The organism is Pseudonocardia humida, assembly GCF_023898865.1.
Lineage (GTDB): Bacteria > Actinomycetota > Actinomycetes > Mycobacteriales > Pseudonocardiaceae > Pseudonocardia > Pseudonocardia humida.
In genome coordinates, this window is sequence record NZ_JAGSOV010000071.1 from 1 (window position 1) to 56631 (window position 56631).

A 56631-nucleotide genomic window follows, 5' to 3' on the forward strand; every position below is an offset into this window, starting at 1 on the left:
GCAATCCAGCTTTCACCATATCGCACGGGTCCCGCGGCACGTCACCTCATACGCCTGAGCATGACTGCCGCTTTCCTGGCATGCTACTGTCCCCTTCACCTTTCGGATCCAGGTGAGCCATCAGACCCAAGGACCTCCTCCCGAGTCCTTCCCGTCTATAACGGGGATATAACGAAGCGCCTCGTGGCGCATCAGGGCTTGCGCGCGACGCCGCAGTACTCCGAGACGTCCACCACGTCCTCGACGCCGCCGACCTCCACGGGGTCGGGGCGCCACCGCCCGAGCGTGACGATGCCGGGCTCGAGCAGCTCCAGGCCCCGGAAGAAGCGCTCGACCTCGCCGCGGGTGCGCGCGCGCACCGGCGTCCCCCCGCTCTCGTTCATCGACGTCATCGCCTTGCGCATGGCGTCGCCGTCGATGTCGGCGGTCGGGTGCGCCAGCACCAGGTAGCTCCCCGGGGCCAGCGCGGCGACGAGCCGCTCGACGATCCGCTCGGCCTCGGCGTCGTCCATGATGTGGTTGACGATGCCCAGCATCATCAGCGCGATCGGCTGGGCGAAGTCGAGCGTGTGCGCCGCCTGCTCCAGGATGACGTCGGGCTCGCGCACGTCGGCGTCGAGGTAGCGGGTGGCCCCCTCCGGGCTGCTGGTCAGCAGGGAGCGGGCGTGCGCCAGCACGAGGGGGTCGTTGTCGACGTAGACGATCCGGCACTCCGGGGCGATCGACTGCGCCACCTCGTGGGTGTTGTTCGCGCTCGGCAGCCCGGTGCCGATGTCGAGGAACTGGCGCACCCCGCAGTCGGCGACGAGGTGGCGCACGGCCCGCAGCAGGAACGCCCGGTCGGCCCGGGCGATGTCGACGATCCCGGGCAGCATGGCCCGGATCTGCTCGCCGACCTCGCGGTCGATCGCGTAGTTGTCCTTGCCGCCCAGCCAGTAGTTCCAGACCCGCGCCGACTGCGGTCGGTCCTGGTCGAGCTCGACCCCCGGATCGGGGTCGATGTCCCCCCAGGTGCCGCCGGTGTCGCCCTGTTCGGTCATCCGGACCCCCATCTGATGACTCCGCGTGTACGTCCGCGCACCATAGTGGTTCAGCCGGGCCGCGCGGGAGCGGCGACCATCCGGTCGCGCGCGGCCAGCACGCCGGCCGAGCCCTGCAGGACCAGCAGCGCGAGCAGCAGCAGGAGCGGGACGGTCCAGCCCCCGGTCACGTCGTGCGCGAACCCCACCGCGAACGGGCCGGCCGCGGCCAGCACGTACCCGGCGCTCTGCGCCATCCCGGACAGCTGGGCCGCCCGCTCCGCGTCCGGCGCGCGCACCCCGACCAGCGTCAGCGCGATGCCGAGGGCGGCGCTCTGGGCCGCGCCCAGCAGCGCCACCCACAGCACCTCCCCGCCGCGCACCAGGAGCAGGCCCAGCAGGCCCGCGGCGGCCATCCCCGTCGTCACCAGGACCACCGCGCGCTGGCGGTGGGAGCGCGCGGCCAGCAGCGGGGCCACGGTGGCCCCGACGATCCCGCACGCGGTGGCCAGCGACAGCAGCCAGCCGGCCACGACCGGCTCGAAGCCCCTGGCCACGAGCAGGGCGGGCAGCCAGGCGACCACCGCGAAGAAGGACAGCGACTGCAGTCCCATGTAGATGGTGACCTGCCAGGCCACCGGGTCGCGCCACAGGCCGCCCGCGCGGCTCGCGCCGGTGCGGGCCGGCCGGTCGCTGCGGCGCACGTGCGGCAGCCAGCTCAGCAGCGCGACCCCCGCGAACACCAGCCACATCGCCAGCGCGCCCCGCCACTGCAGGCCGACCGCCTGCGCCACCGGCACCGTCACGCCGGCCGCCAGCGTGGCGCCGCTGGTGATCGCCATCGAGTACAGCCCGGTCATCAGCCCGGTCCGCTCGGGGAAGTCGCGCTTGACCAGGCTGGGCAGCAGCACGTTGCCGACCGCGATCCCCGCGCCCAGCAGCACCGTCCCGGCGAACAGCGCGACCACTCCCCCGGCCGAGCGCACCGCGATGCCGGCGCACAGCACCAGCACCGCCCCGAGCAGCACCCGCTCGATGCCGACCCGCCGCGCCGCGACCGGGGCCAGCGGCGCGAGCAGCCCGAAGCAGAGCACGGGCAGCGCCGTCAGCACACCGGCCGCCGTGCCGGACAGGCCCTGGTCGGCCTGGATCTCACCGAGCAGCGGGCCCACCGCGACGACCGCGGGCCGCAGGTTCGCCGCGACGAGCACGATCGACACCGCGAACCACACCGCGCTCCACCGCACGGCCGTGCGCGCGGGCGGAGCAGCGGGCTCGCTCGCAAGCTCGCTCATCGCTCCCCCTCGCTGCGCTCGGTCGGCGCTTCGCGCAGGCGCGGTACCGATGATTCGCTCGCGAGCTCGCTCATCGCTCCCCCTCGACGATCGCCCGGGCAGCACCGAGGTAGCTGTCGGCGGCCGCGCGCGCGGCGTCGGGGTCGCCCGCGGCGATCGCCGCGGCCAGCTCGTCGTGCCCCGGGAAGGCCGCGGGGTCGTCGTCGTGGGCGTGGACCTCGGCGACGGTGCGCTCCAGGGCCTCGGTGAGCCCGGCGTAGAGGTCGACGAGGACCGGGTTGTGCGTGGCCGCCACGACCGCGCGGTGGAACACGACGTCGGCGGCCACGAACGCGGCCCGGTCGGCCGCCGCCGCGCGGCGGGCGGCCAGCGCGGCGTGGATGGCGGCGACGTCGGCCTCGGTGCGCTCCACCGCCGCGACCGCGGCCGCGTCGCGCTCGAGGCTCGCGCGCACCGCGAGCACGTGCAGCGCGTCGGTGCGCCGGGCCCGGCGCAGCAGCGCGGCCCCGAGGTCGCTCGTCGCGCGCACGTAGGTGCCGTCGCCGCGGCGCGGCTCGAGCAGCCCGGCGTGCTCGAGCGCCCGCACGGCTTCGCGCACCGTGTTGCGGCCGACCCCGAGCGCGGCCGCCAGCGCGGGCTCCGGCGGGATCTTCGTGCCCACCGGCCACTCCCCCGCCGCGATCAGGCCCTCCAGCTGGGCGACCACCTCGTCGCTCAGCCGTCCTCCGCGCACCGCTGTGAGTCCCACGGGCAAAAATCCTAACGTCCTACGTTTGCCGCCGCAGCCCCGACCGGGTTGCCCCGGTCACGCGGCTGCGGCATCCTCGACAGGCGTGTTAGCGCTCACATCGAGGTGGCCATGATCGAACTGCGCAGCTCCGTCCTCACCGTCGGCATCACCGGTCACGGGGCCCGCATCGCCCGGCTCGCCGCGCCCGACCGCGACGGCCGAGCGGCGCAGGTGGTGCTGGGGCTGGACGAGTACGCCTACTACAGCGACCGCGACTACCTCGGCGCCACGGTCGGCCGCTTCGCCAACCGCATCGGCGACGGCCGCTTCGTGCTCGACGGCGTCGAGTACAGCGTGCCGTGCAACGAGGGCACGGTCGCCCTGCACGGCGGCAAGCGGGCCCTGGACCACGCCGAGTTCACCGCAGAGGCGCCGCACGCGGTCGACGACGGCGTCGCCCTCACCCTGCGCCACGTCAGCCCGGACGGGGACAACGGCTTCCCCGGCCGGCTCGACGTCCGGGTCACCTACACCGTCTCGGGGCCCGACCTGCGCGTGGAGCTCCTGGCCACGACCGACGCGCCGACCGTCGTCAACCTCACCAACCACGCCTACTTCACGCTGGCCGGCGCCCCCGAGCCCGTCGGCGACCTGGAGGCCACGGTCTTCGCCGACCGGTTCCTCCCGGTCGACGACCGCCTCCTGCCCACCGGCGCACTCGCCCCCGTCGACGGCACCCCGTTCGACCTGCGGGAGCCGACAGGGCTCGGCGCCCGGCTGGAGGTCAGCGACCCGCAGCTCGACGTGGCGGGCGGCTTCGACCACACCTGGGTGCTGGACGGGTCCGGCCCGCACCTCGCCGACGGCGTCGACGAGCCGCTCCCGGCCGCCGCCCACGTCCGGCACCCGGCCAGCGGCCGGACCCTGACGGTGTTCACCGACCAGCCGGGCGCGCAGTTCTACACCGGCAACTTCCTCGACGGGACGCTCGCACTGCACGACGGCGGGACCGCGCGCCGCCGGGAGGCCTTCTGCGTCGAGCCGCAGCACTTCCCCGACTCGCCCAACCGCCCGGAGTTCCCGACGACCGTGCTCAGACCGGGCGCGACCTACCGGGCGCGGTCGGTGTACCGGTTCGGCACGTCCCCGGCCTGAGCGCCGGGGACAGGATGGCGGTCCCCGGTCTGCGAGGATCGCGCCGTGGCCGCCGACCCGCTGCCGGACCGGGCCCGCCGCGCGTGGGTCGGGCCGGCCGGCGTCGCGCTGGCCTTCCCCGAGCGGGGTGCCGCGGTGGCGACGTCGGCGGGGTCCCGGCTGTGCCCGCCCGGTCGGGTCGGGATCGTCGCGCTGGGCGGCTCCGCGATCAGCACGGTGCCGGTGGACGCGTCGGCGCCGGTCGTCCGGGGCGCGCTCGACGGCCTGTCCGGCGCCGAGCTGACCCACCCCGGCCGGCTGCGCGCCGCGCTCCCGGTCGGCGAGGTGCTGGGCCCGCCGCGCCGGCCCACCACGACGGGCACCGGACCCGTCGGACGCGGTGCCGGACCTGCCCGCCGACCACCCGGACCTCGCCGCCCTGCTGGGCTCCGTCGACGGCGCCGACGCCGCGGAGAGCGGGCCGGCGGGCATCACGTCGCCGGGTTCCTGCTGCGCGACGGCGGCGACGTCGTGGCCGCGGCCGGCTACCGGCACTGGCGGGGCGGGTGGCCCACCTGTGCGTGCTGACCGCGGCGCGCCCAGCTCAGCATCCGCCTCTCGGGCTGAGGCCCGCGCTCACCGCGGGGCCGCCGCTCCGCTCCGGCCCGTCGCGCACCTGCTCCGCGAGGGCGTGCAGGGCCGCCTCGACGTCGCGGGCGACGGCGGCCGACGGGGTGCCGCCCGCCGTGGTCAGGAACAGGCCGTCGAACAGGGCCTGGGCGGTGTCGGTCAGCTCGTCGGCGACGCGCCGCGCGAGCGGCTCGCCCCAGGGCAAGTAGGCCCACAGCAGCCCCCGACGGACCAGCCCGCGGGCCTCGGCGCGGACCCCGGCGACCGCCTCGTGCTGGTCGTGGCCGCCGTCGCCGCCCAGCAGCAGGAAGGCGACCAGGCGCAGGAACCGCGGGTGCTCGCGCATGCCGCTCACGACCCGCCCGACCAACAACGCCAACCGCTCGCGCGGCTCCGGCGGCGACGCCGGCGGGTCGGGGGTGGCGGCGGCGAAGAACCGCCGGGCCCCGCGCTGCATCACCGCGCCCAGCAGCCCCGACTTCGAGCCGAAGTGCCAGTAGATCGAGCTGGGCGGCAGCCCGGAGGCCTTGGCCAGCAGCGAGATCGACGTCGCGGCGTAGCCGCGGGTGCCCATCAGGCGCTCGGCGGCGTCGAGGATCTCCTCGCGCGAGCGTTCGCCCTGCGCCGCTGGCGCGTGCGGGGGAACGGGCACGGCCATGGGCCGACCCTAGTGGCGCTTGGACCGCCTGGACCTGTCCCGACGCGGTGATGACGGAGTCCGCCACTGCGCCGTTCGGCCTGTCCTCCTGGCGCGGTCCCGGGCTGTCTGGAACGCTCGCTCCAGACGTCGCCCGAAGATCATCGAACGCTCCCCCGGAACCCGACAGGCCCCACCATGACCACAGCCGCGGCCAGCGCCGCGACCGGCCGCGCGTCCGCCGGCCCGCTCGCCGGTGTCGAGCCGCTGTGGAGCCTCGGGCTCGCGCTCGTGGTCGTACTGCTCGTCGTGGGGTGGTGGTGGGCCGACCGGGTCGACGCGGCCACGCGGCGGCGGGCGGCCGCCCTCCCGCGGGGCGACCCCGCCCCGGCACCGCCCCCGCCGCCCGGCGACCGGGTGCTGGTCGACCCCCCGATGGTCGAGAACGACCCGGTGACCACGGCGACCTCGGGCAGCGCGGTCGTGCCGCTGCGCGACTGGCTCGTGCACTTCCACCCGGCCGCGGGCAACGTCTGGTCGGAGGTGACCAGCGAGTTCTGCGGGGCCGCGATGCGCGACCCGCGGATCGCCGGCTACTTCCGCGGCGCCGACCCCACCGCCCTGCAGAACCACTCGCTCGCCGTGCTGATCACGGTGACCGGCGGTGGGGTCACCGTCGACATGCTGCGCAGGCTGCGCGACCAGCACGCCGACGTGCGCGACGAGCACGGTGAGCCGATCTCGCGCGCCGACCTCGACCGCGCGGCGCGCATCCTGGTCGAGGTGCTGCGGTCCAAGGCGGTCCCACAGGCGACGCTCGACCAGGTCGACGTCGTGCTGGCCCGGCTGACCGACGCGATCGCCCCGGCCCGCTGACCCGCCGGCGCCGGTCGACACGGCGGCTGCAGTGCGTACGGGCGGAGCTGCGCTCGGTCAGCTGCTGGAATCCCCGTCCGAACAGCGCGATCATCGGGCCGCGCGGTGCTGCGCACCTGGGCGCGCAGTGGGGTGAGCTGCGACCATCCGGGAAGTGGTGGACCCCACCGGGAGTTGCGATGTTGAGCAATCAAGCACGAGAGGGGGGTCCGTGGAGACCGAGTCGCGCGCCGCACTGCACCCGATCCTGGCCCAGCGCTGGAGCCCCCGGGCCTTCGACCCGACGGTCCAGATCGACGCCGAGCAGCTGGACACGATCCTCGAAGCGGCCCGGTGGGCCCCCTCCGCCTCCAACACCCAGCCCTGGCGCTTCCTGGCCGGCCGCCGCGGCGAACGCGCGTACGAGGCGCTCGCGGCCGCGCTGAAGCCGACCAACCGGCTGTGGGCGCGCGACGCCTCCGCACTGGTCCTGGTGGCCGCCGAGACCGCCGGCCCCGACGGCGTCCCGCGCCGCTGGGCGCTCTACGACACCGGCCAGGCCGCCGCGCACCTGTCGGCCCAGGCCCACTCCATGGGCCTGGCGGTGCGCCAGATGGGCGGGTTCATCCCCGCGGCACTGCCCCCGCTGCCCGACCGGGTCGTCCCGCTCGCCGTCGCCGCGCTCGGGGTACCGCTGGAGCCCGCCCGCATCCCCGACGACCACCCCGCCACCCGACTCGCACCGCGCGCGCGGCGGCCGCTTGCAGAACTGCTGCTCGACTGCGAGTGATGCGCGCACCGACGGCACCGTCTCGGTTAGGCGGTGGCCCTGTTGCGATAACAAACGAATAGTGGTTGCGCTGGCGGCCGTCCCCGATCCGAGATGCTGGTTGCGATAGTGAACGCTTCACCTGCGAGCGCGGCGACTATCCTGTGGTCCCGATCCTTCCTCGACTCCGCACAAATGTTCGAGTAGAATCGACGCATGTCTCCGACCGAACTCGCCGCCACGGCCGACCGCATTCGCGCGGTCGCCGCCGGGCTGCGCGAGAACGGTTCCGATCAAGACGCACTGGACGCACTCGCCGCTACCCGGGAATTGACCCGGGCCATATCGCAGGTGCAGGTCGAGGCCGTGGCCGTGTTGCAGCGCAGCGGTGCGTTCGCCGCCGCCGGACACCGGCGGCCCGACTCCGCGGTGGCCTCGGTGCTGACGGTGGATCGGGGGCGGGCGCGGGAGATCGTGCGGGCCGCCGACCACGTCGCCGCCCGAGTGGACCTGCAGGGCCAGGTGCTGCCGCCCTTGCTACCGGCGATGGCCGCCGCCTTCACTAGGGAGCGTCCTCAAAGCAGGTTCATCTGACCTGGTTTGATCTTGGGTTGTGGTGCGCAGGCACGAGTTGACCGACGAGCAGTGGCAAGCGATCGAGCCCCTCCTCCCACCCTCGGGGACGAAGGGCCGACCAAGGGCCGATGACCGCCGGGTGATCAACGGGATGCTCTACAAGGCCAAGACCGGGATCGCCTGGCGGGACCTGCCCGAGCGCTACGGGCCCTGGAAGACGATCTACACCCGGTTCTGGCGGTGGTCCCGCGACGGCACCCTCACGATGCTGGTGGCCAAGGCGCGGGTGATCGCCGAGGCGATCGACGAGCTCGACCGCGAGGTCTCGGTGGATTCCAGCATCGTGCGCGCTCATCAGCACGCCGCCGGCGCCCGCACCACGGCTGACAAGACCGCCGACAAGACCGCCGACAAGACCGCCGACAAGACGGCCGCCGCCGGGTCTCACACAGGGGGCGGGCGAGTCCTGCAGCGGACACGACGAACCAGTTGATCATGCTATCGGGCGGTCCCGCGGCGGCACCACCACCAAGATCCACCTGGCCTGCGACGGCCACGGCCGTCCGTTGTCGGTGGTGTTGACCGGCGGGAACGTCAACGACACGACAGTGTTCGAGCAGGTCCTGACCAAGGTCGAGTTCCGCCGGCCGGGACCCGGGCGGCCCGCGACCCGGCCTACCCGGGTGTTGGCGGACAAGGGCTACTCCAGCCGCGCGAACCGGGCCTACCTGCGTCGGCGCGGGATCCGGGCGACGATCCCGGAGCGGCGTGACCAGCAGGCCAACCGTGCTCGCCGTGGTTCTGCTGGTGGTCGGCCGCCGGTGTTCGACAAGGCTGCCTACAAGCGCCGCAACGTGGTTGAGCGCTGCTTCAACCGGCTCAAGCAGTACCGGGCCATCGCCACCCGCTACGACAAGACCGCCATCTCTTACCAGGGGATGATCGACCTGGCGACCCTCAAGATGTGGCTTTGAGGACAGCTCCTAGCGGTGCGGCCAGCTTGCAGCACGTCGATCTGATCGCCCGGCTCCTCGACTCGCCCGCGGCGCGGCGGATCCCCCCGCATGCCTGGGCCGGGATCGAAGAACAGATCGCCGCCGTCGCCGACACCTGCACCCCGACCGAACTGGCGAGGTTCGGAGCCGAACTGGTGCGCGCCTACGACCAGGACGGCGCCGAACCCGACGACCGGGAACCCGTGCAGGTCAACGAGCTACGGCTCACCCCGCTGCCCGGTGGTGGCGGGAAGATCTCCGGGGTGTTCACTGACCCGGTGCGCTTCGCGATGATCGCCACGGTCATCGACGCCAAGGCCACCCCGTTGACCGCGCAGGACCCGCGCAGCGCCGCCGAACGCAACGCCGACGCCCTCGCCGAGGTGTGCGGATTCGTCGCCACCCACGGCGACAAGATCCTCCCCGACAAGGCAGGCGAACGCCCCCACATCGCCCTCACGGTCAGGCTGGCCGACCTGGAGAACCGCGCCCGCGCCGCCTGCCTCGACCTCGGCGACACCCCCACCCCCGCCGCACTCCGAGCACTCTGCTGCGACGCCAAGGTCATCCCCATCGTCCTCGACGGCGACAGCCAACCCCTCGACATCGGGCGAGAAGCCCGCACCATCCCCCTCCCCATCCGCCGCGCGATCGTCGCCCGCGACCACGGATGCGCCCACCCCGGCTGCGACCGCCCACCCAGCTGGTGCGAAATCCACCACATCAAAGAATGGGCCCGCGGCGGCCACACCAAAACCGACAACCTCGTCATGCTGTGCTGGACGCACCACCAAGAGATCCACTCCACGGAATGGCTCGTACGCATCGCCCGCGACAGCCTACCCGAATTCATACCCCCGGCCTGGCTCGACAAAGAACGCACACCCCGACGCCACCCCAGAACCGCGCCACCCGGACGCCCGGACTCGACTCGACCACCGCAGACCAACCCCGGCCGGAGTGTGTCCCGTGTTCCGCGCCGACCCGTGGGCACAGGTGCCCACCACCCTCCCGAAGCCCCTGCTCGATCCGAAGTCGCCCGCCGCGCAGGCGCCCCGGAGGCAAGAACGGAGCCCGGCAGCGCCGAGGCCAGCAGCAGCGCGCAGGCGGATGAGCCCCGACGATCGGCTACTGCTCCTCGGGCAGCTGCCCTTCACGTCCTGACCCGGCCAGCGCGGCTCGTCGCGGCAGCGCCCGATCTGACGCAGCTGGGTGCGGTTGGTGGCCAGATCGCGGCGGGACGGCTGCAGCGTGACCTTCCAGGCGCGCGGGAGTGCGGGCGGCCGGCGAGCCGGCCGGACAGGTCTTGACGCTCTCGGAGCATTGCAGGAGGATCGTTCACAACGTACTGAACGATCTGGTGGATATGTGGATGGATGAGGACGAGAACGCCTTCGTCGACCGGCTCGGCCTGTTCTTCGAGACGCTCGGCGCGCCCCGCACGATGGGTCGCCTCTACGGCCGCCTGATGATCTGCGAGCCGGCCCACCAGTCGCTGACCGAGCTGTCCATCGCGCTCGGGGTGAGCAAGGCCTCGGTCAGCACGGTGATCCGGATGATGCAGGAGGGCGGGATGGTCGAACGGCTGCCGACCGCGACCCGCCGGCACCACTACCGGATCACCCCGGGCGGGTTCGCCCGCGTCGTCGAGGTTCAGCTGTCCCGGATGCGCGCCGGGATCGACGCCGCCGAGTACGGGCTGTCGCTGCTGCGGCCGGACCAGACCGAGCAGCGGGACCGCATCGAGGAGTTCCGCGATCTCTGCGAGTTCTCCGACAAGCACGTGCACGAGCAGTTCGCGCAGCGCTGGGCCGAGTACCGCAGCGGGAAGGACGGCCGGCCATGACCGACGCCATCGACCTCACCGGCGTGCAGACGACGATGCTCGCGACCCTCTACCTGCGTGCGCTCGACAGCCGGTCGCGCCGGCCGGTCCTCGGGGACACCGTGGCCGCCGAGGTGGTCGACCGCATCGCCTACGACTTCAGCGCCCTGCAGCGACCGGGGGTCGCCGGCAACCGGTTCCCGGTCGCCCTGCGAGCCCGGCAACTGGACGCCTGGACGACCGGCTTCCTGCAGCGGCACCCGCGGGCGAGCGTCGTCCAGCTCGGCTGCGGCCTGGACAGCCGGGCGTTCCGCCTCGCCCTCCCGCCCGACGTGCGGTGGATCGACGTCGACCACGCCGACGTGATCGGGATCCACCGCCGGCTCTACCCCGAGCCGTCCTGGTACCGCACGATCGGGGCGTCGGTGACCGACCCGGGGTGGCTCGACGAGATCCAGGCCGGGCCACCCGTCCTGATCGTCGCCGAGGGGCTGCTGATGTACCTCACCGAGCCCGAGATCGGGCAGCTGCTGGGGCGGGTGGTCGACCGGTTCGGCACCGGTGAGCTGCTGTCCGACGGCCTCGCCCCGTGGGCCGTCCGGGCGTCGCAGCGGTCCTCGAAGCGCGTCCGCGGGGATTTCCCCCGACACCGGACCGCCATCCGGGACGGCCGCGACCTCGAGCGCTGGGAACCCCGCCTGACCCACCGCGAGACGGTGGCGGTGGTGGCGCAGTACGCCGAGATCCCCGACCGGGGCCACCGGACGCTCTACCGGCTGCTCAGCGCCGTCCCCGCCGTGCGCGACGTGATGCGGGTGTTCCGCTGCACGTTCTGACCGTGCCGGCGAGCGTCGGGAGGACCACCCCCGAACCTCACGGCACGAGGACGACCTTCCCGGTCACCCGCCGCTCGCCGATCCGGCGCAGCACCGACCCGGCCTCGCGCAACGGCGCCGACTCCGGCACCGGCGGCCGCAGCTCCCCGCGTCCGATGCGGTCGACGACGTCGGTGAGCAGGGCGGCGTTGCCCTCCGGGCCGCCGACCTCGCGCGCCCAGTCGCCCCAGTCCACCCCGATGACCGACCGGTTGCGCAGCAGCACGATGTTGGCCGGCAGCCGCGGGATCTCCCCGGAGGCGAAGCCCAGCACGCAGAACCGCCCGCCGGCGCGCAGCGCCCGCAGGGCGGACTCGGCGGCGGGGCCGCCGACCGGGTCGACCACGACGTCGGCCCCGCCGCCGGTGGCGGCGCGGATGCCGTCCTTGAGGTCGGTGTAGTCGATCGCCACCTCGGCGCCCGCCGCCGTGGCCGCGGCCCGCTTCGACTCCGACGAGGCCACAGCGACGACACGGGCGCCGAGGCTGCGGGCGACGTCGACGGCGGCCAGTCCGATCCCCCCGCCCGCGCCGAGGACCACGACCCACTCCCCCGCCCCGATCGTGACCCGGTGGGTGACCGCGAAGACGAGCGTCGCGTAGCTCTCGGCCGCGGCGGCGGCCACGGCGCCGTCGACGCCGTCGGGCAGCGGTACGACGTCGGTGGCGGGGACGACGACGTGGGAGGCGAAGCCGCCGAAGCTCCGCATCGGGGCGAGGACCGCCGTCCCGGGCGCGATCGGCGCGCCCGTGCCCGCCGCGGCCACCGCGCCCGCGACCGCGCTGCCGGGGGTGAACGGCAGCGGCGGCTTGACCTGGTAACCGCCGCGCACGATGAGCCCGTCGACGAAGCTGACCCCCGCCGCCCCGACCCGCACGAGCAGCTCGCCCGGGCCCGGCTCCGGTGTCGGTTCCTCGAGCACCGCCAGCAGCTCGGGACCGCCGAACTCGGTGCACACCACGCGGTGCATCAACCCACCCCTTCCCTACGGCTCGGCGGCCGGGACCGCTGCGCTCGGTGACCGCGAGGTCGCCGACCGGTGACGACCGGGACTCGACGGTCGAATCCTCCCCCGAGGACCCACTGGAGCGTCGCCGAACGACCGCCCGACGAGGGTGCGAGACCGGTGTCCGATCTGCCACATGCGACCAGCGGCGCCGCCGCGGTGGGCGCCGACCTGGTCGTGCGGGTGTTCCACGAGCCGGGCGCCGCCGTCGCGGTGTTCAGCGGCCCGCACCACCGGGTCCGCGCGGGAGCGGTGGATGCTGTTCGACCGCCGCGGCAGCGGCACGCTCGACGAGGTCTCCCGCCGGTCACCTGTCCCGGGACCTACGCGCGGGGGCCGGCCGTCACTAGCCTGCCCCCATGACCCGGTGGACGATGGCGCCCGACAGGATCCCCAGCGCGTGGTTCAACGTCGTCCCGCACCTGCCGACGCCGCCGCAGCCGCCGCTGCACCCCGGCACCCGCGAGCCCGTCGGTCCCGCCGACCTGGCGCCGTTGTTCCCGATGGAGCTGATCGGCCAGGAGGTCAGCACGGAGCCGTGGATCGACGTGCCCGGCGAGGTACTGGACATCCTGCGGCTGTGGCGCCCCACCCCGCTGGTCCGGGCCGTGCGGTTGGAGAAGGCGCTGGGCACCCCGGCGCGGATCTACTTCAAGGACGAGTCGGGGTCCCCGTCGGGCAGCCACAAGACCAACACCGCGGTCCCGCAGGCGTTCTACAACCGGGCAGAGGGCATCGGCAGGCTGACGACGGAGACCGGCGCGGGCCAGTGGGGCACCGCGCTGGCGTTCGCCTGCGCGCAGTTCGACCTCGACCTCAAGGTCTACATGGTGCGGGCGTCCTACGAGCAGAAGCCCTACCGCCGGGTCGCCATCCAGACCTGGGGCGGTGAGGTCGTCCCGTCACCGGTCGACGACCCCACCCACCCCGGCTCGCTGGGCGCGGCCATCTCCGACGCCGTGCGCGACTGCGCCGGGCGCGCCGGCTCCCACTACGCGCTCGGCTCGGTGCTCAACCACGTGCTGCTGCACCAGACGGTGATCGGGCTCGAGGCCAGGGAGCAGCTGGAGCTGGCCGGGGAGCGGCTGCCCGACGTCGTCATCGCCCCCTGCGGCGGCGGGTCGAACCTGGGCGGCATCGCCTTCCCCTTCGTGCCGGACGCCGGGGTGCGACTGCTCGCGGTCGAGCCGTCGTCCTGCCCGACGCTCACGCAGGGCAGGTTCGACTACGACTTCGGCGACACCGCCGGGCTCACCCCGTTGCTGCCGATGTACACGCTCGGGCACGACTTCGTGCCGCCGTCGATCCACGCCGGCGGGCTGCGCTACCACGGCGACTCCCCGCTGGTCTCGGCGCTGGTCCGGGACGGTCGGATGGAGGCGGTGGCCTACCCGCAGGGCAAGGTCTTCGAGGCCTCGGTCCAGTTCGCCAGGACCGAGGGCAAGATCCCCGCGCCCGAGTGCGGCCACGCGATCCGCGCCGCGATCGACGAGGCCCTCGCGGCCAAGGAGACCGGCGAGGAGAAGGTGATCCTGTTCAACTACTGCGGGCACGGCTTCCTCGACCTGTCCGCCTACGACGACTACCTCAACGACCGCCTCCCCGACGAGCAGGGCTGACCGGGCTCAGGGGCCGGCCGCCCCCGCCTCCTGCGCCGCGCGCAGCCGGGGCACGAGCAGGTCGACGAAGCCGTCGCAGACCCGGTAGACGTCGGCCATCGGCCTGCCCCGGTAGACCGCGCCGGTCAGCATCGTGCTGATGATCGACCAGCACATGTCGGCGACGTCGGCGGCCTCGGTCGGTCCCAGCACGGCCAGGTCGTCGACCAGCCAGGCCGTCGCCGAGCGGGTGAAGCGGTCGAGCAGCTCGCGCACGTTGCCGTCGGAGCTGTTGAGCAGCAGGGACTGCAGCTTGTAGTAGCGCGGCTGGCGCTCGAACGCCCGGACCACCCGGCGCACCCGGGCCCGGATGCGCTCCACGACGTCCAGCTCCGCGTAGCGCTCGCCCAGCGGCTCGCCCTCGGTAGCCCAGTGCTCGAGCACCTCCGCGTACAGGTGCTCCTTCGAGGAGAAGTAGCGGTACAGGGTGCCGAGCGCGACGGCGGCGGACTGCGCGACGTCGCGCATCTGGATCTGCTCGTAGTCCTGCTCGTCCAGGGCGGCCGCGGCGGCCTCGACGATGCGCCTGCGCCGGGCGAGCTGCCACTCCGGCATCTCCCCCACGGGCGCCGCGCCGCCGGAGCCCTCGGCCTGCCGCGCCATCCCGCTCCTCGCCCACGTCGGTTGCGCCGAACGGTAGTCGACGCGGTGCCGTGCGGTCCTCACCCATTGGCCCGTACCGGCGCCTGCGGCGGCCGCTCAACGGCGCGGGAGGCGCAGGATCCGCTCCGCGATGACGTTCAAACTGGATCTCCACCGTGCCGCCGCCGAGCAGTGGCGCCCAGGGTGAGCGCCGAGATGGCCGCCCCGGCGCTCGACCCCCGCCGGATCCCAGAAATCCAGAACTGGAATCTGGTTTGAGCCCGGACCGGTGGGACACCGCCGATCGCCGAGCCCTCGCCGCCCCGGGGCGCCCGAACGGCGGCCGACCGGCCGGGGCGCTCCCGATCTCCGCCGCGCACCCCTGGCGCCACGGCCCCGCAGCGACGCAGACTGGCGGTCGGTCGAGGAGGCGCGCCATTGCCCGTCAGGTCACGGACCCGCCGGCCCAGCCCCGTGCTGGTGCTGGCGGCGGTGCTCGCGGTCCTGGTGGGCTGCTCGGCGTCGACGGCCGTGCGTCCGGTGGGCGCCGGCGCGGACCTGGCGTCACGGATCGAGGCGTTCCTGCGGGGCGACGGCACCGGCCGCCACGACCGCGTGCGGGCCGTCATCGTGGACGTCGGGGGCCAGCGCCGGTTCGTGCGGGGCGAGCCGGCGAGCCGGGGGGCGGCCCGTTCGGTGACCAAGAGCGTGATGGCCACGCTCATCGGGATCGCCGTCGACCGCGGGCAGATCCGCGGGGTCGACCAGACCCTCGGTGAGCTGCTGCCCGAGCACGCCGCGACGATGCCCGCCCCGCTGCGCGCGGCGACGCTGCGCCAGGTCCTGACCATGACCGCCGGGATCGCCGGCGACGACACGCTGGCCGCGCGCAGACCCGCGTCGTCCGAGGACTGGGTCGCCCACGCCCTCGCCCTCACCCCGCGCAGCCCGCCCGGCGACCGCTTCGCCTACTCGACGGCCGGCTCGCACCTGCTCTCCGCGGTGCTCACCCGGGCCACCGGCCGATCGGCGCTGGACTACGCCCGCGAGGCGCTGTTCGCACCGCTCGGGATCACCGGCCCGACCTGGGACGCCGACCCGCAGGGCCGGCAGAAGGGCGGGACCGGGCTGGCGCTGACCGCCGAGGAGATGCTCGCCATCGGGCGGCTGTACCTGGCCGGCGGAACGCACGGCGGTGAGCGGCTGGTCTCCGCCGGGTGGATCGGCGAGGCCACCCGCGCCCACGTCGCCACCGGGGGCGCCCAGCTGCCCGGTTACGGCTACCAGTGGTGGGTGGGCACCGCGGACGGCCACCCGGCCTTCGTCGCGGCCGGGTTCGGCGGTCAGCTGATCGAGGTCGTGCCCGACCTGGACCTCGTCGTGGTCGTGCGCAGCGACGTCACCCACGGCCCGGGTGCTCCCCCGCAGGACTACGCCGCGATGGTCGACACCGTCATCGCCCCGGCCCTCGGGTGACGTCGCAGAGGCTCCCTACCCGGCGCAGGGCCCCGGGGGTCTGCGCCGGGTACGCAGACCCTGCGACGTGGGCTACTCGGCCGGTTCCGCGGCGCCGCGCCTGCGCAGCAGGTAGGTGTCCATGATCCAACCGGCCTCGGCGCGGGCCGCCGCGCGCGTCGCCACGATCTCGTCCGCGACCGCGCGCAGGTCGCCCGCCACCAGCAGCTGGCGCGGGGTGCCCAGGTAGGCGCCCCAGTAGATGTCCAGGTCGGTGTCGGGGAGGTCGGCGAAGGCCGTGCGCCCGTCCAGCATGACCACCACGTCGGGCACGTCGGGGGGCATCCCGCGCTCGGCCAGCCGACGCCCGGTGGTGACCAGCACCGGCTCGCCGACCCGGTTGAGGATCAGGCCGTGCGCCGCGGCCAGGGCCTGCACGCTGCTGATCCCGGGGATCGACACGACCCGCAGCGGCGGGTCGGTCCGGTCGGCGACGCCCTGCAGCAGGCGCAGGGTGCCGTCGTAGAGCGCGGGGTCGCCCCAGACCAGGAACGCGCCGACCGCCCCGGCCGGCAGCTGCTCGGTGATCATCGCCGCGTAGGCCCGGGCCCGGGCGGCCTGCCAGGCCGCCACCTCGGCCGGGTAGTCGGCGGGGTCGCGCTCGCGCGGCACCTCCGGGGCGGTCACCACGCGGTGGTCGGGGCGGGCGTGGCGGGCCAGCAGCGTGGCGCGCAGCGCGGCCAGGTCGGCGATCCCCTTGTCGATCTCGAAGAACACCCCGGCGCGACCGATCGCCGCCGCGGCCTGCAGCGTGAGGTGCTCGGGATCGCCGGCCCCGATGCCGACGACCAGGACGGTGCGCGCGGTAGGGCCGTGCTCAGTCACCTTCCAGGTCGCCCTCGGTCTCCAGGTACGCCTGGCGCAGCGCGTCCAGCGTGGCCTGCTCGGGGTGCTCCCACAGCTCGCGGTCCACCGCCTCCAGCAGCCGCTCGATCATCCCGTGCAGCGCCCACGGGTTGGACTCGTCGAGGAACTTGCGGTTGACCGGGTCGAGCACGTACTCGGCGGTGAGCTTCTCGTACTGCCAGTCGGCGACCACACCGGTGGTGGCGTCCCAGCCGAACAGGTAGTCGACGGTGGCGGCCATCTCGAACGCGCCCTTGTAGCCGTGCCTGCGCATGGCGTCCATCCAGCGCGGGTTCACCACCCGGGCGCGGAACACCCGGGCGGTCTCCTCGTGCAGGGTGCGGGTGCGCACCGCCTCGGGGCGGGTGGAGTCGCCCACGTAGGCGGCGGGCGCGGTGCCGGTCAGCGCGCGGACCGTGGCGACCATGCCGCCGTGGTACTGGTAGTAGTCGTCGGAGTCGGCGATGTCGTGCTCGCGGGTGTCGGTGTTCTTGGCCGCGACGGCGATCCGCCGGTAGGCCTTCTCCATCGCGCCCCGCGCGGGCACGCCGTCCAGGCCGCGGCCGTAGGCGTAGCCGCCCCAGGTCGTGTAGACCTCGGCCAGGTCGGCGTCGTCGCGCCAGTTGCGCGACTCCACCAGCTGCAGCAGGCCCGCCCCGTAGGTGCCGGGCTTGGAGCCGAAGATCCGGATCGGGCGCTCGCCGTCGTCGTGGGCGCGCACGAAGTTCTGCTCGGCCGGCTCGTCCAGCCCGGCCACCAGCTGCACCGCGTCGTCGAGCAGGGCCAGCACGTGCGGGAACGCGTCGCGGAAGAAGCCGGAGATGCGGACCGTCACGTCGATGCGCGGGCGGCCCAGCTCCGCGAGGTCGATGACCTCCAGGTCGGTGACCCGGCGGCTGGCCTCGTCCCACACCGGGCGCACGCCCAGCAGCGCCAGCACCTCGGCCACGTCGTCGCCGGAGGTGCGCATCGCGCTGGTCCCCCACACCGAGAGCCCGACGCTGCGCGGGTGCTCGCCGTGGTCGGCGAGGTAGCGGGCCACCAGGGACTCGGCCATCGCCTGCCCGGTCTCCCAGGCCAGCCGCGAGGGCACGGCCTTCGGGTCGACCGAGTAGAAGTTGCGCCCGGTCGGCAGCACGTTGATCAGCCCGCGCAGCGGCGAGCCGGAGGGCCCGGCGGGGACGAACCCGCCGTCCAGGGCGTGCAGCACCCGGGTCAGCTCGTCGGTGGTGCCGGCCAGGCGCGGTACCACCTCGGTGGCCGCGAACTCCAGCACGCGGGCCACCTCCGGGGCCGCGTCGGGCTCCCGGGCGGCGACGACGCCGGCCGCCGCGGCGGGGTCCCACCCGGCCGCGTCCATGCCGGCGACCAGCGCGTGCGCGCGGGCCTCCACGCCGTCGACCCGGGCCTTGACCTCGTCCTCGGCCAGCCCGAGCGCCTCGCGCAGGCCCGGCAGGCTCATCTCCCCGCCCCACATCTGGCGGGCGCGCAGCATCGCCAGCACCAGCTCGACGCGCGCGTCGCCCTGCGGGGCGGCCCCCAGCACGTGCAGGCCGTCGCGGATCTGTACGTCCTTGATCTCGCAGAGCCAGCCGTCGACGTGCAGCAGCATGTCGTCGAAGACGTCCTCGTCGGGGCGGTCGGCCAGGCCCAGGTCGTGGTCCATCTTGGCCGCCTGCATCAGCGTCCAGATCTGCTGGCGGATCGCGGGCAGCTTGGCCGGGTCGAGCGCGGAGATGTTGGCGTGCTCGTCGAGCAGCTGCTCCAGCCGCGAGATGTCGCCGTAGGTCTCGGCCCGCGCCATCGGCGGGATGAGGTGGTCGACGAGGGTGGCGTGCGCGCGGCGCTTGGCCTGGGTGCCCTCGCCCGGGTCGTTGACCAGGAACGGGTAGACCAGCGGCAGGTCGCCCAGCGCGGCGTCGGTGCCGCAGGAGGCGCTCATGCCCATCGTCTTGCCCGGCAGCCACTCCAGGTTGCCGTGCTTGCCCAGGTGCACGATCGCGTCGGCGCCGAAGCCGCCCTCCTCGCGCGGCGCGCCCAGGTAGCGGTAGGCGCCCAGGTAGTGGTGCGAGGGCGGCAGGTCGGGGTCGTGGTAGATCGCCACCGGGTTGGCCCCGAACCCGCGCGGGGGCTGCACCATCAGCAGCACGTTCCCGGCGGCCAGCGCGGCCACGACGATGTGCCCGTCGTCGACGTAGAGCTCCCCGGGCGCCGGGCCCCAGTGCTCCTCGACGCCCGCGCGCAGGTCCTCGGGCAGGCGCTCGAACCAGCCCCGGTAGCGCTGCGCGGAGATCCGGATCGGGTTGCCCGAGAGCTGCTCCTCGGTCAGCCAGTCCGGGTCCTGCCCGCCCGCGGCGATCAGCGCGTGCATCAGCGCGTCGCCGTCGCCGGCCGCCACGCCGGGCAGCTCGCCGACGTCGTAACCGGCCTCGCCCATCGCCCGCAGCAGCGCGATCGCGCTGGCCGGGGTGTCCAGGCCGACCGCGTTGCCGATCCGGGCGTGCTTGGTCGGGTAGGCCGACATCATCAGCACGATGCGCTTGTCGGCGTTGGGGATGCGGCGCAGCCGGGCGTGGCGCACCGCGATCCCGGCCACCCGGGCGGCGCGCTCGGGGTCGGGCACGTAGACCGTCAGGCCGTCGGGGTCGAACTCCTTGAACGAGAACGGCACCGTGATCAGCCGGCCGTCGAACTCGGGGACGGCGACCTGGGTGGCCACGTCGAGGGGGGACAGCCCCTCGTCGCTGCCGGCCCAGGACGCGCGGCTGCTGGTCAGGCACAGCCCCTGCAGGATCGGCACGTCCAGCGCGGCCAGCTCGGCGACGTCCCACGCCTCGTCCTCACCACCCGCGGAGACCCCGGCCGGCTTCGTGCCCCCGGCGGCCAGCACCGTCACCACCATCGCGTCCGCCCCGGCCAGCGCGCGCAGCAGCGCGGGCTCGGCCTGGCGCAGCGAGGCGCAGTACACCGGCAGCGGGCGGGCCCCGGCGTCCTCCAGCGCGGTGCACAGCGCCTCGACGTAGGCGGTGTTCCCGGCCAGCTGCTGGGCGCGGTAGTAGAGGACGGCGACGACCGGACCGTCCACGGCGCGCGCGTCGCGCTCCATGACGCCCCACGCCGGCAGCTCCACCGGCGGCTCGAACCCCTGCCCGGTGAGCAGCAGCGTGTCGGACAGGAAGGCGTGCAGCTGGGCGAGGTTCACCGGGCCGCCCTGGGCGAGGTAGGTGTGCGCCTCCGCGGCCACGCCCGCGGGCACCGTCGACTGCTCCATCATCTCCGCGTCGGGTGCCTGCTCACCGCCCAGCGCGACCACGGGGAGCCCGGACGCGCGCGCGGCGGCGAGCCCGTCGGGCCACATCCGGCTGCCGCCCAGGATGCGCACGACCACGACGTCGGCCCCCTCCAGCAGCGCGGGGAGGTCCTCGGCGGGGGTGCGGGCCGGGTTGGCGAGCCGGTAGGCCGCCTCCGACGCGCGCGCGGAGAGCAGGTCCGTGTCCGAGGTGGACAGCAGGACGACGACGGGGGTGCCCGGGACCGTGCCCGGGGCGTGGGGGCCCATGAGGTGCCTTCCTCCCGATCCTCGTCGGGGCTGGAGGGTGCGCGGCGGGCGGGTCAGTGTCCTGGCTCCCGGATCGTCGCGCGCCCCGGCCTTCCGGGCGCCGTCGGTGGCACCCGTGGCCGTCGGCGGGGTCTGCTCCCCGGTGACAGTGGCGGGACCGCGCCGGACTCGCACCGGCTTCCTGGTCCCGCTCGCCGTATTCGGTTGTGGCCGTGCGGGTCGTGCACTTCCCGGCCCACTGTCCGGGGCGCCCGGTCGGCTCGTCAAGGCTTGTGACGGGCCGCTCGTCGGAGGGCGGGGCCCGCCGGGCTGTGCCTACAGTGACGCCGTGCCCGTGCGCCCCGACGCCTGCCCCGGAGTGTTCGCCCTGCACGACGCCGCCGACGGCGCGCTCGCGCGGGTGCGGCTGCCCGGCGGCGCGGTCGGGGCCGCGGCCCTGCGGGTACTGGCCGGGTGCGCCGACGACCTCGGCGACGGCGCGGTGCACCTGACCTCGCGCGGGAACGTGCAGCTGCGCGGCCTGGACCGCGACGACCACCGGCTGGCCGAGCGGCTCACCGCCGCCGGGCTGCTGCCCTCCCCCGCCCACGAGCGCGCCCGCAACGTGCTGGCCTCCCCCCTGTCCGGGATCGCCGGCGGGCTCGCCGACGTGCGCGCGCTCGCCCCGGCGCTGGACCGCGGCCTGTGCGCGCGCCCGGAGCTGGCCGCGCTGCCCGGGCGGTTCCTGTTCGCCCTGGACGACGGCCGCGGCGACGTCGCCGGCGAGGAGCCGGACCTGTGCTGGCAGGCGGTCTCCCCCGGGCGCGGTCTGCTGCGCGTCGCCGGCACCCCCGTCGCGGAGGTGCCGATCGCCCGGGCGGTGGCCGTGCTGCTCGACGCCGCCGCGGAGTTCCTGGACGGCGCGGACGGGGCGTGGCGGGCCCGCGACGTGCCCGGCCCGCAGGGACCCCCGGCGCCGGCCGAGCCCACCGCGCCGCCCGAGGGCCCCACCGCGGCGCGGGTCGGGTGGGTCGGCGGTGCGCTGGTCTGCTCCCCGCCGCTGGGCGAGTTGTCCGCGGCGCAGCTGCGCGTGCTGGCGGGCGCCGGCCCCACGGTCCTGGTCACGCCGTGGCGCACGCTCGTGCTGCCCGACGCCGCCCCCGGCACCGACGCCCGGCTGGTCGCGGCCGGCTTCGTCGTCGACCCGGCCTCGCCGGTGCCGCTGGTCAGCGCGTGCGCCGGGCGCCCCGGCTGCGCCAAGGCCCTGGCCGACGTGCGCGCCGACGCCCGGGCGGGCCTGGCCGCCGACCGGTTCACCGGGCGGGTGCACCTGTCGGGCTGCGCGCGGCGCTGCGGCTCACCGCGCGGGGCGCACCGCGCGCTCGTCGCCACCGGGGACGGGCGGTACGCGGGATGACCGGCCGGGAGTACGTCCGCGACGGCGCCGAGATCTACCGCCGCTCGTTCGCCACGATCCGCGCCGAGGCCGACCTGACCGGGCTCCCGGCGGACCTGGTCCCGGTGGTGGTGCGCATGATCCACGCCTGCGGGCAGGTCGACCTGGTCGCCGACCTCGTCCACTCGGCCGGGGTGGTCGCCGCCGCGCGGGGCGCGCTGCGGGCGGGGGCGCCGATCCTGTGCGACGCGGCCATGGTGGCCTCCGGGGTCACCGCGGCCCGGCTGCCGGCCGGCAACGAGGTCGTCTGCACGCTGCGCGATCCGGGCGTCCCGGAGCTGGCCGCGCAGCGCGGCACCACCCGCAGCGCGGCGGCGCTGGAGCTGTGGGGCGAGCGGCTCGACGGCGCGGTCGTGGCGATCGGGAACGCGCCGACCGCGCTGTTCCACCTGCTCGACATGATCGACGCCGGGGCCCCGCGCCCGGCCGCGGTGCTCGGGATCCCGGTGGGGTTCATCGGCGCCGCCGAGTCCAAGGACGAGCTGGCCGCGCGCACCGACCTGGAGTTTCTGGTGGTCCGCGGGCGGCGCGGCGGGTCGGCGATCACCGCCGCGGCGGTGAACGCGCTGGCCCGCGAGGAGGAGATCCTGCCGTGACCGAGCCTGCGAGGGGACCATCGGGCACTGTGACCGAGCCTGCGAGGGCACCATCGGGCACCGTGCGCGAGCCCGGCACGCTCTACGGGGTCGGGGTGGGGCCCGGCGACCCCGAGCTGATGACGCTCAAGGCGGCCCGGCTGATCGCCGCCGCCGACGTCGTCGCCTACCACTGCGCCCGCCACGGCCGCTCCATCGCCCGCGGCATCGCCGCCGCGCACCTGCGGGCAGACCAGGTCGAGGAGGCGCTGGTCTACCCGGTCACCACCGAGACCACCGACCACCCCGGCGGCTACCAGGGCGCGATCGACGAGTTCTACGCCGAGGCGGCGGCGCGGCTGGCCGCGCACCTGGACGCCGGGCGCGACGTGGTGCTGCTCGCCGAGGGCGACCCGCTCTTCTACGGCTCCTACATGCACATGCACAAGCGGCTCGCCCCGCGCTACCGCACCGAGGTCGTGCCCGGGGTGACCTCGGTGAGCGCGGCCGCGGCGGCGCTGCGCCAGCCGCTGGTCGAGCGCGACGAGGTGCTCACCGTGCTGCCCGGCACGCTGCCGCGCGCGGAGCTGGCCCGGCGCCTGGCCGACACCGACTCCGCCGCGGTGCTCAAGCTCGGGCGCACCTTCGAGGCCGTGCGCGGCGCGGTCGACGACGCCGGGCGCCGCGCCCTCTACGTGGAGCGGGCCACGACCGACCGGGAGCGCACCGCCGAGCTGGCCGACGTCGACCCGGCGTCGGTGCCCTACTTCGCGCTCGCGCTGCTGCCCGGCGCGGTGGCCTCGGCGCGGCCCGCGGACCCCGAGCGGATCGGCCCCGGCGCCGGTGAGGTGGTCGTCGTCGGCACCGGGCCCGCCGGGCGGGACTGGATGACGCCGCAGGTCGGCGGGGTCCTCGCGGCCGCCGACGACCTCGTCGGCTACGGCCCCTACCTCGACCGGGTGCCGCCCAACCCGCGCCAGACCCGCCACCCCAGCGACAACCGCGTGGAGTCCGAGCGGGCCGCGCACGCGCTCGACCTGGCCGCCGCCGGGCGCCGCGTCGCCGTGGTGTCCGCGGGCGACCCCGGCGTCTTCGCGATGGCCACCGCGGTGCTGGAGGTCGCCGCGCAGGAGAAGTACGCCGGCGTCGCGGTGCGGGTGCTGCCCGGGGTCACCGCGTCCAGCGCGGTGGCCGCCGCGGTCGGGGCGCCGCTGGGCCACGACCACGCGGTGATCTCGCTGTCCGACCGGCTCAAGCCGTGGGAGGTCGTGGTCGACCGGCTGGTCGCCGCCGCCCGCGCCGACCTGGCCATCGCGATCTACAACCCGCGCTCGTCCGCGCGGCCGTGGCAGGTCGGCGCGGCCCGCGACGCGCTGCTGGAGCACCTGGCCCCGGACACCCCGGTCGTCGTGGGGCGCGACGTGGGCGGGGCCGGGGAGCGCGTCACCGTCACCACGCTCGCCGAGCTCGACCCCGAGCAGGTCGACATGCGCACGCTGCTGATCATCGGCTCGTCCGCGACCCGGGTCGTCACCCGCGGCGAGACGACCGCCGTGTTCACCCCGCGCCGCCACCCCGGCTGACCCACCCGGCGGCCGCGGCCACAGTCGCGACCGCCGGCACGCCCGGCGGCAGCGGCGGGCGCGCCACCACCACCACCGGCACGCCCAGCTCGCGGGCCGCGGCCAGCTTGGCCGCCGGGCCGCCGCTGTCCTTGGTCACCAGCACGTCGACGGCGTGCTCGCGCAGCAGCGCGCGCTCGCCGTCGAGGGTGAACGGGCCGCGGTCGAGCAGCACGCGCATCCGGGCCGGGACCGGCGGCTCGGGCGGGTCGACCGAGCGCACCAGGAACCAGCGGTCCACCGGCGCGAACACCGCCAGCTCGGAGCGCCCGGTGCTGAGGAAGATCCGCTCGCCCAGCGCGGCCGCGACCCGCGCCGCGGCGGGCAGGTCGGGCACGGACCGCCAGTCGTCGCCGGGGACGGCGGTCCAGCCCGGGCGCTGCAACCGCAGGAACGGCACCCCGACCCGCCCGCAGGCCGCGGCGGCGTGCGCGGTCATCGTCGCGGCGAAGGGATGGGTGGCGTCCACGACGGCGTCGGTGCGGTGCTCCCGCAGCCACGCCGCCAGGCCATCGACACCGCCGAACCCGCCGACCCGGACCGTCCCGGGCAGCGGCAGCGGGGAGCGCACGCGCCCGGCCAGCGACACCGTCACGTCGTGGTCGGCGCTCAGCTCGCCGGCCAGCAGCCGCCCCTCGGTGGTGCCGCCCAGCACGAGAACCCTCACCGCTCTCCCTCGCTGCGCGAGCTCGGCGCTTCGCCCAAGAGCACTGTGTTGAACGATTCGCTCGCAAGCTCGCTCATCCGCGTCTCACCGGGCCCGGGTGTCGGAGTAGAGGTGGCTGTCCGGGAAGTGCTCGGCGGCCAGCGCCGGCCCGACGACCACGACCGCGGCCATCGTGATCCCGGCCGCGCGCACCTGCTCGGGCAGCGACGACAGCGGTCCGCGCAGCACCACCTGGTGCTCGCGGCTGGCGTGCGCGACGACGGCGGCCGGGCAGTCCGGGCCGTGCACCCCCGACACCGCCGCCACCAGCTCCTCGATCCGGTGCACCGACAGGTGCAGCACCAGGGTGCCGCCCGAGCGCCCCAGCTCGGCCAGCCCCTCGCCGTCGGGCATCGGGGTGGCCAGCGCGGAGATCCGGGTCAGCGTGACGGTCTGGGCGACCGTGGGCACCGTCAGCTCCCGGCGCAGCACGGCGGCCGCGGCGGCGTAGGCGGGCACCCCCGGGCACAGGTCGTAGGGCACCCCGGCGGCGTCGAGGCGGCGCATCTGCTCGGCCAGCGCCGAGAACACCGACAGGTCGCCGGAGGCCAGCCGGGCCACGTCGAGCCCGGCCTCGTGCGCGGCCACCATCTCCGCGACGATCTCGGTCAGCGTCAGGTCGGCGGTGTCGATCCGGCGGGCGCCGGGCGGGCAGATCTCCAGCATCTCCGGCGGCACGTAGGTGCCGGCGTACAGGCAGACCTGGGAGGCGGCGATCAGGTCGCGCGCGCGCAGCGTGAGCAGGTCGACCGCGCCCGGGCCGGCCCCGATGAAGTGCACTGTCATCCCGACGTCCCCATCGGCTTGGTCACGCTCCAGATCGTCACCGGCATCGCCGGGCGCCAGCCGGTGAACCCGCCCACCGGCGCGGCCCGGGCCACCGACAGCCGGGTCAGCTCACCGCCGTGGCGCGAGCGGGCGGCGGCGAGCACCCCCTCGGACTCCACGGTGACGGCGTTGGCCACCAGCCGCCCGCCCGGGCGCAGCGCGTCCCAGCAGCGGGCCGGCACGCCCTCGGCGGTGAGGCCGCCGCCGATGAACACCGCGTCCGGATCGGGCAGCCCGTCGAGCGCATCGGGGGCGCGGCCGGTCACCACCCGCACGCCGGGCACGCCCAGCGCGTCGGCGTTGGCGGTGATCCGGGCGGCGCGCGCGGGGTCGGGCTCCACGGCGACGGCCCGGCAGGTCGGGTGGGCGCGCGACCACTCCACCGCGATCGAGCCGTTGCCCGCCCCGACGTCCCAGAGCAGCTCGCCGGGCCGCGGCCCGAGCAGCGCCAGCGTCACGGCGCGGACCTCGCGCTTGGTCAGCTGGCCGTCGTGGTCGTAGGCGTCGTCGGGCAGGCCGGGGGTCACCGCGCGCGGGCGCGCGTCCGGACCCGCGGCGCACTGCACCGCGACGAGGTTGAGGGGATCGCCGGGCGGGTGCGCCCACGCCCCTGCGGTGCCGTCGAGGCGGCGCTCGGCCGGGCCGCCGAGCTGCTCGAACACCGCCAGCGCGGAGTCGGCCCACCCGTCGGCGGCCAGCAGCGCGGCCACCTCGCCCGGCGTCGCGGGCCCTTCGCTCAGCACGAGCAGCCGCGCCCCCGGGGCGAGCACGCGGCGCAGCGCGGCCAGCGGGCGCCCGACCGCGCTGACCACCTCGACGGAGTCGACCGCCCAGCCCAGCCGCGCGCAGGCCAGCGACACCGACGACGGGTGGGAAAGCACGTCGACCGCGGCGGCGCCCAGCACCCGGGTCAGCGTCGTCCCCAGGCCGTGCAGCATCGGGTCGCCGCTGGCCAGCGCGCACACCCGGCGCCCGCGCAGCCCGGCGAACAGCTCCGGCAGCGCCGGCAGCATCGGCGACGGCCAGGGCCGGGCCTCGGCCCGGGTGCGCCCGGCCACCAGCGCGAGCTGGCGCGGCCCGCCCAGCACCACCTCGGCGTCGCGGAGGGCGGCGCGTCCCGGCTCCGCCAGCCCGGCCCAGCCGTCCGCGCCGATGCCGACGACCGTGACCCGCGCGGCGGCGGCCTCGACGGGAGCGGTCACCGCACGCTCCCGAGCATCCGGTCGACCACGATCTCCAGGACCACCCGCTCGGGGTGCGGGCGCGGCGTGCGGTAGCGCCGGGCGTAGCGGCGCTCGGCCTCGGCGACCGCCGCCGGGTCGGCGCGCACGATCCCCCGGCCCTGCAGGGTCGACCACCGGGTCCCGTCGATGCCGGTCACCGCCACCCGGGCCCCGCCCGTGCCCGCCGCCAGCACGTTGCGGATCTTCTGCGAGCCCCGCCGGGCGATCACCCTGGCCAGGCCGGCGGGCAGGTCGACGGTGACGCCCACGGCCACCAGGTGCGGTGTGCCGTCGCGCCCGACCGTCGCCAGCAGGCAGATCCGGCGCTCGGTCCAGAACCGCGCGAAATCGGCACCGACCGCGTCGAAGACCCCAGGCACGCGGCCATCCTCTCCCCCGCCCCCGCCGCGCCCCCACTCCCGCCGCGGTGACACCCACCACCCCGGCACGGCCCGGATTCCCGAGGAGACGCCGGCCGCACGTCAACCCGCTTCGGCCAGGAAGCCTCGGACGAGGTCGAGGACCGCGTCCGGCCGATCGGCCGGGACGACGTGGGCGGCGCCGGGCACCTCGACGTAGCGGGCGTCGGCGATCAGCGCGGTCGCCCCGGCGATCGGGCCCCGGGGCACCAACCGGTCCTGCGCGCCGCGGACGAGCAACGTCCGCGCGCGCAGGTCGGGCAGTCGGGGCCGCAGATCGGTGCGCATGCGCCGGGGTCCGTAGGACTCGCGCTGGAAGTCGTCGAGCACGTGCTCCCCGGCGGCCAGCGCGGCTCGGGCCTCCGCGGCCGAGAGCCGGACGATCTCGTCGAAGCGCGGGGTCGCGCGACCGGCGGCGAGGGTGCGCGCGAGGCTGCGGCGCAGCCGCGCCTCGTCGGCGTAGTAGCGGGTCGCCCAGCGCTGGAGGCGGTCCGAGCGCAGGAACCCGTAGGTGAGGAGTTGGGCCGGGCGGCGGGACTCGTAGCCGCCCGGAGCGATCGCGACGAGTCGGTCGACCCGCCCCGGGTGGTCTAGGGCGACGGCCGTGGCGACACCACCGCCCATCGACAGGCCGACGAGGTGGGCGCGGTCCAGGCCCCAGGCGTCGAGCAGCGCGACCACCAGCCTGCGCAGTGCGTCGATCCCGGCCGGTCCCGGCCACGGGCGGGACCGGCCGTGGCGGGGCCAGTCCGGCGCGTACACGCGGAAGTGCTCGGCGAGCGGCGGCACGAGCGGGCCCCAGCACAGCTCGGCGGTGTCGAGGGCCGCGCCGTGCAGCAGGACCACGGCCGGGCCCGCGTCGCCCGCCCGCAGGTACCCCACCGGCCCCTCGGGCAGGTCGAGCGTCGCGGAGATGACCACAGCGCGATCCCAGCAGTGCATGACCGATCAGTCAAGATCAGTCATGTGGTCAAGGCATGGGTCGTCGAGTTCGACGGGTGAGCGGCCGGGCCGGCCGCGCTCAGGAGGCGGGCCGCAGGACGTCGGTGGCGCGGTGCCCGGCCCCGACGCCGTCGACCAGGATCGCGGTGCCCCGCGAGTTGCGGGTGCGCAGCGGCAGGATCTCCTGGTAGGCGGCGGAGTCGTACCACCCGCGGGCGCGCTCGGCGTCCGGGAACGCGATCACGATCAGGGTGCCGTCCCAGGTGCCCTCCAGCGGCACCGGGACGGCGCCGTGCACCGCGAACTCGCCCCCGAACGGGGCGAGGGTCGCGTCGATGCGCTCCAGGTACTCCACGATCTCCGCGCCCATCTCGACGTCGCGCAGGATCGCCACGGCGTAGGCGGTCATCTCGGCCCTCCTCGATCTCGGTGGTTCGACCTGGTCGAGGGTGGCCCGCCGACCGACGCGCGTCGATGACCCCGGACGTCATGCAGATGCCTACCGCGCGGGGTCGGTCGCTGCCCGACGGGCGCGTCGCGTGCGACGATGACGGCGTGACGACCAGAAAGGGCCATGCCGCGTAGGCGCCCCGACCAGCTCCGCACCCGCCGCCCGGTCCACTGCGGATCCGGACGGCCGATCCCCGCGATCCCCCGGACGTCCGCGTCCACCGCGCGCGCCGTCGCCGAACTGGAGCGCACGCGGCTGCACCCCGGTGCCGTCGCCGAAGCGCTCACCGCGTGGGCCCGGTTCGTCCGCGCTCCCGTCCGGGAGCTGGAGGATCACGCCCCCGGCGCGTGCCCGAACCCCGACTGCCAGTGGGACGACCCCGTCGTGCGCCGCCGGGCGCTGGGCGCGGCCCTGCACGCGCTGCCGGTCGCGGCGGCGCGCGAGCTGCGCGCGCTCGTCCGGCCCCTCGACGAGACCTTCCTGGCCCGATCCCTGCCCACCCCGCGGACAGCTCACATCCGCGACCTGCTGACCGAGCCCGGGCGCGGCGAACCCCGCCCGTGGCCTGCGGACGCGTTCACGTTCACGGTCGAGCTGGCGGCCCTGGGCTGGCTGCGCGTACGGGTCGGCGACGGGCGCGCGGAGCAGAAGGTGCTCGCCTCCTACCTCACCCCGGCCCTCGACCAGCTGCTCGCCGCCCTGGTCTCGCTCACCACCGGGGCCCGGGACGCCCGGGTGGACTGGGAGCTCGAACCGGGCCGGTGCCGCTGGCTGCTCACCGCGGACCCGTACGGCCACGCCCGGGTGCGCATCCGGCTGGTCGCCGACCGGGACCTGGACCTGCCCGACGCCGGCCACCCCGTCCTGGACGCCGACATCCCCCTGCGCGACCTCGTCCGCACGGTGGCCGCCGGGGCGCGCGCCCTGCTGACCCGGCACGGCGAGGACGGGTACGCCCGCCTGTGGCACGCCGGCCCGTTCCCGACCGGGCACCTGCTCGCCCTCGAGCGGTGGTGCGACCGGTCGTGACGGCGTCCCGGCTCAGGCGGTGCCGGCGATGTTCAGCACCGTCACCGTCCCGTCGTCGAGGTTGGTGACGTAGGCTTGCCGCCCGTTCGGGGCCACCGCGATGCTGGTCGGGCTGCGTCCGGTCGGCACCCGCGCGGTGATCGCGAACGTCGTCGCGTCGAACACCTGGATCGCGTTGTCGTCGACCGTGGCGAGGTAGCCGTGGCGCCCGTCCGGGGCCATCGACACGTCCTGCGGGTGCGGCGCGGTCGGCACCGTGGCGATCACCGCGTTGCTGTTCAGGTCCGTCACCGACATCGAGCTGCTGTCGTAGTTGACGTTGAACAACAGCGGCTCGCTGGGGTGGGCGAGGATGCTGTGGGGGCTCAGCCCGACCGGGACCGTGGTGATCGGCGTGTTCGTGGCGGTGTCCAGGATCGTCACGACGTTGGACTCGTGGTTGGCCGCGTACAGGCGGGTCCCGTCCTCGGAGACGTCCACCCAGTGCGGGTTCGGCGCCACCTCGACAGTCGCCGTCACCGCGTTCGACGCCGTGTCGATGACGGTGATCGAGCCGGAGTCGTGGTTGGGCACGTAGACCGTGCGCCCGTCGGGGGTGACGTCCAGGGCGAACGGCCGCACGCCGGTCGGCACCCTGGCCACGAAGGTGCTGGTGGCCGTGTCGAGCACGCCGACCTCGTTGACGGTGCGGTCGTTGTTGAAGATGCTCACGTACGCGCGGGTGCCGTCCGGGGAGAACGCCACGAACTGCGGACCGCCCTCGGGCACCGGGATTGCGCCGGTGACGCTGTTGATGGTGGTGTCGAACACGGTCAGGACACCGGCGCCGCGGTTGGCGATGTAGGCGTAGCGGCCGTTCGGCGCGATCTCCATGTAGCCCGGGGTGGGCCCGACCGGCACGGTCGGACCGACGGTCGGCGACGCGCTGCTGTTGCCCACCGGCGCCGGCGCCGCCTCGGTCGGCAACGGCGCCGCGGGGGCCACCGGCACCGGCGGCGCCTGCGCGGGGGCGGCCTGCTGGGGGTCGAGCGGCTCGCTCGGCTCGCCGCCGCCCCGCCAGGGGCCGATCACCAGCGCGGTCGCCGCGGCGGACAAGATGACCAGCAGCAGGGCGAGCAGCACGAGCCGGGTGGCGGGACGCCGGGGACGTCGGGCGAAGTCGGGTCCGCCGGGTGGCGGGACGGGCGGCGGACCGGGAGGCGGGCCCGCTGCCGGTCGGGGAGCCGGGATCGGGGACGGACCGGAAGCCGGAGCCGGCTGCGGAGCCGGGCTCGGGGACGGGGCCGGTCGTGGGGCCGGGCGCGGGGTCGGGCTCGCGGCCGGGACCGGCGCGGCGGCCTCGAACCGGCCGGCGGGGACGGCGACCGGTGTGGTCCGGTCGTCTGCCGTCCGGTCGTCGGCGGTCCGGTCGTCGGCGAGGTCGGTCGGCACCGCGGCCGGCAGCAGCGCGGCGCGCGCGGCCGCGGCCAGCTCACCCGCGGTGGCGTAGCGCTCGTCGGGTTCCTTGGCCATCCCCCTGGCCACCACCCGGTCGAGCTGGGGCGGCACGCCCGCCACGAGCTCCGACGGCCGGGGCGGCGGCAGCTGCAGGTGGGCGTACATCAGGGCGGGCAGGTCGTCGCCGGCGAAGGGCTTGACCCCGGTCAGGCACTCGTGGAGCACGCAGGCCAGCGAGTACACGTCGGCGCGCGCGTCGATCGGCTGGTTCTCGAAGCGCTCGGGCGCCAGGTACGCCCACATGCCCGCGCCGGCCACGTTGGTCATCGGCTGCGACCGCGCGGGTCCGGCGGCCTGGGCCAGGCCGAAGTCCACCACCTGGACGCTGTCGGGCGGGGTGACCAGGATGTTGGACGGCTTGACCGCGCGGTGCACCAGCTTCGCGGCGTGCGCGGCGTCGAGCGCGACGGCCACCTGGCCGACCAGGTCGACCGCGCGGCCCGGCGCGAGCGGCCCCGCGGCCAGCAGCGCCGCCAGGCTCGGCCCGTCGACCAGCCGCATGCTGAGGTAGAGCCGGCCGTCGATCTCGCCGAAGTCGTGGATCCGGATCACGTGCGGCTCGCGCAGCCGGGCCGCGGTGGTGCACGCGCCGTGGAACCGCCGCTTGTAGCGGGCGTCCTCGCCCAGCGCGGCGGGCAGCAGCTTCACCGCCACCGCCTGGTCGCGGCGCTCGTCGTGGGCGCGGTACACCTCGCCCGTCGCACCGCTACCGATCAGCTCCTCGATCCGGTAGTGACCGAACTGATCCATGAACAACACCCCGCGGTCTGGAAGCGCGCCGTCACCGACGGTCATTGCAGCACGATCTGCCCCTCGACGACAGAGACCGGGCGGGAGTTCAGCGGGCGCGGCGCCGGGCCCTGCTGCACGGCACCGTCGAGGGCGTAGCGACTGCCGTGGCAGGGGCAGACGAGGCTGGTGCCCTCGACGCGGTTGACGATGCAGCCGGTGTGCGTGCAGACCGCCGAGAGCCCGGTGAAGCGGCCGGCCTCGGGCTGGGTGACGACCAGCTCGAGGCGTTCGACGACGAGCGCGCCGCCGACCGGGACGTCCGCGGCGGCGGCCACCGGCGTGCCGCCGGACCCGACGGCGGCCGGCGCTCCGGGTGCCGCGCTCGGCGGGTCCGCCGGGGGCGCGACCGGCTCGGGAGCCGCACAGGCGGTCAGACCGGCGGCGGCGCCACCGAGGAGCACGTGACGGCGGCTGGGCGAAGGGGGCATCGGATCCTCCGGGACGGGTCGTCCAGTGTGCCCGCCGCCGCGCGCCGGACCACCGAGGACTCCGGGACCGGTGCACCCGGCACACCGCTCACGGGGTCGTGGCCCGGCGGATACGGTGGATCCGATCCCGAGGAGCGGTCGTCGTGGCCTGGAGCACCCGTCAACTCGCCGAGCTCGCCGGCACCAGCCCGCGGGCCGTGCGGCACTACCACGAGGTCGGGCTGCTGCCCGAGCCCGAGCGGCGCTCGAACGGCTACAAGCAGTACGGCGTGTCCCACCTCGTGCGCCTGCTGCGGATCAAGCGGCTCACCGAGCTCGGGTTCTCCCTGCCCCGGATCGCCGACATGGGTGAGGCCGACGAGCACCCCGCGGAGGCGCTGCGGTCGCTGGACGCGGAGCTGGCCGCGACGATCGAGCGCCTGCAGCGGGCCCGCGCCGAGCTCGGCGTGATCCTGCGGGGATCGTTGCCGACCGACCTGCCCGCGGACATCGGGCCCGCCGCCGCGGGCGCCGACCTCTCCGCGGCCGACCGCTCGTTCGTCGTGGTGATGACCAGGGTGCTCGGTCCGAGAGGGCTCGACACCTACCGGGAGCTGCTGCAGGACCCGGCGCCGGACCCGGACCTGGCCGCCTTCGACGACCTGCCCGCGGACGCCGACGAGCCGACCCGCGCCGAGCTGGCCGACCGGATGGCCCCCGCCGTGCGCGCCCTGCACGCCCGCCACCCCGGGCTGCGGGACATCGACGCCGACGCGCCGGGTGGTGCGGCATCCACCGCGCGGACGATCGGCACGGCCATCCGCGAGCTCTACAACCCCGCCCAGATCGACGTCCTCGTCCGCGTCGAGCGGCAGCTGCGGACGCGCTGAGGCGGGCGGCGCACCGATCAGCGGGACACCGGTCGACCCCTCTACGCCCTCGATCTCCGATACCGACTGCTGGCCCTACCCGCGCGACTTCGCCGCCGTGCTCGACGGCTCCGACGCCGGAGCGCACTGGAGGAAGATCCACTTCCTGGCGCGGGACAGCGGCCGGGAGGCCTACCCGCAGCGGGAGTCGTTCGTGTCCGTCCGCCGGGAGCTCGACCCGGGCGGTGTGTTCCTCAACGACGGCCTCCGCCGGCTCGTCGGCTGAGCCCCGGTCCGGGAGCAGCGCCGGGAACCGGAATTGCCGAGTGTCGACATGTACGCTGTCGACACTCCAGAGGAGGCGTGGTGTCCGTAGAGCCGCTACCCAACATCGATCGCAGCACGTTGCGCGAGCGCGTGCTGCGGGCGCTGCGCTCGGCGATCACCTCGGGTCGGTACCGGCCCGGCGACCACCTCGGCGAGGTGGACCTCGCGGCGAGCCTGGGCGTGAGCCGGGGCACGGTCCGCGAAGCCCTGCGCCACCTGCAGCAGGAGGGCCTGGTGATGGCGAGCACCCGCGGGATGCTGCGGGTGAACACCCTCTCCGCGACCGAGATCCGCGGCCTCTTCCGGGTGCGCGCCGCGCTGGAGGGGCTGGCCGTCCGGGAGATCGTCGCCTCGCCGCGCCGCGACGCCGCGGTCGCCGCCCTGCGCGAGTCACTGCTGTCGTTGCGCGACGGCGACGACTTCGGGGCGCAGGTCGAGGCCGACCTCGGCTTCCACATGCGGCTCTGCGAGCTCTCGGGCAACCCGATGCTGGTCGAGTCGTGGCGCCACCTCGAGGGCCGCATCCGAGCGACGATCATGAACCGGGAACCCGACGAGGCGCCGGCGATGATGACGCCCGCGCGGCACTCCCCCATCGTCGACGCCATCGCGGCGGGCGACCTCGACACGGCGATCGCCGTCGTCGAGGAACACATGGCCGCGGCGGCCGATCACTTCGCCGGTCCCGCCGAGTCCTGACCACGCAGGTCAGAGCGTCTACCTGCGGATCTTCCGCGCGTCCGGGGCGCATCGCCCCGGGCTGAGGGCGCGCGAACTCCTCGCCATCGGCGGTTGACATCCCGCGCTCGAGACCCCATCGTTGCTCCCCACCTGCCGAGTGTTAACAGTCGGACTCTCGGGAATCGAGAGTCGGTCCTCGGCACATGGATCAGCGGAGATCACATGACTGAGAACTGCGCCCCCGCCGGGGCGGTCGATCCGCGCACCGCGGTCGAGGGCACCCCAGCGCGCAAGCGGGTGGCCGTCGGCTCGTCGATCGGGGCGACGATCGAGACCTACGACTTCATCGGCTTCGGCACGGCCGCGGCCCTCTACTTCAACCAGGTCTTCTTCCCGTCGACCGATCCGCTCTCCGGGACCCTGCTGTCGTTCGCGACGCTGGGCATCGGGTTCGCCGTGCGCCCGATCGGCGGCATCGTCGGCGGGTACCTGGGCGACCGGATCGGGCGCAAGCCGGTGCTGGTCGGATCGCTGCTGCTGATGGGCATCGCGACCGTGCTGATCGGGCTCCTGCCGACCTACGACCAGATCGGCGTGTGGGCCGGCATCCTGCTCGTCGCGGTGCGCGTGGTGCAGGGTCTGGCGTTCGGCGCCGAGTGGGGCGGCGCGATCCTGATGACCTTCGAGCACGCCCCGTGGCGCAAGCGGGGCCTCTACACCGGGATCACGCAGGCGGGCTTCCCGGTCGGGCTGCTGCTGGCCAACCTGGCGTTCCTGCTCAGCGTCCCGCTCGGCGACCAGTGGGCGTGGCGGGTGCCGTTCCTGCTCAGCGCCGTGCTGATCGTGGTGGGCATCGTCATCCGGCTCAAGGTGGAGGAGTCCCCGGAGTTCGAGTCGCTCAAGGCCGAGGGCGAGGTGTCGAAGAACCCGCTGGCCGAGGTGCTGCGCACGGACTGGCGCAACGTGCTGCGCGCGTTCTGCCTGCGCATCACCGAGACCGCGGGCTACGCCATCTCGGTCACCTTCGTGCTGTCCTACCTGTCCACGACCGAGCTCGCCGACCGCTCGGTGACGCTGTTCGCGCTGATGCTCGCGGCCGGGATCGGCATCGCCGCCACCGTGGCCTGGGGCGCCCTGACCGACCGCGTCGGACGACGACCGGTCTACCTGCTCGGCACTGCGCTCAGCGTGGCGTGGGGCGTGCCGCTGTTCCTGATGCTCAACACCGGGCTCGCCACGGCCGTCGTGCTCGCCTTCGTGATCAGCTACGCCGTCTGCCAGAACAGCCTGGCCGGGGTGCAGGGCGCCTGGTTCTCCGAGCTCTTCGCCGCTCGCACCCGCACCAGCGGCGCCTCGCTGGCCTACCAGCTCTCCGCGGTCGTCTCCGGGTTCACCCCGCTGGTCGCGACCGCCCTCTACGCCGGCACCGGCTGGATCGGCCCGGCCCTGCTGTTCAGCGGCTACGGCGTGCTCGGCTTCGTCGCCGCCCTGTCGACCCGCGAGACCTGGGGCCGCGAGGAGCGCGCCGAGGTCGCCGCGCTGGAAGCCGCGCTCGCCGCGCCGTCGGCCGCCGAGCCGGTCCGCCGTCCCAACACGGTGTCCGGCGCGTGAACCCCGCCGACACCCCGACTACCAGGAGGAAGCGATGACCTCGCCGACCACCGTCACCGGACCGGCGGCCGCCGCCGGGCACCATGAGCGCATCGCGCGGCTGCGCGCCGCCGCGACCCGCATCCGCCGCCACGCCTTGGACATGGGGGAGGTCCAGGGCCAGGGCTACATCGGCCAGGCCCTCGGCGTCGCCGACGTCCTCGCCGTGTTCTACGCCCGCGGCGACGGCGAGCTGCGCCTGCGTCCCGACGACCCGCACTGGGACGGCCGCGACCGGTTCCTGCTCTCGATCGGGCACTACGCGATCGCCCTGTACGCCGCGCTCGCCGAGGCCGGGACGATCCCGGTCACCGAGCTGGCGACCTACGGGTCCGACGACTCCCGACTGCCCATGTCCGGGATGGCGTCCTACACCCCCGGCATGGAGATCTCCGGCGGCTCCCTCGGCCACGGCCTCGGCGTCGCCTGCGGCATGGGCCTGGGGTTGCGCCACCGCGGCAACCCCGCCCGGGTGGTCAACCTGCTGTCCGACGGCGAGCTCGACGAGGGCTCGACCTGGGAGGCCGCGATGGCCTGCGCCCACCACGGCCTGGACAACGTCATCGCGGTCGTCGACGTCAACGGCCTGCAGGCCGACGGCCCCACCGCCGGGGTCCTGCGCACCGAGCCGGTCACCGAGAAGTGGCGGGCGTTCGGCTGGAACGCCGAGCGCGTCGACGGCAACGACGTCGCCGCCCTGGTCGACGCCCTCGACCGCATCCGCGACCACACCGGCGGCCCGTCGGTGCTGATCTGCGACACCCGCGTCGGGCGCGGCGTCGGGTTCCTGGAGACCCGGGAGAAGGCCCACTTCATGCCGGTCGCCGCGCACGAGTGGCAGGCCGCCCGCGAGCAGCTGGAAGGACCGGCCCGATGACGACGGCCCAGAAGAAGCCCACGACCTCGGCGATGATCGCCTCGTTCGCCGACCCCGACCAGCGCACCACCGCCGCCCCGTTCGGGCACGCCCTCAACCGACTGGCCGAGGAGCGCCCGGAGGTCGTCGGGCTGTCCGCGGACCTGGCGAAGTACACCGACATGCACGTCTTCCGCGAGGCCCACCCCGGGCGCTTCTTCCAGATGGGCATGGCCGAGCAGGTCATGCTCGGCGCCGCCGCGGGGATGGCCGAGGTAGGACTGGTGCCGTTCGCCTCCACCTACTCGGTGTTCGCCACCCGGCGCGCCTACGACTTCCTCTGCCTCGACATCGCCGAACCCGGGCTCAACGTCAACGTCGTCGGCGCGCTGCCCGGCTTGACCACCGGCTACGGGCCCAGCCACCAGGCCACCGAGGACCTGGCGATCCTGCGCGCCTGCCCGAACCTGACGATCGTCGACCCCTGCGACTCGGTCGACATCGAGCAGGCCGTGCCCGCGCTGGCCGACCACGCCGGTCCCACCTACCTGCGCCTGCTGCGCGGCAGGGTGCCGACCGTGCTCGACGAGTACGACTACCGCTTCGAGCTGGGCCGGGCCGCGGAGCTGCGCACCGGGCGGGACGTCCTGTTCGTCGCCACCGGCCTGATGACCATGCGCGCCCTGCAGGCGGCCGCCCGGCTGGAGGCCGACCACATCGACGCCGCCGTGCTGCACGTGCCGACGATCAAGCCGTTCGACACCGCGACCGTCCTTCGCCAGATCGCCGGCGACCGGCTGGTGGTCACCTGCGAGAACCACACCGTCGTCGGCGGGCTGAGCGAGTCCGTCGCCGCCGCGGCCGGCTTCGCCGGGATCGCCACCCGCATCGTCGCCGCGGCGCTGCCCGACGAGTTCCTCGCCGCGGGCGCCCTGCCCACCCTGCACGACCGCTACGGCCTGTCCACCGCCGCGCTCTGCGCGCGCGTCAAGGCCGAGCTGTGACCCCCCAGGAGAACACCGTGCCCGTCACCGACCTCACCGCCGTCGTCACCGGCGCCGCGTCCCGGCGCGGAATCGGCCGCGCCACCGCCCACGCGCTCGCCGCCGCCGGCTGGAACATCGCCGTGCTCGACCTCGACGAGGCCGCCGCCAAGGAGAGCGCCGACGAGATCGCCGCCCGCCACGGCGTGCACGCCGTCGGCCTGGCCTGCGACGTCACCGACGAGTCGGCCGTCGCCGCCGCCGCCGACGCCCTCGCCGCCGACCCGCGCCCGGTCGGCGCGCTGGTCAACAACGCCGGCATCACCTCGCCCACCCGGTTCCTCGACGTCGAGGCGGCCGAGTGGGACCGCGTGTTCGCCGTCAACGTCCGCGGCGCCTTCAGCATCACCCGGGCACTCGCCCCCGGGATGGTCGAGCGCGGCTTCGGCCGCATCGTGTTCCTCTCCTCGGTCTCGGCCGAGCGCGGCGGCGGCGTCTTCGGCGGGGTCGCCTACTCCGCGGCCAAGGCCGCCCAGCTGGGCTTCGCCCGCGCGCTGGCCCGGGAGATCGGCCCGAACGGGGTGACCGTCAACAGCGTGGCCCCCGGGCTCATCGACACCGACATCACCGGCGGCGCCCTGGAGGGCGAGCGCAAGGCCGCGCTGCTGGCCGGCATCCCGGTCGGGCGCAGCGGCCGGGTCTCCGACGTGGCCGACCTCATCACCTACCTCTGCCGCGCGGAGTCCGGCTACATCACCGGCGCAACCTACGACGTCAACGGCGGATCGCACATCCACTGAGGATCCCGGTGCGCGGCCGCGATGAGGTCCGGCACGCGCCCCGGTCTCCCCTGCGGCAGCACCACCGCGACCGGGAGGTCCCGTGGGCAGGCTCGTCGTGACCGAGCACGTCGCCCCCGGCGCCAGGTGCTTATCCGGCGCGATCCCGGGTATCCGCCCCTACACTCGCCGCAGCGATGCAGGACCGGGAAGCCGGTGCGAATCCGGCACGGTCCTCGCCACTGTGACCAGGGAGCCCGCCCCCGAACTCGCCACTGGACCGCACGATCCGGGAAGGCCGGGGACGGGCGTCCGACCTGGGAGTCAGGAGACCGCCTGCACCGCTCCGCTTTGGTGCCGATCCACGAGAGATGGAGTGCTGCGCGCTCATGAACGACCGCACACCGCTGACCGACCGCCTGGACGCGGGCCCGCTGATCTGCGCCGAGGGTTTCCTCTTCGAGCTCGAACGGCGCGGCTACCTCACCGCGGGCGAGTTCGTGCCCGAAGTCGCGCTGGAGTACCCCGATGCGCTCCGCGCGCTGCACGTGGACTTCCAGCGCGCCGGCTCCGACGTCGTCGAGGCCTTCACCTACAACGGGCACCGCGAGAAGATGCGGGTCATCGGCAAGGAGGACCAGCTCGAACCCCTCAACCGGGCCGCGCTGCGGATCGCCCGCGAGGTGGCCGACGCGCAGCCGGGCAACCTGATGGCCGGCAACATCTCCAACAGCAACATCTGGGACCCCGCCGACGAGCAGCGCCAGGGCGAGGTCCGGAGCATGTTCCGGGAGATGGTGGGCTGGGCCGTCGAGGGCGGCGCCGACCTGATCATCGGCGAGACCTTCTACTACGCCGGTGAGGCCCTCGCCGCCCTGGAGGTCGCCAAGTCGAGCGGGCTGCCCGTCGTGCTCACCATCGCCCCGATGGCGCAGAACGAGATGGCCGACGGCGTGGGCATCGTGGAGACCTGCCGGCGGCTGGAGCAGGGCGGCGCGGACGTCGTCGGCATGAACTGCTTCCGCGGGCCGGCGACCATGCTGCCGTGGCTGCGCGAGATCCGCGCCGCGGTGTCCTGCCACGTCGGCGCGCTGCCGATCCCCTACCGGACCACCGCCGCCGAGCCGACGTTCTTCAACCTCAGCGACCCCGCCGCGAGCGTGCCCTCCCCGCACGGGCGCACGTTCCCGACCGCGCTGGACCCGCTGTACGCGAACCGCTACGAGATCGGCGCCTTCGCCCGCGAAGCCGCCGAGATCGGGGTCAACTACCTCGGCGTGTGCTGCGGCGCGTCGCCGATGCTGATCCGCCAGGTCGCCGAGGCCGTCGGGCGCACCACCGAGGCCAGCCGGTTCTCCGAGAAGATGGCGAACCACTTCATGTACGGCGACAACGAGCGCCTGCCCGAGCACATCGTGGCGCTGGGCGAGAAGGCCTGACCGCGAGCAGACCCACTCTCCCAATTCCCATGATGTGGGAGAATGGTTGCGCATAGTGGGACGCGGCCCGGACGATGACGCCGTGCGCGCCGACCGGGATACCTACACCCACGGCCACGCGGCCAGCGTCCTGCGCTCCCACGCGGTGCGCACCGTCGCGAACTCCGCCGCTTACGCCGCGGCGCACCTGCGACCCGGCGCCACCGTCCTCGACGTCGGCTGCGGCCCCGGGACGATCACCGCCGACATCGCCCGGCACGTGGCGCCGGGCACCGTGCTGGGGATCGAGCCGGTGCCCGGGCCGCTGGAGCAGGCCCGGGCGCACGCGGCCGGACTGGGCAACATCGGCTTCGCCCTCGGCGACGTCTACGCCCTCGACCACCCCGACGGCGCCTTCGACGTCGTGCACGCCCACCAGGTCCTGCAGCACCTCACCGACCCGGTGGCGGCCCTGCGCGAGATGCTGCGCGTCGCCGGCCCCGACGGGGTCGTCGCCGCCCGCGACGCCGACTACGCCGCGATGACCTGGTACCCGACCGATCCCCGGCTCGACCGCTGGCTGTCGATCTACCGCGCCGTCGCGCGCGGGAACGGCGCCGAACCCGACGCCGGACGCCGGCTGCTGTCCTGGGCCCGCGCCGCGGGCGCGGCCGAGGTGGTCCCGACCGCGTCGGTCTGGTGCTACGCCACCCCGCAGGACCGGCAGTGGTGGGGCGGGATGTGGGCCGACCGGATCCTCACCTCCGCCATCACCGCCCAGGCCGTCGACGGCGGCCACGCCGATCCGGCCGAGCTGCGCGAGATCTCCCGGGCGTGGCGGGACTGGGCCGCCCACGACGACGGCTGGTTCCTGGTACCGCACGGGGAGGTCCTCTGCCGGCCGTCCGCGCCCACGACGTCGACCGCACCACCGGACGAGCGGTGAGGACCGTGCCGAGCGCGCGACGGGCTCACCCGCGCAGCACCTGACCGATCCGCGCCGCCTGCCGGGTGAGGTGGTGGCGCTCGGCCAGGTTGGGGGCCGACCGGGCGGCGTCGGCGTAGAGCCGCGCCGCGGTCGGCAGGTCGCCCGCCTTCTCGTGCAGGTACGCCGAGGCGGCGCTGTAGCGGGGCAGCCCGGGGTCCACCGCGGCCAGGGCGGCCAGACCGGCCGCGGGCCCGTCCGCCTCGCCGACCGCGATCGCCCGGTTGAGCGCCACCACGGGGCTGGCGGTGAGCCGGAGCAGCTCGTCGTACCAGCCGACGATCTGCACCCAGTCCGTCTCCTCCGCCCGCGGCGCGTCGGCGTGCAGGGCGGCGATGGCCGCCTGGGCCTGGAACTCGCCGAGCCGGTCGCGCCCCAGCGCGGCCTGCAGGACGGCGACGCCCTCGGCGATGAGCGAGGTGTCCCAGCGGGAGCGGTCCTGCTCGGCCAGCGGGACCAGGCTGCCGTCGGGCCGGGTCCGGGCCGGCCGCCGGGCGTGGTGCAGCAGCATCAGCGCCAGCAGCCCCGCGGTCTCCTCCGCGTAGGCCCGCGAGGCCAGCTGCCGGGTCAGCCGGATCGCCTCCGCGGCCAGGTCGACGTCGCCGGTGTAGCCCTCGTTGAAGACCAGGTAGAGCACCCGCCGCACGGTCGCCGGGTCGCCCGGCTGGTCGAACCGCACGCCGGCGACCGTGCGCTTGGCCCGACTGATCCGCTGCGCCATCGTCGCCTCCGGCACGAGGTAGGCCTGGGCGATCTGGGCGGTGGTCAGGCCGCCGACGGCGCGCAGCGTGAGGGCGGCCGCGGACGTCGGGGTCAGCGACGGGTGGGCGCACAGGAAGAACAGCCGCAGCGTGTCGTCGGCGGACGCGGCAGGGCCGGGCGGCGGCTCGGCCTCGACGCGCTGCTCCCGCTCGCGGCGCGAGACCTCGGAGCGGTGCGCGTCGAGGAACTTGCGCCAGGCGACCGTGACCAGCCAACCCTTCGGGTCGGCCGGCCTGCGGTCCGGCCAGGTCACCGTGGCCTGGACGAGCGCTTCCTGGACGGCGTCCTCGGCCGTCGCGAAGTCGGCCCCGCGACGCACGAGGACGCCGATCACCGCGGGGGTCAGCTCCCGCAGCAGCGCCTCGTCCACGACCCCGGCCCGGCTCACTCGGTGACCGTCGGCGGGTGGCCCAGGAACGGGCGCAGCTCGAGCCACTCGTGGATCGGCTCGCCGCCGGCCCCGGGGGCCGCGGACAGCTCCCCCGCCAGCTCGAGCGCGCGCTCGTAGCTGTCGACGTCGATCACCATCCAGCCGGCGATCAGGTCCTTGGTCTCGGCGAAGGGCCCGTCGGTGACCGGCGGCCTGCCCTCCCCGTCGTACCGGACGAACGTGCCCTCCGGGGCGAGGGCCTGGCCGTCGACGTACTCACCGGTGCCCTCCAGCCGGGTGGCGAAGTCGGCCATGTACAGGATGTGGTCCTGGATCTCCTGCGGGCTCCACTGGTCCATCGGAACGGGGTTCACGGCCTCGGGGGCGCCCCGGTAGTGCTTGAGAAGCAGGTACTTCGCCATCGTCGTTCTCCTCCGTGCGGTGCGGCCGCGGTGGCCGCTCCCGACCCTGGGACGGAGCCGCCGCACCGGTCTCGACGTCCCCGCCCCATCCTTCTGCAGAGAACTCCGGACCGGCGCGCCCGGCGGTGGAGATCGCGCCGGACGGAGTGGAGCGGGTGCTGACCGGGTAGGTCGACCGCATGCGGACACGGACCATAGGGAACGACACCGTCGGGCGCGTCGAGGTGGGCGCGATCGGCCTCGGGCTGATGACCTTCGACCAGACCGGCACCCAACCCCGCGAGCAGCTCGCCGCCACCGTCCGCGCCGCACTCGACGCCGGCGTCACCCTGTTCGACACCGCCGACGCCTACGGGCCCGGCCAGGACAAGGGCGCCGCGGCCCAGGGCGAGAACGAACGCCTCATCGCCTCGCTGCTCGACGAGCTCGGCGTGCGCGACCGGGTGTTCCTGGCCACCAAGGGCGGCCACACCCGCACCGACGGCGGCGGCTGGGCCACCGACAGCTCCCCCGAACACCTGCGGGCCGCCGTGGACGCCAGCCTGCAGCGCCTGGGCGTCGAGCAGATCGCGCTGTGGCAGCACCACCGCCCCGACCCCGCGGTCCCCTACGACGAGGTCGTCGGCACGCTCAAGGAGATCGCCGACTCGGGCAAGGTGCGGATGCTCGGCCTGTCCAACGCCGACCCCGACCAGATCCGCGCCGCCCACTCGGTCCTGGGCGACGCGCTGGCCGGCGTGCAGAACCAGTTCTCGCCGGCCTACCGCGGCAGCCGCCCCGAGATCGACGTCTGCACCGAGCTGGGGCTGGCGTTCCTTCCGTGGAGCCCGCTCGGCGGTCTGGGCGACGCGAAGGAGCTCGCCGACAAGCACCCGGCGTTCGCCGAGATCGCCCGGGCCCGCGGCGTCAGCCCGCAGCAGGTGGCGCTGGCCTGGGAGCTGGCCCAGTCGCCGGTGGTCATCCCGATCCCCGGCGCCAAGCGACCGCAGTCGATCACCGACTCGGCCGCCGCCGCCGACCTGGAGCTCACCGCGGAGGAGCTGTCCGCGCTGGACGGGAGCTGACCGGGACGGGCCGACCACGTGCGGGGGCCGGCGACCCGGCCGTGGCGGCGGGCCGAGCGCCGATCAGCGCGGAGCGGGCGCGCGGCGCAGACTCCCCCCGTGAGATGGAGTCGACTGCTCCCGGTGGCCGCGGCCGCCGGGGTCGCCGCGCACGACCTGCTGCAGCGCCGGCACGCCCTGCTGCGCAACTTCCCCGTGCTCGGCCACGCCCGCTACCTCATCGAGGCGATCGGACCCGAGCTGCGCCAGTACATCGTCGCCGCCAACGACGAGGAGCGCCCGTTCAGCCGCGACCAGCGGCGCTGGGTGTACTCCTCGGCCAAGCTGGAGAACAACTACTTCGGCTTCGGCACCGACAACGACGTCGAGCACACCCCCGGCTACGTCATCATCAAGCACCGCACCTTCGGCCGCGCCGTGCCCACGACCCACCCGCACGCGGGCGAGGAGTCGTGGCTGCCCTGCGCGAAGGTCATGGGCGCCGCCCGCGGGCGCCGCCACGCCTTCCGCCCGAACTCGGTGGTCAACGTCTCCGGCATGAGCTTCGGCTCGCTGTCGGGCAACGCGGTCGAGGCGCTCAACCGGGGCGCCGCGCTGGCCGGGTGCCTGCAGAACACCGGGGAGGGCAGCATCTCGCCCTACCACCGCAAGGGCGGTGAGCTGGTCTGGCAGATCGGCACCGGCTACTTCGGCTGCCGCGACGACCACGGCCGCTTCGACCTGGCGCGGCTCAAGGACGCCGTCGCCGCGGCCCCGGTCCGGGCGCTGGAGGTCAAGCTCAGCCAGGGCGCCAAACCCGGCCTGGGCGGGGTGCTGCCCGGGGCGAAGGTGTCCGCGGAGATCGCCACGACCCGCGGCGTCCGGCAGGGGCGCGACTGCATCAGCCCCTCCCGGCACGCCGAGTTCGACAGCACCGACGCCCTGCTCGACTGGGTCGAGATGCTCGCCGACGAGACCGGGCTCCCGGTCGGCATCAAGTCCGCGGTCGGCGACCTGGACTTCTGGGCGCAGCTCGCGGACCTGATGGCCACCACCGGACGGGGCGTCGACTTCGTGAGCGTCGACGGCGGCGAGGGCGGCACCGGCGCCTCACCGCTGGTGTTCACCGACTCGGTCGCGCTGCCGTTCCGGCTCGGGTTCAGCCGGGTGTACCGGCAGTTCGCCCAGCGCGGGCTGCACGAGCGGGTCGTCTTCGCCGGCGCGGGCAAGCTCGGGCTGCCCGACAACGCGGTGGTCGCCTTCGCCCTGGGCGCCGACGTGGTCAACGTCGGGCGGGAGGCGATGCTCGCGATCGGCTGCGTGCAGGCCCAGAAGTGCCACACCGACACCTGCCCGACCGGCGTCGCCACCCAGAACCGCTGGCTCGCCCACGGGCTCGACCCGGCGCTGAAGTCCGTGCGCGCGGCCAACTACGTCACGACCCTGCGCCGCGACCTGCTCAAGGTCAGCGAGACCGTCGGCGTCGAGCACCCCGCGCTCGTCACCGCCGACGACGTCGAGATCCTCACCGGCCAGACGGTCGGCACCCCGCTGCGGGAGGTCTACGACTACGACCCCGGGTGGGGCCTGCCGTCCGAGGCCCACCGGCGGGAGATCGCGGCGCTCATGGCCGGCACCGCCCCCCAGGGCGGCTCGGCCCCGCCGTCGCGCGGCTGACCCCGGCGCCGGTCCACCCACCCACCCACCCACCCACCGCCCCGGGACGCCCATGACCGACCACCGCTCCGGCGGCCGGACCCGCCGGCTGAACCACACCGAGCCGGCCGGCACCCGCGCCTACCGCCTCCACGTCCCGGCCGGGCGCACCGGCGAGCCGGTGCCGCTGCTGGTCATGCTGCACGGCGGCCGGCAGGACGCCGCCGACTTCGCGGCCGGCACCCGGATGGACGAGCTGGCCCAGCGGCACACCTTCCTGGTGGCCTACCCGGAGCAGCCGACCTCGGCCAACCCGGGCGCCTACTGGAACTGGTTCGACCGGGCCCACCAGCGGGCCGGCCGCGGCGAGCCGTCGATCATCGCCGGCATCACCCGCCGCGTCGTGGCCGAGCACGCCGTCGACCCCGGCCGGGTCTTCGTGTCCGGGCTGTCGGCCGGCGGGGCGATGGCCGCGGTGATGGCGGCGACCCATCCCGACCTCTACGCCGGGGTCGGGGTGCACTCCGGGGTCGCCCACGGGGCGGCGCACGACGTCCGCTCGGGCCTGCTCGCCATGCGCAACGGCGGATCGCCCGCGGCCACGAGCCGGGTCCCGTTGATCGTCTTCCACGGCGACGCCGACCCCGTCGTCGCCCCGGTGAACGCCGAGAAGCTGGTCGCCGCGCGGCTGGCCGCCTCCCCGCCCGCGACCACCACCACGCACCGCGTCGAGCGGGCAGGCCGCGCCGCGACCCGGACCGTCCACACCGCCGCCGACGGCGCGGTCCTCGTCGAGCGCTGGACCGTGCACGGCGGTGGCCACGCCTGGTACGGCGGCAGCCCCGCCGGCTCCTACACCGACCCGCGCGGGCCCGACGCCTCCGCCGAGATGGTCCGGTTCTTCCTGGGGCCCGACGCCGGCCGCTGACGCCCGGCGCCCTCCGTCCGGGTCGGGGGTGCAGACGCCACCGCCGGTCCTGCAGCAGGATGGGGCGGTGCGCGCCGTCGTCCTCGATGCCGTTCGGGCCCGCCCCGAGGTCCGGGAGGTGGCCGATCCCACCGCCCCGGTCGGCGGGGTGGTGGTGCGCGTGATGGCCACCGGCCTGTGCCGCAGCGACTGGCACGCCTGGGCCGGGCACGACGAGATCGCCTTCCCGCACGTGCCGGGCCACGAGCTGGCCGGCGTGGTGGCCGAGGTGGACGCGCGGGTCGGCCGGTGGCGGGTCGGCGACCGGGTGACCGTCCCGTTCGTCTGCGGCTGCGGCCGGTGCGCGTGGTGCCGGGCCGGGGACGCGCAGGTCTGCCCGGACCAGCAGCAACCGGGGTTCACCCACTGGGGGTCGTTCGCCGAGTACGTCGCCCTGCACGGCGCCGACACGAACCTGGTGGCGCTCCCCGAGCAGGTCGACTTCGCCACCGCGGCCGCGCTCGGCTGCCGGTTCGCCACGGCCTACCGCGCCCTCGTCGGTCGCGCCCGGGTCGTCGCGGGCGAGTGGGTGACCGTGGTCGGGGCAGGCGGCGTGGGGCTCAGCACGGTGATGATCGCCCGTGCGCTGGGCGCCCGGGTGGTCGCGGTGGACCGGAACCCGCAGGCCCTGGCCGTCGCCACCGGGCTGGGCGCGGAGCAGGTGCTGGCGGCCGACGGCACCGACGTCCCGGCGGCCGTCGCCGACCTGACCGGCGGTGGCAGCCACGTCGCCGTCGACGCGGTCGGCAGCGAGGCGACCTGCGCCGACGCCGTCCTGAGCCTCCGCCGCCGGGGCCGCCACGTCCAGGTCGGGCTGCTGCCGCCGGTCGAGGGCCACCCGCGGGTGCCGATGGCGCGGGTGATCGCGTGGGAGCTCGACCTGCTGGGCAGCCACGGGATGGCCGCGCTCGACTACCCGGCGATGATGGCGCTCATCGAAGAGGGCTCGCTGCAGCCCCAACGGCTGGTCGAGCGCACGATCGGGCTCGACGAGGCGGCGGCCGCCCTGCCCGACTTCGACCGGGCCGTGGTCGCCGGCATGACCATGGTCGACCCCGCCCGCTTACCGGTTCGGCGCGCGAGGGACCCACGCCGCTTCCCGCCGTATCCAACGTATAGCGCACCGGGGGGCTTGCCGCAAGACCCCGGTCGTGCCGCAGAATCGCCGAGCCGTTCGGGCCGGAGCCCCGCAAACGGTGCGCCCGAAAGGGATCTGCCGGCAGTTCCCCGACCCCGTGGCGCGAACTCCGTTCAACGCACAACCGACGGCGCAGAAATCTCCGCGGAGCAGTCCGCGCGGTGGTGCTGCGCCGGGCAAGGAAGGTCTTGACCCAACCCACCACTCCGAACGCCGCCACCGAACCGGTGGCGGCCCCGTCGGAGAAACTCGACCGCAGAATCCTCGCGATCGGCGGCGTCGTCGTGCTCGGCGCGATCATGGCGATGCTCGACATCACCGTGGTCAACGTGGCGCTCGACCACCTGATCGACGAATTCGACACGACCCTCGCCACGATGCAGTGGGTGGCGACGGGCTACACGCTGGCGCTCGCCACAGTGATCCCGCTGTCCGGCTGGGCCGCGGACCGGTTCGGCACCAAGCGGGTCTACCTCACCGCGGTGTTCCTGTTCGTCGTGGGCTCGGCACTGGCCGGCATCGCCTGGTCGGCCGAGTCGCTGATCCTGTTCCGGGTCCTGCAGGGCCTCGGCGGCGGCATGCTGACCCCGCTCAGCATGACGATCCTGGTCGGCGCGGCCGGGCCGGCGCGGATCGGGCGGGTGATGGCCGTGCTCGGCATCGCCATGCAGCTGGGCCCGATCGGCGGTCCCGTCCTCGGCGGCTGGCTGGTCGACGACGTGTCCTGGCGCGCGATCTTCTTCGTGAACATCCCGGTCGGGATCCTGACCATGGTCCTCGGCGCGCGCATCCTGCCCGACGACGAGCCGCGGCCGACCGAGAAGCTCGACGTGCTCGGCCTGCTCCTGCTCTCGCCCGGCCTGGCCGCGCTGATCTACGGCCTGGCCCAGGTGCCCGCGCACGCGGGTGTCGGGCACCCCGCGGTGTACCTGCCGGCGGGTGCGGGCGCCGTCCTGGTGGCCGTGTTCGTGTGGCACGCGGGGCGCACGCCGAACGCCCTCATCGACCTGAAGCTGTTCGGCAACCGGGCCTTCTCCACGGCCACCGTCACGATGGTGCTGGTGATGATCGCGGTCTTCGGCTCGATGCTGCTGTTCCCGCTGTACTTCCAGCAGGTGCGGGGGCAGGGCGCGTTGCAGGCCGGCCTGTTGATCGTGCCGCAGGGCATCGGGATGATGATCATCATGCCGATCGCCGGCCGCCTCGTCGACCGCGGTCACGCGGCGAAGCTGGTGCGGCTGGGCATCCTGCTGGTCATCGGCGTGGTGGCGGTGCTGACGCAGCTCACCGACTCCACGGCGTACTGGCTGATCGGGGTGGCGCTGTTCGTGCTGGGCGTGGCGCTGGGCATGGTCGGGATGCCGAACATGTCGATCGCGCTCAAGACCCTGCGCCCGCCGGACATCGCCCGCGGGTCGACGAGCCTGACCATCATCCAGCAGAGCGCCGCGGCGATCGGGACCGCGACGCTGTCGGTGATCCTGACCCACGAGATCGAGGACCCGCTCGCCCCGCCCGCCGTCCTGGCCGAGGCCTACGCGTCGACCTTCACGTGGGCGCTGGTGCTGCTGGCCGCGGCGCTGGTCTCGGCGCTGTTCCTGCCGCGGGGCGAGCCGGCCGGCCGAACGGGGTGAGCTGACGCCCTACTCCTCGAGGGCGGCTATCGCGGTCGCCCACTGCTGGAAGGCCCGCAGCTCCTCGGCGCGGTGGCCCTCGGCGGCCGCGAAGGCGCCCGGGTCCGCGGCGGTGTAGCCCACCGCGTACACCTCCAGCGAGACCTGCTTCGCCCGCAACGCGCGCAGCACCCGGTCGTGCGCGGCGCGGATCTCCGCGGTGGCGGGCCGGTGGGCCTCGGCGACGACGAGGACCTCGCGGAGCGGGGGGAGCACCTCGTACCGGATCCGGTCGGCACGGGCGGGGTCGCGCACCACGGCCCCGTCCCCGACCGCGTCCCGCGCCCGGTCCTCGACCTGCTCGTAGCGCCCGAGCAGGTCGGGGACCACCACGGTCACGTACTCCTGGACCGGGGAGAGGGTGGGGGGCGCGGTCGCCGCGGCCACGGTGCCGACGCCGAGCCCCGCGGCCACCGCGGTGCCGACGGCGACCGCCGCGAGCACCCCGCCCCGCGGCCCCGGCGAGCGGCGGCGCAGTCCGCCGACCGCGGCCGCGACCGGCGCGGTGAGCGCGGTCGCGAAGAACCCCATCACCAGCGCCGCGCACAGCGCGTCGGCGACGATCCCGGCGTCGAGCTCGCTGCCGTGGCCGAGGAACAGCGCCAGCGAGCAGGTCGTGGTGGTCGTGGCGGCGAGCGGGCCGACCAGTCCCCCGAGGCCGGGCCCGTCGGCCGGGCGCAGCACGCCCAGCGCCGCAGAGCCGGCCGCGCCCACGGCCGCGGCCAGCACGAAGGAGGTGAAGAACCGGTGCAGCGTCTGGGCGTCGGTGACCGCGGGCGCGACCAGCAGATCGGCGACCACGGCGACCGCCCCGCCACCCAGCCCGGCCAGCACCCCGGCGCCGCCGACCACGACGGCCCGCGGCGCCGCCGCCGGCCAGGGCGCCGGCCCGCCGCGCTCGACGATCCAGGCCGGAGCCCAGCCGTCCCTCCGGGAGACGACGAGCGCGACGACGACGGCACCGACCACGACGAGCACCGCGGCCACCGGCAACCAGCGGTCGGGCATGGCGAGCAACCAGAGCCCCACCAGCGGCCAGCCTCCCCCGCCGAGCACGAGGTCGAACTGGACGAGGGCCCACACCACCGCGGCGAACACCGTCCCGCTCACCACCACCGCCGGGACCCACGCCCGCCGGGGCCCGCGCAGCGCCGCGACGGCGTCGGCCCACACCTCCCCCGCGCCCGCGACGAGCAGGGTGGCGCCCGCGCCCGCCGCGGCGACCACCGGGAACCACAACGGGTCCTCGACCCCGAACCCGACGGTCGCCGCCGTGCCGAGCGAGGTCGGGTAGCCGCAGACCAGGCCGGCGGCCACGCCCAGCGCGGCGGGCCACGGCGACGCCGGGCGCCCGGTCGTGCGGGCCACCACCGAGGCCCGCCACAGCGCCAGCCCGACCGAGGCGCCCAGCAGCGGGCCCACGACCAGGGCCACGCCCAGCTGGGCGAGCGCGTTGGACGCCCGCCCGGCGGCGCCCGACACCACCAGCGTGACCACGAGCGGCCCGGTCAGCCCGGACAGGAACGCGGCGGTGAACCCGTCCAGGAAACTCACCCGGGCGACGAGTTCCGGGTGCTCCAGGACCGCGCGCCGCTCGGCCGGGCCCGGGTGCAGTGCCAGCGGGCGGCGGTACCACGGGAGCTCGACCGCGCGGACCAGCGCGACGACCCCGAGCACCGGCTCCGGCCCGCCCGACAGCCGGGCCGCCCGCAGGTCGGCGTCGTGCTCCCGGGAGCGCAGCAGGGCCGCGACGACCAGCTGCACGGTGCCGGCGAGCAGCAGGGCCCGCCACAGGTAGTCGAGCACCTGCGGGAGGTCGCCGGAGGCGGCCTCGGCCAGCACGGGCAGCACCAGCGCCGGGGCCAGCACGTACCAGATCGAGCGGGCCAGCCAGGCGAACGCGACGTCGCGGTGCACGACGTGCGCGAGTTCGTGGCGCACCACGGGGTCGAACAGCCGCGGGTCCCGCCACTTCAGCGCCAGCCCGATCGGCAGCACGACCGCGTAGCGACCCGGGGCGCCGAAGCTGAACGCGTCGCGCTGGCGGGCCGGACCGAGCAGCAGGGTCGGGCACCGGGCCAGCCCCGCGGCCGCGGACAGCTCGGCGAAGCGCTGCCCGGCCGGCCGGAGCCCGGGCACCGGCGGCACCAGCCGGCGCCGCCTGCGGATCAGCACCGGGGCGAGGTGCAGCACGCCGACCCCACCCAGGCCGACCGCCGCCGCCCCGCCCAGCACGAACGACGCCCGGGTGTGCTCGCTGCCCGCGCGGCAGACGTCGACCCCCGCCGTGCCGGTCGCCACCGGGCCGTCCGCCGGGACCTGCTGGGACACCGCGCAGGCCTGGTAGGTCTCCCACCACCCGACCCCCGCCACCTCGCTGTGCAACCAGTCGCCGACGAAGAGGCCTGCGGCCAGCAGGGCGACCAGCAGCACCAGGAACCGGCCGGTCGTCGGCGCGGGGAAGGCGAGCACGTCGGGCCGGACCGGCGGCGGACGACCCGGGGCGGCGACGGCGTCCACGGCCGGGCCTCAGCCCACCCGGATCGCGCCGACGATCGCGTCGGCCACCAGCGCCGCCTGCTGGTCGGGCAGACCGACCGCGCGGGCCTGCCGCACCGCGATCCGGTGGACCGTGCGGGCCTGCTCGTCGGTCAACGGCGGCACCGGTGGCCCGGGCGCCGGGCCGCGCCGGAACAGCCCCCGCACCCAGGAGGTGATCCGCGCCTCGGACTCCTCGCGGGCGGCGGTCGACACGGTGGCGACCAGCCAGGTCACCACCGGGCCCGCCACGGCCAGTGCGTACGGGGTGAGCATGGCCAGGTCGAGGCCGAACCCGACGGCCTCCTCGCGCCGCGCCGGGCTCAGCACGGCCTGCGGGTCGGCGAAGTACTCCTGCGCGACCGGGTCGAACACGGCCAGCTCGTCGGGCGCCAACCGGCCCACGACCTGCCGGGCCAGCTCACCGGACAACGCGTCCGCCACGCGGCTGTCCATCCACGACCTCCTGCCGGGTGCGACGTGCGGGTCGGCGCACCGGCCGACCGCACGGGCCGGCCACGGGAGGAGCCCCGGTGGGAAGGCGGTGATACGCCGCCCGGGCACCGGCCCCGATCCGACGCCGCGGTCGTCGAGCAGGCCGACGTGGATGGCCGGCGCGTGAGCTGTCGCCGTCGGGTCGATCCGGTGTGCCGCGGCTGCCGGCTCCGGGTCAGTTCCCGCCCGGCCCGTCGGTGGAGCCCTTCGGGTTCCCGGCGTCGCGCCACGACGCGGGCGGGGACCCGAACGCGATCTCCGCCGACCGGATGACCGCGCGCGCGGTCACCAGGTTGCCGACGGCCCCGATGACGACCCCGATGCCCAGCGGCAGCGCCCGACCCAGCGCCAGCACTCCCTGCCGGATGATGTAACGCTTGACGAACCAGCGGGTCAGGCCGTTGTTGAGCAGCCCCAGCCGAGCCAGCGGCAGGTTGTCGGTGACCTCCCGGGCCCAGTCGTGGGACCGGCCGGTGACCTTGCGCAGCACGGCCTGCCCGCCCGCGCCCACCACGACCCCGAGGACGAGGGCTCGGCGCCGTTCCGGCTCGTCCGTCGGCAACGCGTGCACCTCGGCCACCGCGAGGGTGTAGATGACGGCGGCGTCCAGCGCGGCGAAGGCCTCCGCGCCGGCTGTCGCCAGCGAAGCCACCGTGCCCAGCGCCGGGATGATCGCGACCGCACCGCCCGCGGCGCCCGTCCCGGCGACCGCGATCCGGTACTGGCGCCCCAACCGGTCGACGACCTCGGCCGGGCTCATCTCCGGGTTCTTGCGGCGCACCGCCGCGACGTGGGCCGAGACCAGCGGGTGCTGCAGCCGCAGCGCACGCTCGACGCCCGACCGCAGCACCCAGCCGCCCACCCCGCCCGGCGCCGCGGCGTCCTCGGCAGCGGTGTCGGTCCCCGTCGATCGCGCGTGTGTGATCACGTCCGGATTCCTACCCTGACGGCCGGCCCGACGCAGCCCGGGCGCGACCGAATCCTCACCCGGGGCCCGCGTCACGAGGTCGTGCTCAGCCCTCGTCCGGCCCTCCCACCGGGACGGCGTTGCTGATCAGGGTGACGGCGGTGCCGTCCCCGTCGTGGCGGATGACCACCCGGTCCATGCAGGCCCGCATCGTCCGCAGGCCGAGGCCACGGCCCTCGGGGGCGGGACGCCACGTCCCCCGGTCGCGCACCATGATCGCCAGGCGCCGCCGCTCCGGCTCGAGCACCAGCCGCCCGGTCACCTCCACGTCGCCGGGCGCACCGACCGGGTAGGCGTGGCGAACGACGTTCGTGCACGCCTCGCTGATCGCCAGGAGCGCGTCGACGCGGTCCTCGTCCGGCCACTCCAGCCCCTGCAGCCAGCGGTCGAGCCCGTGCCGGAACAACGCCACCTGCACGGGTTCAGCAGGGAACTGGATGCTGTAGGAATCCGTCCGCACCACCACGGGCACAGGATGGCCGTCCCGCACCGGTACCGCGAACGCAGAGCCCGTCCGCTGCCCCTCGCCGCCGAGCCCCCACCCGTATCGGCCAGGTCACGGTGCGCTGACGAGTGCCCGGCCCTACTGGTGGGTAACCCATTGCCGTGCCCGCCCGCCCCACCGCCACGCCCATCTCCCGCCCGCGCCCGACCGTCCCGGTCGTCCAGCGGGAGATCCGCCTGCACGGCCAACCCACCACCTACCTCGAAGCGGGCGCCGGCAGCGGCGGCCCGGTCGTCGTCCTGCTGCACGGTCTGGCCAGCAGCTCGCGGACCTGGGCCGACGTCATGCCGCTGCTCGGGCGCACCGCCCACGTCATCGCACCGGACCTGCTCGGGCACGGCCGGTCCGCGAAGCCCCGCAGCGGCGACTACTCCCTCGGCGCCTACGCTGCGGGCCTGCGTGACCTGCTCGTCGCGCTCGGGCTCGACCGCGCCACGATCGTCGGCCACTCCTTCGGCGGCGGCGTCGCCATGCAGTTCGGCTACCAGTTCCCCGAGCACACCGAACGCATCGCCCTCGTGGCCAGCGGCGGCCTCGGGCAGGACGTCACCCCGCTGCTGCGGGCCGCGACCCTGCCCGGGGCAACGACGGCGCTGCGGGTCCTCACCGCGCTCAGCCCCGCGTGGCTGGCCCGCCTCACCCACCGCGTCGCTCGCGCGCTCCCACCGCTGGCCGGCCCGGACCTGGAGGGCGTGATCAGCGCGTTCACCTCCTTCGCCGACGGCGGTGCCCGCGGGGCGTTCCTGCAGACCACCCGCGGCGCGCTGGACCTGTCCGGCCAGCGCCTCGCCGGGACCGAACGGCTCTACCTGCTCGCCGACGTCCCCGTCCTGCTCGTCGGCGGGGGCCGCGACCCGGTCATCCCGGTCGCGCACACGGTCGACGCGCACGACCTGCTGCCCGCCAGCCGGCTGGAGGTCTTCGACGGCGCCGGGCACTTCCCCCACGTCGACGAGCCCGCCCGGTTCGCCCGCGTGTTCACCGAGTTCGTGTCCACCACCCCACCCCACCGCGCCGACATCGAGTCGCTCCGCCGACGACTGCGCGGGCTCGACCAGGTGCCCCCGGCGAAGCGCAGCGCCTAGCGTCCCGGTCACGCACGCGATCGCGCGCTCCTACCCGTCCAGCGCTCGGCCCCCGCTGCCGACGTCGGCCGGGCGCCCGGCGTCGACGCCCGCGCCGGGACCGCACCACCGCGCGACCGCCGCCACGGCCTCCGCGCCCAGGTTCGGCCGGTCGTCACCGGCCCAGGCGACGTAGCCGTCGGGACGGACCAGGACCACCGCGGGCCACCCCTCCGGCGGCTCGGTGCAGCGCGCGGCGAGCACCCGGGGCGAGGTCCCGACGGCGTCGGCGGCCGCGCCGCCGTCGGTCGAGTCCAGCAGCAGGAACCGGCCGCCGCGCAGCAGCTCGTAGAGCCTGCCGCCGGCGCACCGGACGTCAGGCACCCGCCGCCCGGTCCAGGGGTGGGTGCGGCGCCCCCCGGCGCGGTAGGCGATGCCGATGCCGGTCAGCCGCCCGACCATGCGCCGGCGGGCAGGGCCGAAGCGCAGCAGCGACCTGATGGCGCGCGCCTGCAGCGCCCGGCGGATCGCGGAACGACCCAGCACGAGGCGGTTGAAGCCGTCGGTCAGGGTGAGGACCTGGGCGCCGACGCGGTGCCGCTCGTCCTGGTAGCTGTCGAGCAGCCAGGAAGGAGCCCGGCCCCCGACGGCGGCGGCGAGCTTCCACCCGAGGTTCATCGCGTCCTGGATGCCGGTGTTCATGCCCTGCCCGCCCAGCGGCGAGTGCACGTGGGCGGCGTCGCCGGCGAGGAACACCCGACCGACCCGGTACTCGCGGGCCTGCCGGCGCTCGCTGCGGAACCGCGAGCTCCACCGCTGCTCGCCCATCCCGAAGTCGGTGCCGGCGATGCGGCCGAAGGCGGCGCGCACCTCCTCCACCGGCAGCGGCACGTCCAGCGGGACCTACTCGCGCAGCCGGTCCCAGGCGATCGCGCGGAACCAGCCGTCGCCGAACGGCACGACGATCACCGCGCCGGCGTCGCTGTTGGCCGCGAACATGGCGTCCTCGGGCGGGTCGGCGAGCCGGACGTCGGCGAGCATGATGTGCGTCTCGTACCGCCCGCCGACGAAGTCCACCCCGAGCAGGTCGCGGACCGTGCTGTGGGCGCCGTCGGTTCCCACCACGTAGTTCGCCGATCCGCCGCGGCCGTCGGTGAGGTCGACCTGCACCCGGGCCTCGTCCTGGCGCAGCCCGGCGACCTCGGCCCCCCGGACGATCTCGACGCCGAGCTCGCGGGCGCGCCGTTCCAGCAGGTGCTCGGTCGCGCTCTGCGGCGCGATGAGGATCATCGGGTAGCGGGTGTCGAGCCCCCGCAGGTCGATCACCGCGCCCGGGGCGGGCCGCACCTCGCGCACCGGCACGCCGCGCGGCACCAGTTCGTCGGCCAGGCCGCGCGCGTCGAGGAGTTCCAGGGTGCGGGCGTGCACCGCGAACGCCCGGGTGACGTTCGGCTGCTCGACGCGCCGCTCCAGCACCCGGCAGCGCACGCCGCGCAGCGCCAGTTCGCAGGCGAGCATGAGGCCGGTCGGGCCGGCGCCGACCACGATGACATCGGTGGGTTTCACGGGGCGCTCCTTCGGGGTGCACGGGTGGGACCACCGAGGACCGTCCCGGCGACCCGGGTGGGCGCGCACCACCCGATGCCCGCTCCACCCGGGTGGAGCGAGGCTCAGAGCAGGCCGAGGGCCCTGGCCTGCCGGACGGCGTCCTGCCGGGTGGCCACGCCGAGCTTGCGGTAGAGGACCTTCGCGTAGCCCTTGACCGTGTTGATGGACAGGTAGAGCGAGGCGCCGATCTCGCGCATCGTCGCGGTGCCGGTCAGCGCCCGGAGCACGGCCCGTTCCCGGTCGGTCAGCTCCTCGACCAGGACGACGGGCGACCCGCCGGCCGGGGCCACCGGGGCCCGGCCCGCCCGCCGCTCGACGGTGCGCAACGCCCGCGCGACGACCGGCAGCACGGCGCCGTCGTCGACCGCCTCGCGCGCCTCCCGCAGCGCGGCCCGGGCCGCGGGCCGGTCGCCGTCGTCCAGCTCCACTTCCGCCAGCGCGGC

Annotated in this window: 53 protein-coding genes, 2 pseudogenes and 2 riboswitches (1 of these 57 only partly in view); of the genes and pseudogenes, 30 read left to right on the top strand and 25 right to left on the bottom strand. The window is 75.3% G+C overall.

Annotated features, from left to right (window positions below; all coding sequences use genetic code 11):
* Positions 1–191 precede the first annotated feature (191 nt).
* From KDL28_RS32730 to KDL28_RS32740, 3 genes are all read right to left on the bottom strand, one after another.
* Positions 192–1040, bottom strand: coding sequence for an SAM-dependent methyltransferase (locus KDL28_RS32730; RefSeq protein WP_252444818.1), 849 nt, complete (start codon positions 1038–1040; stop codon positions 192–194).
* A 50-nt stretch (positions 1041–1090) separates the two neighbouring features.
* A complete protein-coding gene (locus tag KDL28_RS32735; RefSeq protein ID WP_252444820.1) occupies positions 1091–2314 on the bottom strand; it encodes a CynX/NimT family MFS transporter in 1224 nt (407 codons plus the stop codon).
* A gap of 70 nt (positions 2315–2384) precedes the next feature.
* Positions 2385–3062: a FadR/GntR family transcriptional regulator gene (locus KDL28_RS32740; protein ID WP_252444822.1), complete on the bottom strand. Its 678-nt coding sequence runs from the start codon at positions 3060–3062 to the stop codon at positions 2385–2387.
* 111 nt (positions 3063–3173) lie between these two features.
* On the opposite strand from KDL28_RS32740, the gene KDL28_RS32745 reads away from it, so the two are divergent.
* Positions 3174–4199, top strand: coding sequence for an aldose epimerase family protein (locus KDL28_RS32745; protein ID WP_252444823.1), 1026 nt, complete (start codon positions 3174–3176; stop codon positions 4197–4199).
* 45 nt (positions 4200–4244) lie between these two features.
* Positions 4245–4766 (top strand): hypothetical protein, encoded by a 522-nt coding sequence (locus KDL28_RS32750; RefSeq protein ID WP_252444825.1) that lies wholly within the window; start codon positions 4245–4247, stop codon positions 4764–4766.
* Between the two features lie 16 nt (positions 4767–4782).
* Here KDL28_RS32750 and KDL28_RS32755 read toward each other — a convergent pair whose 3' ends face one another.
* Positions 4783–5466, bottom strand: coding sequence for a TetR/AcrR family transcriptional regulator (locus KDL28_RS32755; protein ID WP_252444827.1), 684 nt, complete (start codon positions 5464–5466; stop codon positions 4783–4785).
* A 177-nt stretch (positions 5467–5643) separates the two neighbouring features.
* Here KDL28_RS32755 and KDL28_RS32760 point away from each other — a divergent pair, with 177 nt between their 5' ends.
* From KDL28_RS32760 to KDL28_RS32790, 7 genes and pseudogenes are all read left to right on the top strand, one after another.
* Entirely contained in the window at positions 5644–6321 is a 678-nt protein-coding gene (locus KDL28_RS32760) for a globin family protein (protein ID WP_252444829.1), read from the top strand.
* A 211-nt stretch (positions 6322–6532) separates the two neighbouring features.
* Complete coding sequence (locus KDL28_RS32765; RefSeq protein ID WP_252444831.1) at positions 6533–7090, top strand: nitroreductase family protein; 558 nt, start codon at positions 6533–6535, stop codon at positions 7088–7090.
* Between the two features lie 195 nt (positions 7091–7285).
* Complete coding sequence (locus KDL28_RS32770; protein WP_252444833.1) at positions 7286–7663, top strand: hypothetical protein; 378 nt, start codon at positions 7286–7288, stop codon at positions 7661–7663.
* Positions 7664–7682: 19 nt separating this feature from the next.
* Positions 7683–8619, top strand: a pseudogene (locus tag KDL28_RS32775) (IS5 family transposase).
* 26 nt (positions 8620–8645) lie between these two features.
* Positions 8646–9950, top strand: coding sequence for an HNH endonuclease signature motif containing protein (locus tag KDL28_RS32780; RefSeq protein WP_252444835.1), 1305 nt, complete (start codon positions 8646–8648; stop codon positions 9948–9950).
* A gap of 62 nt (positions 9951–10012) precedes the next feature.
* Positions 10013–10486: a GbsR/MarR family transcriptional regulator gene (locus KDL28_RS32785; RefSeq protein WP_252444837.1), complete on the top strand. Its 474-nt coding sequence runs from the start codon at positions 10013–10015 to the stop codon at positions 10484–10486.
* The gene (locus tag KDL28_RS32790) at positions 10483–11301 is read left to right on the top strand and encodes a class I SAM-dependent methyltransferase (RefSeq protein ID WP_252444839.1); all 819 of its coding nucleotides are present in this window, start codon (positions 10483–10485) and stop codon (positions 11299–11301) included. Before KDL28_RS32785 ends, KDL28_RS32790 begins: the two co-directional genes overlap by 4 nt.
* 37 nt (positions 11302–11338) lie before the next feature.
* Here KDL28_RS32790 and KDL28_RS32795 read toward each other — a convergent pair whose 3' ends face one another.
* Positions 11339–12310, bottom strand: a complete 972-nt coding sequence (locus KDL28_RS32795; protein ID WP_252444841.1) for a zinc-binding dehydrogenase — start codon at positions 12308–12310, stop codon at positions 11339–11341.
* Between the two features lie 395 nt (positions 12311–12705).
* Here KDL28_RS32795 and KDL28_RS32800 point away from each other — a divergent pair, with 395 nt between their 5' ends.
* The gene (locus tag KDL28_RS32800; protein ID WP_252444843.1) at positions 12706–13965 is read left to right on the top strand and encodes a TrpB-like pyridoxal phosphate-dependent enzyme; all 1260 of its coding nucleotides are present in this window, start codon (positions 12706–12708) and stop codon (positions 13963–13965) included.
* Between the two features lie 6 nt (positions 13966–13971).
* On the opposite strand, the gene KDL28_RS32805 is transcribed toward KDL28_RS32800, so the two are convergent.
* A complete protein-coding gene (locus KDL28_RS32805) occupies positions 13972–14607 on the bottom strand; it encodes a TetR/AcrR family transcriptional regulator (RefSeq protein ID WP_252444845.1) in 636 nt (211 codons plus the stop codon).
* 417 nt (positions 14608–15024) lie between these two features.
* On the opposite strand from KDL28_RS32805, the gene KDL28_RS32810 reads away from it, so the two are divergent.
* Complete coding sequence (locus tag KDL28_RS32810) at positions 15025–16062, top strand: serine hydrolase domain-containing protein (protein ID WP_252444847.1); 1038 nt, start codon at positions 15025–15027, stop codon at positions 16060–16062.
* 72 nt (positions 16063–16134) lie between these two features.
* Here the strand turns inward: KDL28_RS32810 and cobF are convergent, their stop codons facing one another.
* Both cobF and cobN read right to left on the bottom strand, forming a co-directional pair.
* The gene (gene cobF, locus KDL28_RS32815) at positions 16135–16926 is read right to left on the bottom strand and encodes a precorrin-6A synthase (deacetylating) (RefSeq protein WP_252444849.1); all 792 of its coding nucleotides are present in this window, start codon (positions 16924–16926) and stop codon (positions 16135–16137) included.
* Positions 16919–20506 (bottom strand): cobaltochelatase subunit CobN, encoded by a 3588-nt coding sequence (gene cobN, locus KDL28_RS32820; RefSeq protein WP_252444851.1) that lies wholly within the window; start codon positions 20504–20506, stop codon positions 16919–16921. The genes cobF and cobN overlap by 8 nt, the downstream gene beginning before the upstream one ends.
* 54 nt (positions 20507–20560) lie before the next feature.
* Positions 20561–20690, bottom strand: a riboswitch (cobalamin riboswitch).
* A 144-nt stretch (positions 20691–20834) separates the two neighbouring features.
* Here cobN and KDL28_RS32825 point away from each other — a divergent pair.
* Genes KDL28_RS32825 through KDL28_RS32835 form a run of 3 tightly spaced genes read left to right on the top strand, consistent with a single transcriptional unit; the run spans position 20835 to position 24099 of the window.
* Positions 20835–21902 carry a ferredoxin-like domain-containing protein gene (locus KDL28_RS32825; RefSeq protein WP_252444853.1) on the top strand — a complete coding sequence of 356 codons (1068 nt, stop codon included), beginning with the start codon at positions 20835–20837 and terminating at the stop codon, positions 21900–21902.
* The gene (locus KDL28_RS32830; RefSeq protein ID WP_252444855.1) at positions 21899–22537 is read left to right on the top strand and encodes a precorrin-8X methylmutase; all 639 of its coding nucleotides are present in this window, start codon (positions 21899–21901) and stop codon (positions 22535–22537) included. The genes KDL28_RS32825 and KDL28_RS32830 overlap by 4 nt, the downstream gene beginning before the upstream one ends.
* A gap of 29 nt (positions 22538–22566) precedes the next feature.
* Complete coding sequence (locus tag KDL28_RS32835; protein WP_308216093.1) at positions 22567–24099, top strand: precorrin-2 C(20)-methyltransferase; 1533 nt, start codon at positions 22567–22569, stop codon at positions 24097–24099.
* On the opposite strand, the gene KDL28_RS32840 is transcribed toward KDL28_RS32835, so the two are convergent.
* The 6 genes from KDL28_RS32840 to KDL28_RS32865 form a co-directional block, all read right to left on the bottom strand.
* A complete protein-coding gene (locus tag KDL28_RS32840) occupies positions 24074–24805 on the bottom strand; it encodes a cobalt-precorrin-6A reductase (protein ID WP_252444857.1) in 732 nt (243 codons plus the stop codon). The genes KDL28_RS32835 and KDL28_RS32840 overlap by 26 nt on opposite strands.
* Before the next feature lie 84 nt (positions 24806–24889).
* Positions 24890–25630: a cobalt-precorrin-4/precorrin-4 C(11)-methyltransferase gene (locus KDL28_RS32845; protein ID WP_252444858.1), complete on the bottom strand. Its 741-nt coding sequence runs from the start codon at positions 25628–25630 to the stop codon at positions 24890–24892.
* Positions 25627–26874, bottom strand: a complete 1248-nt coding sequence (gene cbiE, locus KDL28_RS32850) for a precorrin-6y C5,15-methyltransferase (decarboxylating) subunit CbiE (RefSeq protein ID WP_252444860.1) — start codon at positions 26872–26874, stop codon at positions 25627–25629. Before cbiE ends, KDL28_RS32845 begins: the two co-directional genes overlap by 4 nt.
* On the bottom strand, positions 26871–27275 hold the full coding sequence (locus KDL28_RS32855) for a pyridoxamine 5'-phosphate oxidase family protein (RefSeq protein ID WP_252444862.1): 405 nt from the start codon (positions 27273–27275) through the stop codon (positions 26871–26873). The genes cbiE and KDL28_RS32855 overlap by 4 nt, the downstream gene beginning before the upstream one ends.
* 102 nt (positions 27276–27377) lie before the next feature.
* Positions 27378–28235 (bottom strand): alpha/beta fold hydrolase, encoded by an 858-nt coding sequence (locus KDL28_RS32860; RefSeq protein ID WP_252444864.1) that lies wholly within the window; start codon positions 28233–28235, stop codon positions 27378–27380.
* A 100-nt stretch (positions 28236–28335) separates the two neighbouring features.
* Complete coding sequence (locus KDL28_RS32865) at positions 28336–28665, bottom strand: DUF1330 domain-containing protein (protein WP_252444866.1); 330 nt, start codon at positions 28663–28665, stop codon at positions 28336–28338.
* A gap of 165 nt (positions 28666–28830) precedes the next feature.
* Between KDL28_RS32865 and KDL28_RS32870 the strand changes: the two genes are divergently transcribed.
* Positions 28831–29736, top strand: coding sequence for a hypothetical protein (locus KDL28_RS32870; protein ID WP_252444867.1), 906 nt, complete (start codon positions 28831–28833; stop codon positions 29734–29736).
* A gap of 12 nt (positions 29737–29748) precedes the next feature.
* Here KDL28_RS32870 and KDL28_RS32875 read toward each other — a convergent pair whose 3' ends face one another.
* Positions 29749–31983, bottom strand: coding sequence for a serine/threonine-protein kinase (locus KDL28_RS32875; RefSeq protein WP_252444869.1), 2235 nt, complete (start codon positions 31981–31983; stop codon positions 29749–29751).
* Between the two features lie 41 nt (positions 31984–32024).
* A complete protein-coding gene (locus KDL28_RS32880; RefSeq protein ID WP_252444871.1) occupies positions 32025–32453 on the bottom strand; it encodes a QcrA and Rieske domain-containing protein in 429 nt (142 codons plus the stop codon).
* A gap of 143 nt (positions 32454–32596) precedes the next feature.
* Between KDL28_RS32880 and KDL28_RS32885 the strand changes: the two genes are divergently transcribed.
* The 9 genes from KDL28_RS32885 to KDL28_RS32925 all read left to right on the top strand — a co-directional run bounded on the left by KDL28_RS32885 (position 32597) and on the right by KDL28_RS32925 (position 40941).
* Positions 32597–33322 (top strand): MerR family transcriptional regulator, encoded by a 726-nt coding sequence (locus KDL28_RS32885; protein WP_252444873.1) that lies wholly within the window; start codon positions 32597–32599, stop codon positions 33320–33322.
* Positions 33216–33587, top strand: coding sequence for a D-arabinono-1,4-lactone oxidase (locus KDL28_RS41785; protein WP_308216094.1), 372 nt, complete (start codon positions 33216–33218; stop codon positions 33585–33587). Before KDL28_RS32885 ends, KDL28_RS41785 begins: the two co-directional genes overlap by 107 nt.
* A gap of 80 nt (positions 33588–33667) precedes the next feature.
* Positions 33668–34327 carry a GntR family transcriptional regulator gene (locus KDL28_RS32895; protein ID WP_252444876.1) on the top strand — a complete coding sequence of 220 codons (660 nt, stop codon included), beginning with the start codon at positions 33668–33670 and terminating at the stop codon, positions 34325–34327.
* Between the two features lie 204 nt (positions 34328–34531).
* Positions 34532–35920, top strand: coding sequence for an MFS transporter (locus tag KDL28_RS32900; RefSeq protein WP_252444878.1), 1389 nt, complete (start codon positions 34532–34534; stop codon positions 35918–35920).
* 34 nt (positions 35921–35954) lie between these two features.
* Positions 35955–36836, top strand: a complete 882-nt coding sequence (locus tag KDL28_RS32905; RefSeq protein WP_252444880.1) for a transketolase — start codon at positions 35955–35957, stop codon at positions 36834–36836.
* The gene (locus tag KDL28_RS32910; protein ID WP_252444882.1) at positions 36833–37819 is read left to right on the top strand and encodes a transketolase family protein; all 987 of its coding nucleotides are present in this window, start codon (positions 36833–36835) and stop codon (positions 37817–37819) included. Before KDL28_RS32905 ends, KDL28_RS32910 begins: the two co-directional genes overlap by 4 nt.
* 17 nt (positions 37820–37836) lie before the next feature.
* A complete protein-coding gene (locus KDL28_RS32915; RefSeq protein ID WP_252444884.1) occupies positions 37837–38598 on the top strand; it encodes an SDR family NAD(P)-dependent oxidoreductase in 762 nt (253 codons plus the stop codon).
* A 185-nt stretch (positions 38599–38783) separates the two neighbouring features.
* A riboswitch (cobalamin riboswitch) is annotated at positions 38784–38912 on the top strand.
* 54 nt (positions 38913–38966) lie between these two features.
* Positions 38967–40016: a homocysteine S-methyltransferase family protein gene (locus KDL28_RS32920; protein ID WP_252444885.1), complete on the top strand. Its 1050-nt coding sequence runs from the start codon at positions 38967–38969 to the stop codon at positions 40014–40016.
* An 82-nt stretch (positions 40017–40098) separates the two neighbouring features.
* Positions 40099–40941 carry a methyltransferase domain-containing protein gene (locus KDL28_RS32925; RefSeq protein ID WP_252444887.1) on the top strand — a complete coding sequence of 281 codons (843 nt, stop codon included), beginning with the start codon at positions 40099–40101 and terminating at the stop codon, positions 40939–40941.
* A gap of 25 nt (positions 40942–40966) precedes the next feature.
* Here the strand turns inward: KDL28_RS32925 and KDL28_RS32930 are convergent, their stop codons facing one another.
* Together KDL28_RS32930 and KDL28_RS32935 are read right to left on the bottom strand one after the other, a co-directional pair.
* A complete protein-coding gene (locus tag KDL28_RS32930) occupies positions 40967–42112 on the bottom strand; it encodes an RNA polymerase sigma factor (protein ID WP_252444928.1) in 1146 nt (381 codons plus the stop codon).
* Positions 42113–42126: 14 nt separating this feature from the next.
* Positions 42127–42534, bottom strand: a complete 408-nt coding sequence (locus KDL28_RS32935) for a YciI family protein (RefSeq protein ID WP_252444889.1) — start codon at positions 42532–42534, stop codon at positions 42127–42129.
* Between the two features lie 179 nt (positions 42535–42713).
* Here KDL28_RS32935 and KDL28_RS32940 point away from each other — a divergent pair, with 179 nt between their 5' ends.
* The 5 genes from KDL28_RS32940 (at position 42714) to KDL28_RS32960 (ending at position 48972) form a co-directional block, all read left to right on the top strand.
* Entirely contained in the window at positions 42714–43598 is an 885-nt protein-coding gene (locus tag KDL28_RS32940; RefSeq protein WP_252444891.1) for an aldo/keto reductase, read from the top strand.
* Positions 43599–43697: 99 nt separating this feature from the next.
* Positions 43698–45254, top strand: coding sequence for an FMN-binding glutamate synthase family protein (locus KDL28_RS32945; RefSeq protein WP_252444893.1), 1557 nt, complete (start codon positions 43698–43700; stop codon positions 45252–45254).
* Positions 45255–45306: 52 nt separating this feature from the next.
* Positions 45307–46161 carry an extracellular catalytic domain type 1 short-chain-length polyhydroxyalkanoate depolymerase gene (locus KDL28_RS32950; RefSeq protein ID WP_252444894.1) on the top strand — a complete coding sequence of 285 codons (855 nt, stop codon included), beginning with the start codon at positions 45307–45309 and terminating at the stop codon, positions 46159–46161.
* Between the two features lie 67 nt (positions 46162–46228).
* Positions 46229–47530 (top strand): zinc-dependent alcohol dehydrogenase family protein, encoded by a 1302-nt coding sequence (locus KDL28_RS32955; RefSeq protein WP_308216095.1) that lies wholly within the window; start codon positions 46229–46231, stop codon positions 47528–47530.
* A complete protein-coding gene (locus tag KDL28_RS32960) occupies positions 47527–48972 on the top strand; it encodes a DHA2 family efflux MFS transporter permease subunit (protein ID WP_252444896.1) in 1446 nt (481 codons plus the stop codon). The genes KDL28_RS32955 and KDL28_RS32960 overlap by 4 nt, the downstream gene beginning before the upstream one ends.
* 9 nt (positions 48973–48981) lie before the next feature.
* Here the strand turns inward: KDL28_RS32960 and KDL28_RS32965 are convergent, their stop codons facing one another.
* From KDL28_RS32965 to KDL28_RS32980, 4 genes are all read right to left on the bottom strand, one after another.
* Positions 48982–51531 carry a M48 family metalloprotease gene (locus KDL28_RS32965; protein ID WP_252444898.1) on the bottom strand — a complete coding sequence of 850 codons (2550 nt, stop codon included), beginning with the start codon at positions 51529–51531 and terminating at the stop codon, positions 48982–48984.
* Positions 51532–51540: 9 nt separating this feature from the next.
* Positions 51541–52005 carry a hypothetical protein gene (locus tag KDL28_RS32970; protein WP_252444900.1) on the bottom strand — a complete coding sequence of 155 codons (465 nt, stop codon included), beginning with the start codon at positions 52003–52005 and terminating at the stop codon, positions 51541–51543.
* Positions 52006–52219: 214 nt separating this feature from the next.
* On the bottom strand, positions 52220–52972 hold the full coding sequence (locus KDL28_RS32975; RefSeq protein ID WP_252444902.1) for a hypothetical protein: 753 nt from the start codon (positions 52970–52972) through the stop codon (positions 52220–52222).
* 85 nt (positions 52973–53057) lie between these two features.
* Positions 53058–53477 carry an ATP-binding protein gene (locus KDL28_RS32980; RefSeq protein WP_252444904.1) on the bottom strand — a complete coding sequence of 140 codons (420 nt, stop codon included), beginning with the start codon at positions 53475–53477 and terminating at the stop codon, positions 53058–53060.
* Between the two features lie 140 nt (positions 53478–53617).
* Here KDL28_RS32980 and KDL28_RS32985 point away from each other — a divergent pair, with 140 nt between their 5' ends.
* A complete protein-coding gene (locus tag KDL28_RS32985) occupies positions 53618–54601 on the top strand; it encodes an alpha/beta fold hydrolase (RefSeq protein ID WP_252444906.1) in 984 nt (327 codons plus the stop codon).
* 30 nt (positions 54602–54631) lie between these two features.
* On the opposite strand, the gene KDL28_RS42280 is transcribed toward KDL28_RS32985, so the two are convergent.
* From KDL28_RS42280 to KDL28_RS41190, 3 genes and pseudogenes are all read right to left on the bottom strand, one after another.
* Positions 54632–55042, bottom strand: a complete 411-nt coding sequence (locus tag KDL28_RS42280; RefSeq protein ID WP_372497142.1) for an aromatic-ring hydroxylase C-terminal domain-containing protein — start codon at positions 55040–55042, stop codon at positions 54632–54634.
* 120 nt (positions 55043–55162) lie between these two features.
* Positions 55163–56218 (bottom strand): annotated as a pseudogene (locus KDL28_RS40780) (FAD-dependent monooxygenase); the annotation flags it as partial.
* A 32-nt stretch (positions 56219–56250) separates the two neighbouring features.
* Positions 56251–56631, bottom strand: partial view of a winged helix-turn-helix domain-containing protein gene (locus KDL28_RS41190; RefSeq protein WP_305882273.1) — the final stretch only. It continues 1890 nt past the right edge of the window; 381 of the gene's 2271 nt are visible here — the last part of the coding sequence; its start codon lies off the right edge, out of view — the gene reads right to left on this strand; the stop codon is at positions 56251–56253.

Bases quoted from the DNA above. Each gene is read 5' to 3' on its own strand.
- KDL28_RS32870 (WP_252444867.1), top strand. From the start codon at position 28,831: ATGCCGCGTAGGCGCCCCGACCAGCTCCGCACCCGCCGCCCGGTCCAC.
- KDL28_RS32760 (WP_252444829.1), top strand. From the start codon at position 5,644: ATGACCACAGCCGCGGCCAGCGCCGCGACCGGCCGCGCGTCCGCCGGC.
- KDL28_RS32880 (WP_252444871.1), bottom strand. From the start codon at position 32,453: ATGCCCCCTTCGCCCAGCCGCCGTCACGTGCTCCTCGGTGGCGCCGCC.
- KDL28_RS32805 (WP_252444845.1), bottom strand. From the start codon at position 14,607: ATGGCGCGGCAGGCCGAGGGCTCCGGCGGCGCGGCGCCCGTGGGGGAG.
- KDL28_RS32935 (WP_252444889.1), bottom strand. From the start codon at position 42,534: ATGGCGAAGTACCTGCTTCTCAAGCACTACCGGGGCGCCCCCGAGGCC.
- KDL28_RS32905 (WP_252444880.1), top strand. From the start codon at position 35,955: ATGACCTCGCCGACCACCGTCACCGGACCGGCGGCCGCCGCCGGGCAC.
- KDL28_RS32910 (WP_252444882.1), top strand. From the start codon at position 36,833: ATGACGACGGCCCAGAAGAAGCCCACGACCTCGGCGATGATCGCCTCG.
- KDL28_RS32735 (WP_252444820.1), bottom strand. From the start codon at position 2,314: ATGAGCGAGCTTGCGAGCGAGCCCGCTGCTCCGCCCGCGCGCACGGCC.
- KDL28_RS32785 (WP_252444837.1), top strand. From the start codon at position 10,013: ATGGATGAGGACGAGAACGCCTTCGTCGACCGGCTCGGCCTGTTCTTC.
- KDL28_RS32940 (WP_252444891.1), top strand. From the start codon at position 42,714: ATGCGGACACGGACCATAGGGAACGACACCGTCGGGCGCGTCGAGGTG.
- KDL28_RS32770 (WP_252444833.1), top strand. From the start codon at position 7,286: ATGTCTCCGACCGAACTCGCCGCCACGGCCGACCGCATTCGCGCGGTC.
- KDL28_RS32730 (WP_252444818.1), bottom strand. From the start codon at position 1,040: ATGACCGAACAGGGCGACACCGGCGGCACCTGGGGGGACATCGACCCC.
- KDL28_RS32865 (WP_252444866.1), bottom strand. From the start codon at position 28,665: ATGACCGCCTACGCCGTGGCGATCCTGCGCGACGTCGAGATGGGCGCG.
- KDL28_RS32845 (WP_252444858.1), bottom strand. From the start codon at position 25,630: ATGACAGTGCACTTCATCGGGGCCGGCCCGGGCGCGGTCGACCTGCTC.
- KDL28_RS32795 (WP_252444841.1), bottom strand. From the start codon at position 12,310: ATGCACCGCGTGGTGTGCACCGAGTTCGGCGGTCCCGAGCTGCTGGCG.
- KDL28_RS32875 (WP_252444869.1), bottom strand. From the start codon at position 31,983: ATGGATCAGTTCGGTCACTACCGGATCGAGGAGCTGATCGGTAGCGGT.
- cobN (WP_252444851.1), bottom strand. From the start codon at position 20,506: ATGGGCCCCCACGCCCCGGGCACGGTCCCGGGCACCCCCGTCGTCGTC.
- KDL28_RS32790 (WP_252444839.1), top strand. From the start codon at position 10,483: ATGACCGACGCCATCGACCTCACCGGCGTGCAGACGACGATGCTCGCG.
- KDL28_RS32900 (WP_252444878.1), top strand. From the start codon at position 34,532: ATGACTGAGAACTGCGCCCCCGCCGGGGCGGTCGATCCGCGCACCGCG.
- KDL28_RS32745 (WP_252444823.1), top strand. From the start codon at position 3,174: ATGATCGAACTGCGCAGCTCCGTCCTCACCGTCGGCATCACCGGTCAC.
- KDL28_RS42280 (WP_372497142.1), bottom strand. From the start codon at position 55,042: ATGGTCGGGCGGCTGACCGGCATCGGCATCGCCTACCGCGCCGGGGGG.
- KDL28_RS32950 (WP_252444894.1), top strand. From the start codon at position 45,307: ATGACCGACCACCGCTCCGGCGGCCGGACCCGCCGGCTGAACCACACC.
- KDL28_RS32830 (WP_252444855.1), top strand. From the start codon at position 21,899: ATGACCGGCCGGGAGTACGTCCGCGACGGCGCCGAGATCTACCGCCGC.
- KDL28_RS32920 (WP_252444885.1), top strand. From the start codon at position 38,967: ATGAACGACCGCACACCGCTGACCGACCGCCTGGACGCGGGCCCGCTG.
- KDL28_RS32970 (WP_252444900.1), bottom strand. From the start codon at position 52,005: ATGGACAGCCGCGTGGCGGACGCGTTGTCCGGTGAGCTGGCCCGGCAG.
- KDL28_RS32755 (WP_252444827.1), bottom strand. From the start codon at position 5,466: ATGGCCGTGCCCGTTCCCCCGCACGCGCCAGCGGCGCAGGGCGAACGC.
- KDL28_RS32800 (WP_252444843.1), top strand. From the start codon at position 12,706: ATGACCCGGTGGACGATGGCGCCCGACAGGATCCCCAGCGCGTGGTTC.